Annotated in this window: 54 protein-coding genes and 1 riboswitch; of the genes, 32 read left to right on the top strand and 22 right to left on the bottom strand. The window is 70.9% G+C overall.

The features are described from left to right. Positions 1 to 129: 129 nt before the first annotated feature. From J2X60_RS17455 to xseA, 5 genes are all read right to left on the bottom strand, one after another. The gene (locus tag J2X60_RS17455) at positions 130 to 1530 is read right to left on the bottom strand and encodes an aspartate ammonia-lyase (protein WP_092384906.1); all 1401 of its coding nucleotides are present in this window, start codon (positions 1528 to 1530) and stop codon (positions 130 to 132) included. A gap of 119 nt (positions 1531 to 1649) precedes the next feature. Continuing rightward, positions 1650 to 2264, bottom strand: coding sequence for a carbonic anhydrase (locus J2X60_RS17460; RefSeq protein WP_070416758.1), 615 nt, complete (start codon positions 2262 to 2264; stop codon positions 1650 to 1652). A gap of 68 nt (positions 2265 to 2332) precedes the next feature. Continuing rightward, the gene (locus J2X60_RS17465; RefSeq protein WP_309889301.1) at positions 2333 to 2971 is read right to left on the bottom strand and encodes a DUF4245 domain-containing protein; all 639 of its coding nucleotides are present in this window, start codon (positions 2969 to 2971) and stop codon (positions 2333 to 2335) included. After that, the gene (locus J2X60_RS17470) at positions 2968 to 3213 is read right to left on the bottom strand and encodes an exodeoxyribonuclease VII small subunit (protein ID WP_022906010.1); all 246 of its coding nucleotides are present in this window, start codon (positions 3211 to 3213) and stop codon (positions 2968 to 2970) included. The genes J2X60_RS17465 and J2X60_RS17470 overlap by 4 nt, the downstream gene beginning before the upstream one ends. A 71-nt stretch (positions 3214 to 3284) precedes the next feature. Continuing rightward, entirely contained in the window at positions 3285 to 4520 is a 1236-nt protein-coding gene (xseA, locus tag J2X60_RS17475) for an exodeoxyribonuclease VII large subunit (protein ID WP_309778863.1), read from the bottom strand. A 124-nt stretch (positions 4521 to 4644) separates the two neighbouring features. On the opposite strand from xseA, the gene J2X60_RS17480 reads away from it, so the two are divergent. Next, positions 4645 to 5709 (top strand): 4-hydroxy-3-methylbut-2-enyl diphosphate reductase, encoded by a 1065-nt coding sequence (locus tag J2X60_RS17480; RefSeq protein ID WP_396127726.1) that lies wholly within the window; start codon positions 4645 to 4647, stop codon positions 5707 to 5709. Beyond that, the gene (locus J2X60_RS17485) at positions 5706 to 6440 is read left to right on the top strand and encodes a DUF6264 family protein (protein ID WP_309889303.1); all 735 of its coding nucleotides are present in this window, start codon (positions 5706 to 5708) and stop codon (positions 6438 to 6440) included. The genes J2X60_RS17480 and J2X60_RS17485 overlap by 4 nt, the downstream gene beginning before the upstream one ends. Here the strand turns inward: J2X60_RS17485 and J2X60_RS17490 are convergent, their stop codons facing one another. Continuing rightward, complete coding sequence (locus J2X60_RS17490; RefSeq protein ID WP_309778865.1) at positions 6441 to 7004, bottom strand: TetR family transcriptional regulator; 564 nt, start codon at positions 7002 to 7004, stop codon at positions 6441 to 6443. Positions 7005 to 7090: 86 nt separating this feature from the next. Between J2X60_RS17490 and J2X60_RS17495 the strand changes: the two genes are divergently transcribed. Then, positions 7091 to 8212 carry a zinc-binding alcohol dehydrogenase family protein gene (locus tag J2X60_RS17495; RefSeq protein ID WP_309889305.1) on the top strand — a complete coding sequence of 374 codons (1122 nt, stop codon included), beginning with the start codon at positions 7091 to 7093 and terminating at the stop codon, positions 8210 to 8212. Between the two features lie 30 nt (positions 8213 to 8242). Here J2X60_RS17495 and J2X60_RS17500 read toward each other — a convergent pair whose 3' ends face one another. Both J2X60_RS17500 and fbaA read right to left on the bottom strand, forming a co-directional pair. Further along, positions 8243 to 9502 (bottom strand): M18 family aminopeptidase, encoded by a 1260-nt coding sequence (locus tag J2X60_RS17500; RefSeq protein WP_309889307.1) that lies wholly within the window; start codon positions 9500 to 9502, stop codon positions 8243 to 8245. A 94-nt stretch (positions 9503 to 9596) separates the two neighbouring features. Beyond that, the gene (fbaA, locus tag J2X60_RS17505) at positions 9597 to 10625 is read right to left on the bottom strand and encodes a class II fructose-bisphosphate aldolase (RefSeq protein WP_309889310.1); all 1029 of its coding nucleotides are present in this window, start codon (positions 10623 to 10625) and stop codon (positions 9597 to 9599) included. A gap of 90 nt (positions 10626 to 10715) precedes the next feature. Here fbaA and glpX point away from each other — a divergent pair, with 90 nt between their 5' ends. Continuing rightward, a complete protein-coding gene (gene glpX, locus J2X60_RS17510; RefSeq protein WP_079238384.1) occupies positions 10716 to 11705 on the top strand; it encodes a class II fructose-bisphosphatase in 990 nt (329 codons plus the stop codon). Positions 11706 to 11942: 237 nt separating this feature from the next. Here glpX and rmuC read toward each other — a convergent pair whose 3' ends face one another. Then, entirely contained in the window at positions 11943 to 13205 is a 1263-nt protein-coding gene (rmuC, locus tag J2X60_RS17515) for a DNA recombination protein RmuC (RefSeq protein WP_309889312.1), read from the bottom strand. Positions 13206 to 13378: 173 nt separating this feature from the next. On the opposite strand from rmuC, the gene iolC reads away from it, so the two are divergent. From iolC to J2X60_RS17570, 11 genes are all read left to right on the top strand, one after another. Beyond that, a complete protein-coding gene (iolC, locus tag J2X60_RS17520) occupies positions 13379 to 14332 on the top strand; it encodes a 5-dehydro-2-deoxygluconokinase (protein ID WP_396127756.1) in 954 nt (317 codons plus the stop codon). Next, the gene (locus J2X60_RS17525) at positions 14325 to 15356 is read left to right on the top strand and encodes a deoxyribose-phosphate aldolase (protein WP_309889314.1); all 1032 of its coding nucleotides are present in this window, start codon (positions 14325 to 14327) and stop codon (positions 15354 to 15356) included. Before iolC ends, J2X60_RS17525 begins: the two co-directional genes overlap by 8 nt. Continuing rightward, entirely contained in the window at positions 15353 to 16864 is a 1512-nt protein-coding gene (locus J2X60_RS17530) for a CoA-acylating methylmalonate-semialdehyde dehydrogenase (protein WP_309889318.1), read from the top strand. Before J2X60_RS17525 ends, J2X60_RS17530 begins: the two co-directional genes overlap by 4 nt. Before the next feature lie 6 nt (positions 16865 to 16870). Further along, entirely contained in the window at positions 16871 to 17773 is a 903-nt protein-coding gene (gene iolB / locus J2X60_RS17535) for a 5-deoxy-glucuronate isomerase (protein ID WP_309889324.1), read from the top strand. A gap of 17 nt (positions 17774 to 17790) precedes the next feature. Continuing rightward, complete coding sequence (iolD, locus tag J2X60_RS17540) at positions 17791 to 19671, top strand: 3D-(3,5/4)-trihydroxycyclohexane-1,2-dione acylhydrolase (decyclizing) (protein ID WP_309889383.1); 1881 nt, start codon at positions 17791 to 17793, stop codon at positions 19669 to 19671. Positions 19672 to 19709: 38 nt separating this feature from the next. Then, positions 19710 to 20642, top strand: coding sequence for a sugar phosphate isomerase/epimerase (locus tag J2X60_RS17545; RefSeq protein WP_309889327.1), 933 nt, complete (start codon positions 19710 to 19712; stop codon positions 20640 to 20642). A 20-nt stretch (positions 20643 to 20662) separates the two neighbouring features. Then, positions 20663 to 21694 (top strand): Gfo/Idh/MocA family oxidoreductase, encoded by a 1032-nt coding sequence (locus J2X60_RS17550; protein WP_309889329.1) that lies wholly within the window; start codon positions 20663 to 20665, stop codon positions 21692 to 21694. A gap of 3 nt (positions 21695 to 21697) precedes the next feature. Next, on the top strand, positions 21698 to 22567 hold the full coding sequence (locus J2X60_RS17555) for a sugar phosphate isomerase/epimerase family protein (protein ID WP_309889331.1): 870 nt from the start codon (positions 21698 to 21700) through the stop codon (positions 22565 to 22567). Then, a complete protein-coding gene (locus J2X60_RS17560) occupies positions 22564 to 23676 on the top strand; it encodes a transaldolase family protein (protein ID WP_309889333.1) in 1113 nt (370 codons plus the stop codon). The genes J2X60_RS17555 and J2X60_RS17560 overlap by 4 nt, the downstream gene beginning before the upstream one ends. Then, complete coding sequence (locus tag J2X60_RS17565; protein WP_309889335.1) at positions 23673 to 24890, top strand: Gfo/Idh/MocA family oxidoreductase; 1218 nt, start codon at positions 23673 to 23675, stop codon at positions 24888 to 24890. Before J2X60_RS17560 ends, J2X60_RS17565 begins: the two co-directional genes overlap by 4 nt. 122 nt (positions 24891 to 25012) lie before the next feature. Continuing rightward, complete coding sequence (locus J2X60_RS17570; protein WP_309889337.1) at positions 25013 to 25420, top strand: tautomerase family protein; 408 nt, start codon at positions 25013 to 25015, stop codon at positions 25418 to 25420. A gap of 9 nt (positions 25421 to 25429) precedes the next feature. Here the strand turns inward: J2X60_RS17570 and J2X60_RS17575 are convergent, their stop codons facing one another. From J2X60_RS17575 to J2X60_RS17585, 3 genes are all read right to left on the bottom strand, one after another. Next, the gene (locus J2X60_RS17575; RefSeq protein ID WP_070416740.1) at positions 25430 to 26188 is read right to left on the bottom strand and encodes a GntR family transcriptional regulator; all 759 of its coding nucleotides are present in this window, start codon (positions 26186 to 26188) and stop codon (positions 25430 to 25432) included. 85 nt (positions 26189 to 26273) lie between these two features. After that, a complete protein-coding gene (locus J2X60_RS17580) occupies positions 26274 to 26732 on the bottom strand; it encodes an SRPBCC family protein (protein WP_309889339.1) in 459 nt (152 codons plus the stop codon). An 89-nt stretch (positions 26733 to 26821) separates the two neighbouring features. Beyond that, the gene (locus tag J2X60_RS17585) at positions 26822 to 27457 is read right to left on the bottom strand and encodes an exonuclease domain-containing protein (protein WP_309889341.1); all 636 of its coding nucleotides are present in this window, start codon (positions 27455 to 27457) and stop codon (positions 26822 to 26824) included. Positions 27458 to 27546: 89 nt separating this feature from the next. On the opposite strand from J2X60_RS17585, the gene J2X60_RS17590 reads away from it, so the two are divergent. Together J2X60_RS17590 and ychF are read left to right on the top strand one after the other, a co-directional pair. Further along, positions 27547 to 28134, top strand: a complete 588-nt coding sequence (locus tag J2X60_RS17590) for a hypothetical protein (RefSeq protein ID WP_309889343.1) — start codon at positions 27547 to 27549, stop codon at positions 28132 to 28134. Between the two features lie 11 nt (positions 28135 to 28145). Next, a complete protein-coding gene (ychF, locus tag J2X60_RS17595; protein WP_309889345.1) occupies positions 28146 to 29219 on the top strand; it encodes a redox-regulated ATPase YchF in 1074 nt (357 codons plus the stop codon). A 33-nt stretch (positions 29220 to 29252) separates the two neighbouring features. Here the strand turns inward: ychF and J2X60_RS17600 are convergent, their stop codons facing one another. After that, positions 29253 to 30146, bottom strand: a complete 894-nt coding sequence (locus J2X60_RS17600) for an LEM-3-like GIY-YIG domain-containing protein (protein ID WP_309889347.1) — start codon at positions 30144 to 30146, stop codon at positions 29253 to 29255. Between the two features lie 155 nt (positions 30147 to 30301). Here J2X60_RS17600 and J2X60_RS17605 point away from each other — a divergent pair, with 155 nt between their 5' ends. The 4 genes from J2X60_RS17605 (at position 30302) to J2X60_RS17620 (ending at position 32368) form a co-directional block, all read left to right on the top strand. After that, the gene (locus tag J2X60_RS17605) at positions 30302 to 30691 is read left to right on the top strand and encodes a DUF2510 domain-containing protein (RefSeq protein ID WP_309889349.1); all 390 of its coding nucleotides are present in this window, start codon (positions 30302 to 30304) and stop codon (positions 30689 to 30691) included. A 95-nt stretch (positions 30692 to 30786) separates the two neighbouring features. Continuing rightward, complete coding sequence (locus tag J2X60_RS17610; RefSeq protein WP_309889351.1) at positions 30787 to 31251, top strand: phage tail protein; 465 nt, start codon at positions 30787 to 30789, stop codon at positions 31249 to 31251. Between the two features lie 490 nt (positions 31252 to 31741). Then, positions 31742 to 31930: a hypothetical protein gene (locus J2X60_RS17615; protein ID WP_309889353.1), complete on the top strand. Its 189-nt coding sequence runs from the start codon at positions 31742 to 31744 to the stop codon at positions 31928 to 31930. A gap of 81 nt (positions 31931 to 32011) precedes the next feature. After that, a complete protein-coding gene (locus J2X60_RS17620; RefSeq protein ID WP_309889355.1) occupies positions 32012 to 32368 on the top strand; it encodes a hypothetical protein in 357 nt (118 codons plus the stop codon). A gap of 65 nt (positions 32369 to 32433) precedes the next feature. Here J2X60_RS17620 and J2X60_RS17625 read toward each other — a convergent pair whose 3' ends face one another. The 3 genes from J2X60_RS17625 to J2X60_RS17635 form a co-directional block, all read right to left on the bottom strand. Continuing rightward, positions 32434 to 32721, bottom strand: a complete 288-nt coding sequence (locus J2X60_RS17625; RefSeq protein WP_071294526.1) for a hypothetical protein — start codon at positions 32719 to 32721, stop codon at positions 32434 to 32436. A gap of 232 nt (positions 32722 to 32953) precedes the next feature. Continuing rightward, the gene (locus tag J2X60_RS17630; RefSeq protein ID WP_309889357.1) at positions 32954 to 33580 is read right to left on the bottom strand and encodes an HD domain-containing protein; all 627 of its coding nucleotides are present in this window, start codon (positions 33578 to 33580) and stop codon (positions 32954 to 32956) included. Between the two features lie 83 nt (positions 33581 to 33663). Next, entirely contained in the window at positions 33664 to 34440 is a 777-nt protein-coding gene (locus tag J2X60_RS17635; protein WP_309889358.1) for an isocitrate lyase/phosphoenolpyruvate mutase family protein, read from the bottom strand. A gap of 97 nt (positions 34441 to 34537) precedes the next feature. On the opposite strand from J2X60_RS17635, the gene J2X60_RS17640 reads away from it, so the two are divergent. Beyond that, positions 34538 to 35428 carry a helix-turn-helix domain-containing protein gene (locus J2X60_RS17640; RefSeq protein WP_309889360.1) on the top strand — a complete coding sequence of 297 codons (891 nt, stop codon included), beginning with the start codon at positions 34538 to 34540 and terminating at the stop codon, positions 35426 to 35428. Positions 35429 to 35474: 46 nt separating this feature from the next. After that, complete coding sequence (locus J2X60_RS17645; RefSeq protein WP_309889362.1) at positions 35475 to 36662, top strand: aminotransferase class I/II-fold pyridoxal phosphate-dependent enzyme; 1188 nt, start codon at positions 35475 to 35477, stop codon at positions 36660 to 36662. 114 nt (positions 36663 to 36776) lie between these two features. On the opposite strand, the gene J2X60_RS17650 is transcribed toward J2X60_RS17645, so the two are convergent. Further along, positions 36777 to 36977, bottom strand: a complete 201-nt coding sequence (locus tag J2X60_RS17650; RefSeq protein WP_071294532.1) for a hypothetical protein — start codon at positions 36975 to 36977, stop codon at positions 36777 to 36779. 43 nt (positions 36978 to 37020) lie between these two features. Next, positions 37021 to 37518 (bottom strand): GNAT family N-acetyltransferase, encoded by a 498-nt coding sequence (locus tag J2X60_RS17655; protein WP_309889364.1) that lies wholly within the window; start codon positions 37516 to 37518, stop codon positions 37021 to 37023. A 69-nt stretch (positions 37519 to 37587) separates the two neighbouring features. Between J2X60_RS17655 and J2X60_RS17660 the strand changes: the two genes are divergently transcribed. Further along, on the top strand, positions 37588 to 38475 hold the full coding sequence (locus J2X60_RS17660; RefSeq protein ID WP_309889366.1) for a LysR substrate-binding domain-containing protein: 888 nt from the start codon (positions 37588 to 37590) through the stop codon (positions 38473 to 38475). A 19-nt stretch (positions 38476 to 38494) separates the two neighbouring features. Here the strand turns inward: J2X60_RS17660 and J2X60_RS17665 are convergent, their stop codons facing one another. From J2X60_RS17665 to J2X60_RS17680, 4 genes are read right to left on the bottom strand one after another with little or no spacing between them, the layout of a single operon-like run. Then, on the bottom strand, positions 38495 to 38749 hold the full coding sequence (locus J2X60_RS17665; protein WP_071294534.1) for a hypothetical protein: 255 nt from the start codon (positions 38747 to 38749) through the stop codon (positions 38495 to 38497). Next, entirely contained in the window at positions 38746 to 39228 is a 483-nt protein-coding gene (locus tag J2X60_RS17670; protein WP_070416724.1) for an FBP domain-containing protein, read from the bottom strand. The genes J2X60_RS17665 and J2X60_RS17670 overlap by 4 nt, the downstream gene beginning before the upstream one ends. 35 nt (positions 39229 to 39263) lie before the next feature. After that, positions 39264 to 40004, bottom strand: a complete 741-nt coding sequence (locus J2X60_RS17675; RefSeq protein WP_309889369.1) for a M56 family metallopeptidase — start codon at positions 40002 to 40004, stop codon at positions 39264 to 39266. A 10-nt stretch (positions 40005 to 40014) separates the two neighbouring features. Beyond that, entirely contained in the window at positions 40015 to 40389 is a 375-nt protein-coding gene (locus J2X60_RS17680) for a BlaI/MecI/CopY family transcriptional regulator (RefSeq protein WP_309889371.1), read from the bottom strand. Positions 40390 to 40482: 93 nt separating this feature from the next. Beyond that, positions 40483 to 40585, top strand: a riboswitch (glycine riboswitch). Positions 40586 to 40755: 170 nt separating this feature from the next. Here J2X60_RS17680 and gcvT point away from each other — a divergent pair. The 8 genes from gcvT (at position 40756) to J2X60_RS17720 (ending at position 51514) form a co-directional block, all read left to right on the top strand. Beyond that, positions 40756 to 41874, top strand: coding sequence for a glycine cleavage system aminomethyltransferase GcvT (gene gcvT / locus J2X60_RS17685; RefSeq protein ID WP_309889374.1), 1119 nt, complete (start codon positions 40756 to 40758; stop codon positions 41872 to 41874). A 4-nt stretch (positions 41875 to 41878) separates the two neighbouring features. Beyond that, positions 41879 to 42256: a glycine cleavage system protein GcvH gene (gene gcvH, locus J2X60_RS17690; protein ID WP_071294536.1), complete on the top strand. Its 378-nt coding sequence runs from the start codon at positions 41879 to 41881 to the stop codon at positions 42254 to 42256. Then, complete coding sequence (gcvP, locus tag J2X60_RS17695) at positions 42253 to 45177, top strand: aminomethyl-transferring glycine dehydrogenase (RefSeq protein WP_309889376.1); 2925 nt, start codon at positions 42253 to 42255, stop codon at positions 45175 to 45177. The genes gcvH and gcvP overlap by 4 nt, the downstream gene beginning before the upstream one ends. 314 nt (positions 45178 to 45491) lie before the next feature. Beyond that, complete coding sequence (locus tag J2X60_RS17700; RefSeq protein WP_070416718.1) at positions 45492 to 47120, top strand: ABC transporter substrate-binding protein; 1629 nt, start codon at positions 45492 to 45494, stop codon at positions 47118 to 47120. Positions 47121 to 47351: 231 nt separating this feature from the next. Next, a complete protein-coding gene (locus J2X60_RS17705; protein ID WP_071294538.1) occupies positions 47352 to 48281 on the top strand; it encodes an ABC transporter permease in 930 nt (309 codons plus the stop codon). Beyond that, entirely contained in the window at positions 48271 to 49221 is a 951-nt protein-coding gene (locus J2X60_RS17710) for an ABC transporter permease (protein WP_070416716.1), read from the top strand. The genes J2X60_RS17705 and J2X60_RS17710 overlap by 11 nt, the downstream gene beginning before the upstream one ends. Next, positions 49218 to 50960, top strand: coding sequence for an ABC transporter ATP-binding protein (locus J2X60_RS17715; protein WP_070416715.1), 1743 nt, complete (start codon positions 49218 to 49220; stop codon positions 50958 to 50960). The genes J2X60_RS17710 and J2X60_RS17715 overlap by 4 nt, the downstream gene beginning before the upstream one ends. A gap of 98 nt (positions 50961 to 51058) precedes the next feature. After that, positions 51059 to 51514 carry a PH domain-containing protein gene (locus J2X60_RS17720; RefSeq protein ID WP_309778898.1) on the top strand — a complete coding sequence of 152 codons (456 nt, stop codon included), beginning with the start codon at positions 51059 to 51061 and terminating at the stop codon, positions 51512 to 51514. Positions 51515 to 51674: the final 160 nt, after the last annotated feature.

Below are 51674 nucleotides of genomic sequence, written 5' to 3' on the forward strand. Positions count from 1 at the left end.
GCCACTTTTGCGCGCAATCCCCCCCACTAACCTGCCCGCGCACGCGTTTCCCGGGGGGGGCCCCCCCCCCCGGCGGGGGGGGGGGCGGGGCCCCCCCGCCCCCCCCGCCTCCTGTCCGTGACGGGTGCGTCAGTTCGGGTGCGTCATGCTGAGCACGTCGAGGGCGCTGTCGAGCTGCTCCTCGGTGACCTCGCCCCGCTCGACGTGGCCGAGGGCGATCACGGCCTCGCGCACGGTGACGCCTTCCTGCACCGCGAACTTCGCGACCTTCGCCGCCGCCTCGTACCCGATCACGCGGTTGAGCGGGGTGACGATGGACGGCGAGGACTCGGCGAACGCGCGGGCGCGATCGAGGTTCGCCTCGAGCCCGTCGATCGTCTTGTCGGCGAGCACCCGCGAGCTGTTCGCGAGCAGGCGGATCGACTCGAGCAGCGCGGTGCCCATGACGGGGATCGCGACGTTCAGCTCGAACGCACCGGAGGCGCCCGCCCACGCGATGGTGGCGTCGTTGCCGATCACGCGTGCGGCGACCATGAGCGTGGCCTCGGGGATGACGGGGTTGACCTTGCCGGGCATGATCGACGAGCCGGGCTGGAGGTCCGGGATGTGCAGTTCGCCGAGCCCGGTGTTCGGCCCCGAGCCCATCCACCGGAGGTCGTTGTTGATCTTCGTCAGGCTGACCGCGATGACCTTGAGTGCCCCGGACGCCTCGACCAGGGCGTCCCGGGCGCCCTGCGCCTCGAAGTGGTCGAGCGCCTCGGTGACGGGCAGCCCGGTGTCGCTCGCGAGCTGGGCGATGACCCGCTGCGGGAAGCCCTTCGGCGTGTTGATCCCGGTGCCGACGGCCGTGCCGCCGAGCGGGACCTCGGCCACGCGGGGGAGCGTCGCGTTCACCCGCTCGATGCCGAGACGGACCTGGCGCGCGTAGCCGCCGAACTCCTGCCCGAGGGTGACGGGCGTGGCGTCCATGAGGTGCGTGCGGCCGGACTTCACCGCGTCGGCCCAGAGCGTGGCCTTCGCCTCGAGCGACTCGGCGAGGTGCTCGAGCGCCGGGACGAGCGTGCGGATGAGGGCCTCGGTCACGGCGACGTGCACCGACGTCGGGAACACGTCGTTCGAGGACTGCGAGGCGTTCACGTGGTCGTTCGGGTGCACCGGGGCGCCTGCGACCTCGGACGCGAGGGTCGCGAGGACCTCGTTCATGTTCATGTTCGACGAGGTCCCGCTGCCGGTCTGGTAGACGTCGACGGGGAACTGGTCGTGGTGGGCGCCACCGATGATGGTGTCCGCCGCCTCGACCACGGCAGCGGCCAGGGTCGGGTCGACGATGCCGAGCTCACCGTTGACGATCGCGGCCGCCCGCTTGATCCGGGCGAGGGCGACGATCTGGGCCGACTCGAGCCCGCTCCCGGAGATCGGGAAGTTCTCCACCGCGCGCTGCGTCTGCGCCCGGTAGAGCGCGGACACCGGCACCCGGACCTCGCCCATGGTGTCGTGCTCGATGCGGTACTCGCCGGAGCTGTCGGTCACGGTGGTCGGGGTGGTGTCGGTCACGTCGTCGTGGTCCTTCCTGGGGTGCTCGCCGGCCGCGGTCGCGCCGGCTGGTGGGTGTCCCGATGGTGTCGGGGACGGGTCGTCGTGGCGGTCGGTCAGGCCTGGCCCACGACGGTGTCGACGGCGACCTCGCCCGTGGTGAGGTCGTAGGTCGCGCCGACGACGGCCAATCTACCCTCGGCGATCGCGTCCGAGACGGCACCGGAGCGTTCGATCACCTGCCGGAGCGTGGCTTCGAGGTGGGCGGCGCCGACGGATTCCTGCGGGACGTCGGCGTCGGTGGTGCGGACGCGCTCGACGCTCGGGGCGATGGCGTCGACGAGGGCCTGCAGGTGCGGGGCGGGGACGGGCTCGCCGGAGCGGGCGGCCGCGACGGCGCCGCACTTGGTGTGCCGGAGGACGACCACGAGCGGCGTGCCGAGCGCGACGACGGCGAACTCGATCGATCCGAGCACGACGTCGTCGACGATCTGGCCGGCGTTGCGGATGGCGAAGAGGTCACCGATGCCGGCGTCGAACACGTGCTCGAACGGCACGCGGGAGTCCGAGCAGCCGAGGACGGTGGCGAACGGTGCCTGCGAGCCGGCGAGTTCCGAGCGGCGGTCCGGGTCGATCCGGCCGGTGCGGCGCTTGTCGGCGGCGAAGCGGGCGTTGCCCTCGACGAGGAGTCGGAGGGCGTCGGACGGGGTGGAGGCGGCGCGGTCGGGCATGGGGCTCCTCGGGTGCTTCGGGTGTGACGGGTCGTGGTCGTGCTGCTGCTGCGGCGGGTGTTTGCTCGTCAGTTCGCGAACTGCTTGCTGACGGCGGTCGCGACGGTCCGGAACGAGGTGTCGTCGGCGGTGCCCGACAGGACGACGGTGCCCTGGTCGAACGTCGACACGAGCGAGTACGCCTGGTTGCCCGCGTCGTCGCCCTCGGCCCGACGGTCGTACACGGTCCACTTCGTCCCCGCGATCGTGCGGGTGCCGGTGGCGGCGTGCTGGTCGAGCTGGTTCGACACCCAGGTCGCGTTCGCGTCGATGCCCTGCTGCAGGCCGATGTACTGCTTGTCCGGCGTGAGCAGGCCGACGGTCCAGACGCTCACTCCATCCGACGTCTTGTCCTGGTAGTCGGCACGGTTGGACGAGAAGTCCCCCGGCAACGCGGGCGCGGCGAGCGTGACGCCCGGCACCTGGGCCTGCGAGGCCACCTGGGGGTAGTCGACCGTCCGGTCGCCGATCGTGGTGTCCGGACGCACGACGACCGCGACGAGGAACAGCACGATGCCGAGCGACGCGATGAGTGCGAGCACGAGGTTGAACGCGGTCTGGTGCTGCCGCCGGGCGGTGCGGGCAGCGTCCTTGCGCGCCCAGGTCTCCTCCGGTGTCTCGGGGCGGCCCAGCTCGGCGACGATCGGGCGGCCGTCGGCGTCGGTCATCGCGCTGCGCCGTCCTCGGACTCGGACGCGGCGCGTGCTGCGTCGAGCCGGGCCCGGGCGCCGACGAGCCACTCTTCGCACCGGGCGGCCAGGGACTCGCCCCGTTCCCACAGGGACAGCGAGCGTTCGAGCGTGGCCGATCCCTGTTCGAGTTCGGCGACGACGCGCACGAGTTCGTCGCGCGCCGCTTCGTAGCTCAGCGACCGGACGTCGGGCTGCTCGGGTTCCTGCTGGGATGACACCCCTCGATCCTACCGAGCGCCCACCGACGTGCCGCTCCCGGGAGCGAACCCGTGGAGAACCCGCAGCCGGGTCAGGCCCCGTCCGGACCGGGACCGTCCGGCTCGAGCGTGCCGGTGGCGGTGCCCGCGCCGAGCGTCACGTGCACGGGCGTCGCACCGCTGAGGTCCTCCGAGCCCCGCACCACGCCGCCGTCGGCCGTCTGCACGATCGCGTAGCCGCGCCGCAGGGTGTCCCGCGGCGACAGCGCCCGGAGCCGGGCGGTGAGGTGTCCGACCTCGGAGTGGGAGCGTTCGAGCCGGCGGTCGAGGAGTTCACGGGCGCGGGAGAGGTCGCGCGCCACCTCTTCCGCGCGGGTGTCGACGAGCCAGGCGGTGGACGCCAGGGCGGGGCGGGAGCGCAGGGCCGCGATCCGGTCCGCCTCGACCGAGAGGGTGTGCGACAACCGGAGCCCGAGTCGTGCCCGCGCCTGCCGGACGTTGGCGAGTTCCTCGGCGACGTCGGGCACCACGCGCTTGGCCGCGTCGGTCGGGGTGGAGGCACGGAGGTCGGCGACCTCGTCGAGGATCGGCCGGTCGGCCTCGTGCCCGATCGCCGAGACGATCGGGGTGCGCGCAGCGGCCGCGGCACGGACGAGTCCCTCGTCGCTGAAGCCGAGCAGGTTCTGGAAGTCGCCGCCGCCGCGGGCCACGATGATGACGTCGACGGTCGGGTCGGCGTCGAGCTCGAGGATCGCCGCGGTGACCTCGCTCACGGCGCGCTCGCCCTGCACGGCCGTGTGGACCGTCCGGAACTCGACCTGCGGCCACCGGAGCTGGGCGTTGCGCTTGACGTCCTTCTCGGCGTCGGAGTCCTTGCCGGTGATCAGCCCGATCCGGTGCGGCAGGAAGGGAAGGCGCTTCTTCCGGGACGGGTCGAACAACCCTTCCGCGGCGAGGGTGCGGCGCAGGCGTTCGAGCCGCTCGAGCAGGTCACCCAGTCCGACGTGCTTCATCTCGACGACCTGCATCGTCAGCGAGCCGCCCTTGACCCAGTAGTTCGGCTTGACGGCCGCGACGACCCGGTCGCCCTGCTTGATGTCCGCGGGGACCCGGGACCGCACGCTCGACCAGATCGAGAACGACACCGTGGCGTCGACGTCGACGTCCTTGAGCTTGCCGTAGACGTTGCCGCCCGCGACGTTCCACTGGGTGATCTCGCCCTCGACCCAGGCGGTGCCGAGCCGGTCGATCCAGTCGCGGAGCTTCGCGCCGAGCAGCGCGACGGGCCACGGGTCGTCAGCCGTCGGGGGACCCTGTTCGATCGCCAATGTCGTTCCTTCCACGCGGGACGTCCATGCTGCCCGAGACCGGTGACAGCGCGCTCCGGACGGGTTGTCCACAGGTCCGTGCGCGCTCAGCCCGCGCGCGTCCCGCTCACCTATCATCGGGGACGTGACGATCACCAACGGCCACACGGTCCCGCTCGCCCCGCCGCGGGTCCTCGCGGCGCGCGGCCGCCTGCGGGACGAGCCGGTCGCCGGCACGAAGAAGGTCCTGCTCGCCGCCCCCCGCGGGTACTGCGCGGGCGTCGACCGCGCCGTGGTCGCGGTCGAGAAGGCGCTCGAGCAGTACGGCGAGCCCGTGTACGTCCGCAAGCAGATCGTCCACAACGTCCACGTCGTGTCGACGCTCGAGCAGCGCGGAGCGGTCTTCGTCGACGACGTCGCCGAGGTCCCGCGCGGCTCGCACGTGGTCTTCAGCGCGCACGGCGTCTCACCGGCCGTGGTGGCCGGCGCCGCCGACCGCGACCTGCACGCCATCGACGCCACGTGCCCGCTCGTCACGAAGGTCCACAGAGAGGCGACGCGCTTCGCGAAGGCCGACCGCACCATCATCCTCATCGGGCACGCCGGCCACGAAGAGGTCGAGGGCACCATGGGCCACGCACCCGACCGCACGATCCTGGTCAACGGGCCGGACGACGTCGCCGCGCTCGAGGTCCCCGACCCCGAGAACCTCGTCTGGCTCTCGCAGACCACGCTGAGCGTCGACGAGACGATGGAGACCGTCCGGCTCCTGCGCGAGAAGTTCCCCGCGATCGAGGACCCGCCCTCCGACGACATCTGCTACGCCACCCAGAACCGCCAGGTCGCGATCAAGAAGGTCGCCCCCGGAGCCGACCTCGTGATCGTGGTCGGCTCGGCGAACTCCTCGAACAGCGTCCGCCTGGTCGAGGTCGCGCTGGAGCACGGCGCGAAGGCCGCACACCGCGTCGACTACGCCGCCGAGATCCAGCAGAACTGGCTCACCGGAGTCGGCACCGTCGGCGTCACGAGCGGCGCCAGCGTGCCGGAAGAGCTCGTCACCGAGGTCCTCGACCAGCTCGCGGACGCCGGCTACGCCACGGTGGAAGAGGTCGTCACGGCGCACGAGGACCTCATGTTCTCGCTGCCGAAGGAGCTCCGCACGGACGCGTCGGGCAACCCCACGCGAGCACTCGGCGGGCGTCGACGGTGAGCGGGGGCACGGACGGCTGGTCCGCGGTGCCCGCCCGCGAGCCGGGTCAGGTCGTCGATCCCTCCCTCGGCCAGGAGGCGCGGCGCACCCCCGCCACGTCGGCCGACGGTGACGCGCACGGTCGCGTCCACGGCCGTCCGGCACCGCAGTACGGCGAGTACGCGCCCGACGGTTGGGTGAACCCGGTGCTCGTCGAACAGGAGCGCCTCGAGCAGCAGGAGCGCTCGCTCGCCCGGCGTGACGGGACGGCCGAGGACGCCGGAAGTGACCGACGCCGGTCCGGGGCGCCAGTGGCACCGCGGCCCGCCGTCGTCGGCCGGAGCGAGGGGGAGTCTCGTCCGACCCCTCCCGCCGGTCGGTTCGGCGCAGCTCCCATCGACTTCGTGCTGACCGTCGGCCTGCTCGTCATCGGACTGTGGTCGGTCGTCGAGTCGCTGTCGATCGGCACCACCGCGTCCACCATCCGCAGTGTCGTCGAGCAGCAGTACACCGAGTTGGCGAACCCGGCTGCGCTCTCGACAGCGGTGCTCATCCGGGCGTTCGTGCTGGTCGTGCTCTTCGTGCTGGTCGCGTGGTGGTCGGTCCGTCGCCTGCGCGCCCGTCGGTGGACCTTCTGGGTGCCGCTCGTCGGCGGTGTCGTCGCGACGCTGCTGGGCATGGTCCCGGTGCTGGTCGCCGTGTTCCAGGATCCCCGGATGCAGGAGGTCCTGCACCGGATGGCCGGCGGCTGATCACCCCTCGAACGTCGCACGCATCCGTTCGGCGACCTGGTCGAGGTGCTCGGTGAGCGGCGCGGTGTCGCCGTCGGCGAGCCACCGTTCGAGCGCGATCTCGAACAGCTCGACCGTCAACCCGCCGAGCACCCGCGCGGCGAGGGGTTCCTCGCCACGGTCGACGAAGCCCTGCGTGACGGCGTCGCGGAGGTCCGCCTGCTTGCGCAGGTCCCGCTCGCGGAGGATCGGTTCGGCGTCGATGACGCGGCGAGCGGACCGGATCTCGTCGCGCTGCGGCTCGAACCGTTCGACGGCGAGCACCCGAAGCCCGTGGGTCACGATCGTGAGCGGCGTCGTGCCGGCCGGAGCGCGCGAGATCGCCCCGGCGGCGATGCGCGGGATCTCGTCGTCGCCGAAGAACACCTCGCGCTTGTCGCTGAAGTGCCGGAAGAACGTCCGTTTCGTCACCCCTGCACGGAGGACGATGTCCGGAACGGTCGTCGCGGCGAAACCCCGCTCGGCGAAGAGTTCGAGCCCGGCGGCCCGCAGTCGTTCCCTGGTGTCCGGTGCCCATCTGGCCATGTTCCGAGCATAAGCGATGACACCAGGTGTCGTCAGTCGGTAGAGTGACGACACCACGTGTCATCACTCTGCAGAAGGGCACACCCGTGTCACAGCACTCCGCCGCCGTCCTCCGCACCTCCCGCGCACCCCTCGTCGTCGAGCCGGTCCCGGACCCCGAACCCGCCGCGGACGAAGTGCTCGTGCGGGTCCGAGCGGTCGCCGTGAACCCGGTCGACTGGGTGATCCAGGGCACGGGCTCGGTGACCTACCGGTGGCTCCGTCACCCGGCGGTGCTCGGGTCGGACGTCGCGGGTGAGGTTCTGGCAGTGGGGTCCGGGGTCACTCGCTTCAGCATCGGGGACCGGGTGTTCGGGCTGGCGACGGGCACCGACCGGGGACGTGACCCGATGCGCGAGGGCGCGTTCCAGGAGACGACGGTGCTGCTCGAGCGGTTGACCGCCGCGACACCCGCCGGCTTGTCGGACGCGCAGGCCGCGGTCCTGCCGCTCGGCGCATCGACCGCCGCCTGCGCGCTCTTCCAGCCGGCGCACCTCGGCCTCGCGATGCCGGGCGAAACCGGCGTACCCGAGGGTGAACGGGGCGTCGTCGTGGTGTGGGGCGGCTCGACGAGTGTCGGGATGAACGCCGTCCAGCTCGCCCGAGCCGCGGGCTACGACGTCGTCAGCACGGCGTCACCCCGGAATGCGGCGCTCGTCCGGTCGCTCGGTGCCGACGTCGTCGCGGACCACGGTGACCCGCACGCCGTCGAGCACCTCGTCGAGGGCATCGGCGGGCGCAGGGTCGTCGGTGCCGTCGCGCTCGGCACGACCTCGGCAGCGGCGTGCATCGAGGTGCTCCGACGAACCGGGGGCAGCGTCCTCGCGATGGCGAGCACGCCGGTCTCGCTCGACGGGCTCGCGGGACGCCGACGGCTGTTCCCGGCGATGCTGCCCGTCTTCACGCGGGTCGGACTGACCATGGCGCGGCTCTCCCTGCGCGCACGACGGGCCGGCATCGCGTCGGCGTTCGTCTGGGGGAGCAGCCTGCGCGACGACGAGGTGGGTCGTCGACTCTGGAGCGAGGTGCTCGGAGCCGGCCTGGCCGACGGGACGCTCCGCCCGGTCCCTGAGGCGCTCGTGGTCGGCGAGGGCCTCGGATCGGTGCAGACCGCGATCGACCGGCAGCGGGCCGGTGTGTCCGCGCAGAAGGTGGTCGTGACGCTGTAGCTGGTCGCCCGACCGCTCCGCCCGGCTCGGCTACCCGGCCAGGAACGCGGCGACGGCGCCGTGCAGGGACGCGAGGTCGTCGACGTGCACGAGCTCGCGGATCGAGTGCATCGACAGCAGCCCGACGCCGATGTCGATCGTCGGGATCCCGAGCCGGGTCGCCGCGATCGGGCCGATGGTCGAGCCGCCCGGGATCGTGTTCACGTTGACGAACGGCTGCCACGGCACGCCCGCGGCGGCACACGCGGTGGCCCAGAGGGCCTCGCCCTTCGCCTCGGTCATGTAGCGCTGGTTCGCGCTGATCTTCAGGAGCGGGCCCGCTCCCGGACGCGGACGGTTCGTGGGGTCGTGCTTCTCCGGCTGGTTCGGGTGCACCAGGTGCCCGGCGTCGCTCGACAGCAGCCACGAGGCACGGAACGCCCGCGCGGCTTCGGAACGGGTGGCGCCGAGGCCCTCCTGCACGCGACCGAGGACGTCCTCGAGGAAGGGACCGCCGGCACCGGACGGCGTCGAGGACCCGATCTCCTCGTGGTCGAACGCCGCGAACACGGGGATGTGGTCGCCGTCGGCCGGGGCCTCGACGATGCCGCGGAGTCCGGCGTGCACGCTCGTCAGGTTGTCCATTCGGCCCGAGGCGAGGAACTCGCGGTCGATGCCGATGCGCGCGGGAGCCTGGGTGTCGGCGAGGAAGAGGTCCCACGACACGGCGCCGTCGCCGAGCCGGGCGCGCAGCCACGACACCACGTCGGTCCCGCCCGCGTCGCCGTCGACCCCGACGATCGGCAGGGTGTGCCGCTGGCGGTCGATCTCCTTGCCGTCGTTCACGCCGCGGTCGAGGTGGATCGCGAGGTTCGGGATGCGGGCGACGGCGTCGGTGGACACCAGGCGGACCGTCCCGTCCGCGTCGACGACCCGGCCGGCGATGCGGAGGTCGCGGTCGAACCACGTGGAGAGGAGCGCGCCGCCGTAGACCTCGACGTTCAGCTGCTCCCAGCCGCCGGTGCGCACGCCGGGGTTCGGCTTGATGCGGAACCCGGGGGAGTCGGTGTGGGCGCCGAGGATCCGGAACGGGGTGGTCGGGGTGGCCCCGGACGGCAGACGCCAGGCGATGACGGCACCGTCCCGGACCACCACGTACGCGCCGGGCGTCGTCGGCCAGGCACCGAGCTCGTCGAGCTCCTCGAACCCCGCGGCGACGAGGCGGTCCCGGACGGCCGCTGCCGCGTGGAACGCGGTGGGGGACTCGGTGACGAACTGGGCGAAGTCGGAGGCGATGGCGTCGGCGGTCACCCGACCATCGTGGCACGGCGGCGGAGGTGACCGGACGCAGAACGGGGCGCGTCCGTCGGACGCGCCCCGTTCCTCCAGGCTGTTGCTCGGGGTGTCAGCCCTTGGTGTGGCCGGCCGAGCCGAGCACCTTCGCGGCCTCGCCCACGCGAGCCGCCATGGCGGTCTCGGCGACCTTGCCCCAGGCGCGCGGGTCGTACTGCTTCTTGTTGCCGACCTCGCCGTCGATCTTCAGGACGCCCTCGTAGTTCCGGAACATCGAGTCGGCGATCGAGCGCGTGAACGCGTACTGCGTGTCCGTGTCGATGTTCATCTTGATGACGCCGTTGCGGACGGCCTCGTGGATCTCGTCGTCGGTCGAGCCGGAGCCACCGTGGAAGACGAGGTCGAGCGGGTTCTCGCCCGTGCCGTGCTTGGCCGCGACCGAGGCCTGGATCTCGCCGAGGAGCTCGGGGCGGAGCTTGACGTTGCCCGGCTTGTAGACGCCGTGCACGTTGCCGAACGTGAGCGCGGCGATCCAGCGCCCCTTGTCGCCCAGGCCGAGTGCGTCGACGACCCGCTCGACGTCGTTCGGGGTCGTGTACAGGGCTTCGTTCGTGCCCTCGTGCTCGACGCCGTCCTCTTCGCCGCCGACGACGCCGATCTCGACCTCGAGGATCGCGTTGATGTTCCGCGTCTTCTCGATCATGGTCTTGGCGATCTCGATGTTCTCGTCGAGCGGCACGGCTGAGCCGTCCCACATGTGCGACTGGAAGATCGGGTTGCGGCCGGCGCGGACCTCTTCCTCGCTCGCTGCGATGAGCGGCAGGACGAAGCCGTCGAGGGCGTCCTTCGGGCAGTGGTCGGTGTGCAGCGCGACGGTGATGTCGTAGTTCTTCGCGACCTCGTGGGCGAACTTCGCCATCGCGAGGGCACCGGCGGCGCGGTTCTTGACGGTGTGGCCGGCGAAGTAGTCGGCGCCACCCGTGGTCACCTGGAGGATGCCGTCCGAGCCCGCCTCGGCGAGGCCCTGGAGGACCGCGTTGATCGTCTGTGACGACGACACGTTGACGGCGGGGTACGCGAACTTGCCGGCCTTCGCTCGTTCGATCATCTCGGCGTACTGTTCCGGCGTTGCGATGGGCACGTGGATCTCCTTCGACTTCGGTGGTGTCCTCGCCGATCGTAGTCAGCCGGACTGGAGTGTGACTCGACGGCGGTCGGTAGGCTGGCGGTCGTGACTCCCACGACGGAAACCGGCTCCCTGTTCCTCCAGCCCGACCGCAACCTGGCGCTCGAGCTCGTGCGTGCGACGGAGGCCGCGGCGATCCGTGCGCAGCCGTGGGTCGGGCGTGGTGAGAAGAACCTCGCGGACGGTGCCGCCGTCGACGCGATGCGGAAGTTCCTCGGCACGGTGAACTTCGACGGCGTGGTCGTCATCGGCGAGGGCGAGAAGGACAACGCCCCGATGCTCTACAACGGCGAGCACGTCGGCAACGGGCACGGCCCGGCCTGCGACATCGCCGTGGACCCGATCGACGGCACCTCGCTGACCGCCGCGGGTCGCCAGAACGCGATCTCGGTGATGGCCGTCTCGGACCGCGGCTCGATGTACGACCCGTCCGCCGTGTTCTACATGGACAAGATCGCCGCCGGCCCCGAGGGGCGCGGCGTCCTCGACCTCGAGAAGCCCATCGGTGACAACATCCGTGCGCTCGCGAAGGCGAAGGGCAAGGACCTCGAGGACATGCAGATCGCCGTCCTCGACCGTCCCCGCCACGACGAACTCATCCGGGCGATCCGTGCGACCGGTGCCGGTACCCGTCTGCTGCTCGACGGTGACGTCGCCGGTGGCATCGCGGCGGCGCTGCCCGGGTCGACGATCGACATGTGCGTCGGTGTCGGCGGTACCCCGGAGGGCATCATCACCGCGTGCGCGATCAAGGCGCTCGGCGGTGTGATCCTCGGCAAGCTCCAGCCGAAGGACGACGAGGAGCGTGAGAAGGCGATCGCCGCCGGACACGACCTCGACAAGGTCCTCGACCAGGACGACCTGGTCACGGGCGACAACACGTTCTTCGTCGCGACGGGTGTCACCGACGGTGTGCTCGTGGACGGTGTCCGCCGGTCGCGCGGCGTCATCCACACGGACTCGCTCGTGCTGCGGTCCCGCTCGAACACGATCCGTCGCATCCAGGCGGACCACCGCGCGGAGAAGTGGTTCTGATCCGCTGACGCCGCGGCGCGCTGCTGCGGCCGCCGCCGCTGCGCGGCGCAAATCGCGTTCGCACAACCGAAGTCCGTCCGAACCACGTTCCCGCGTGGTTCGGACGGACTTTCGTTGTGCGGTGCGGTGCGGTGCGGAGCGGGGCGCGGGGCGGTGCGGTGCGCGGCGCGGGGCGCGGCGCGGCGCGGCGCGGCGCGCGGTGCGGCGCGGGGCGGCGCAGCGCGCCGGCGCGCGCGCTCAGTCGTCGTCGAGGGCGCCGACGAGCTCCGGCGCGGTGAGCAGCCGCGGCTCGTCGGTGATCGTCGCCGGGTCCGCGATGACCTTCGACTCGTCGAGGAGCGACAGCCGCCGGGCGCTCGGCAGGACCTGGCGTTCGAGCGACCCCACGAACCGGTTGTAGTCGACCACGGAGCCCCGGATCGACCGCCCGAGCTTGTCGAGGTGTCCGGCCATGGTGGCCAGGCGGCTGTAGAGCTCGCGGGAGACGCGGAAGAGCTCGTGCGCCTCTTGCGAGACGACGTCCTGCTGCCACGAGAACGCCACGGTCTTCAGCACCGACCACAGCGTCACCGGCGACGCGAGTGCGATGCGCTTGCGGAACGCGTGGTCGAGCAGCCCGGGGTCGGCGGCGAGGGCGCTCGAGATGAGCGACTCCGACGGGATGAACGCCACGGTGAGCTCGGGCGACGCGTCGTAGCCGGTCCAGTACTCGCGCGCGGCGAGGGCGTCGACGTGCGCCCGCAGTGCCTTGACGTGCTGCCCGATGAGCGCATCGCGCCGGGCTCCCTCGGCGCCGGTCGCGGTCGCCGGGATCTCGGCAGCCTGCAGGTAGGCGCTGAACGGGACCTTGGCGTCGACGGCGATGGTCTTGCCACCCGGCAGGTGCACGACCATGTCGGGGCGCGCGGTGCCGGCGGTCGTGGTGACGGAGGACTGCACGTCGAAGTCGACGCGCTCGAGGAGCCCCGCGGCCTCGACCACGTTGCGCAGCTGGGTCTCGCCCCAGACGCCGCGCGTGCTGTTCGACGACAGGGCGCTGGCCAGCGTGTCGGCGGTGGCGCGCAGGCGTTCCTCGGACTCGGCAGCGGAGCGCAGCTGTGCCGAGAGGGCCCCGTACTGCTCGCTGCGGGACTGTTCGAGCTCGGCGATCTTGGCGCGCATGACGTCGAGCGTCTGGGCGACCGGGCTGAGCGCGGAGAGCACCTTCGACTCGCCCTGGGTCCGGGCGGCGTCGGCGCCGTGCATGCGCTGGACGAGGTGCTCGAGTTCGGCCGCCCGGCGTTCGAGCGAGTCGACCTGCCGCCGGTACTGCGCGTCCTGCGCGTCGAGCCGTTCCTCGGCGTCGCGACGGACCTCGTCGAGGCGCGACCGGAGCGCCTCGGCGCTGGCGCGGGACGTGGCGGCGTCCACGCCGGCGCGGGACCGCGCGAGCGACCAGGCGACGACCGCACCGACGGCGACGCCGATCACGAGACCGATGACCAGGGCGAGGATCTGCATGTCGCGACCTTGGCAGGACCCACCGACACCGCGCCTCCTGGGCCGCCCGAATCCATGTCATGACATTAGGGCAAACAAGGTGTACAGTCGTGATCGTCCGCCGATGAAGCCGCACGGAAGGTCCCCCGCGTCGCATGACGAACCCAGCTCCCCACGCGTACGACGTGATCACGATGGGACGTGTGAGCGTCGACATCTACCCGCAGCAGACGGGGCCGCTCGAAGACGTCTCGACGTTCTCGAAGTCCGTCGGCGGCAGCGCCACGAACGTCGCGATCGCAGCAGCCCGGCACGGAGCCGACGCGGCGGTCATCACGCGCACGGGCAACGACCCGTTCGGCCGCTACATCGCCAGGACCCTGCCGGAGTTCGGTGTCGCGAACGCCTTCGTCGAGACGGTCGAGGGGCTGAACACCCCCGTCGCGTTCTGCGAGATCTTCCCGCCGGACGACTTCCCGCTGTACTTCTACCGGGCACCCAAGGCTCCGGACCTCATGATCACGGCGAAGTCCCTGCCGCTGCACGAGATCGAGCGGGCGAAGATCTTCTGGACGACGGTCACCGGCCTCAGCGAGGAGCCGAGCCGCCAGGCCCACCACGTGGCGTACGAAGCGCGCAGTGCCGCCGCGTCCCCGACCGCCCGGCACACCGTGCTCGACCTCGACTACCGGTCCATGTTCTGGTCGTCGCCCGAGGCCGCGACGCGCGAGGTCGCCGTCGCCCTCGAACACGCGACCGTCGCCGTGGGCAACCGCGAGGAGTGCGAGGTGGCCGTCGGTGAGACCGACCCCGTCCGCGCCGCCGACGCCCTGCTCGAGCGCGGGGTCGAGATCGCCATCGTCAAGCAGGGGCCGAAGGGCGTCCTCGCCAAGACCCACGACGAGTTCGTCGAGTTCCGCCCGCACCACATCGACGTCGTCAACGGTCTCGGATCGGGCGACGGCTTCGGCGGGGCACTCACCCACGGACTGCTGCAGGGCTGGGGGCTCGAGCGGACCCTCGCGTTCTGCAACGCCGCCGGCGCGATCGTCGCGACCCGGTTCGAGTGCTCCACCGCGATGCCGACGAGCGACGAGATCGAGCAGTTCCTGCAGGACAACCCCACGGAGGAGGCCGTCAATGCCTGAGATCAGCACCGCCGACTTCGCGCGGCTGCGGGACGTCCGCGCCGGGCAGCCGGAGCTCGTGCGGGCCGCGCTCGACGCCCGACGCAAGCGCTCCCTGCTCGCCGACGACGGCAAGCTCTTCATCGTGGCCGCCGACCACCCGGCACGCGGAGCCCTGGCCGTCCGGAACGACGAGTCCGCCATGGCCGACCGGTACGACCTGCTCGAGCGGCTCGTCACGGCGCTCGGACGCCCCGGCGTGGACGGGGTGCTCGGCACGCCGGACATCCTCGAGGACCTCGCACTCCTGGGTGCCCTCGACGACAAGGTCGTGGTCGGCTCGATGAACCGCGGTGGCCTCCGGGGCGCGACGTTCGAGATGGACGACCGCTACACGGCGTACTCGGCGCAGGCCATCAAGGACTCCGGGCTGGACTTCGCCAAGCTCCTGGTGCGCATCGCCCTGGAGGACTCGGGCACCGCCCCGACCCTCGAGGCCACGGCCCGGGCGGTCAGCGAGGCGGCTGCGCTCCGGCTGCCGATCATGCTCGAGCCGTTCATGTCCGCGTGGCAGGACGGCCGGGTCGTCAACGACCTGACCGCCGACGCTGTGATCACCTCGATGGCGATCGCCGCGGGACTGGGGGAGTCGAGCGCGTACAGCTGGCTCAAGATCCCGGTCGTGGACGACATGGAGCGGGTGATGGCCGCGACGACGCTGCCGACCCTGCTGCTCGGCGGGGACCCGTCGACCCGTCCGCTCGAGACCTACGCCAAGTGGGCCGACGCGCTGGCACTCCCCGGGGTGCGCGGCCTGGTCGTCGGCCGCACGCTGCTCTACCCGCCGGACGGCGACGTCACCGCAGCCGTGGACGTGGCCGCCGGGCTCGTCCACACCCAGGAGGCGCCTGAAGGCGCGTCCGGGGGGTCCGTCCACACCCAGGAGGCCCGGGCCGGGTTCTCCACAGAATCCCACGACCCAGCCGCTCGGCTCGCGGGCGCCACCACCATGGACTCGTCCATCCCGGAAGGAAGCAACGCATGACCACCACCGAGACCGCCACCACGACCATCGGGCACTGGATCGACGGGGCACGCGTCGCGTCGACGTCCGGCAACACGGCCCCGGTGTACGACCCGGCGCTCGGGGTCGCGACGAAGCAGGTCGCCCTCGCGAACGAGGAGGAGATCCAGGCGGCGATCGCGAGTGCGAAGGCGGCGTTCCCGGCGTGGAGCAACCTGTCGCTGTCGAAGCGCCAGCAGATCCTGTTCTCCTTCCGCGAGGTCCTCAACCGCGACAAGGCGGAGCTCGCCGAGATCATCACGAGCGAGCACGGCAAGGTCATCGACGACGCCCTCGGCGAGATCGCCCGCGGGCAAGAGGTCGTCGAGCTGGCGACGAACATCCCGAGCCTGCTCAAGGGTGAGTTCAGCGACCAGGTGTCGACCGGCATCGACGTGTACTCGATCCGTCAGCCGCTCGGTGTCGTCGGCATCATCAGCCCGTTCAACTTCCCCGCCATGGTGCCGCTGTGGTTCCTGCCGATCGCGATCGCTGCGGGCAACACCGTCGTGCTGAAGCCGAGCGAGAAGGACCCGAGCGCCGCGATCTGGCTCGCCGAGAAGTTCAAGGAGGCCGGACTGCCCGACGGTGTCTTCACCGTCCTGAACGGCGACAAGCTGAGCGTCGACGGGCTCCTCACCAGCCCCGACGTCGAGTCGATCTCCTTCGTCGGGTCGACCCCGATCGCGCAGTACGTCTACGAGACGGGCACGAAGCACGGCAAGCGCGTGCAGGCCCTCGGCGGTGCGAAGAACCACATGCTGGTCCTGCCGGACGCGGACCTCGACCTCGTCGCGGACAACGCCATCAACGCGGGCTTCGGCTCCGCCGGTGAGCGCTGCATGGCGATCTCGGTCGTCGTCGCCGTCGAGCCGGTGGCCGACGAGCTCATCGAGAAGATCACGGAGCGCGCGGCGACCCTGCGCATCGGCGACGGTCGTCGCGGGTGCGACATGGGCCCGCTCGTCACGAAGCAGCACCGTGACAAGGTCGCCTCGTACATCGAGGTCGCAGAGCAGGACGGTGCGGTGGTTGTGGTGGACGGCCGCACCGTCCGACCCGACGGCGACGAGAACGGCTTCTGGCTGGGCCCGACGCTCATCGACCGGGTCCCCACCACGAGCCGCGTCTACACCGAGGAGATCTTCGGCCCGGTGCTCAGCGTCGTCCGCGTCGCCTCCTACGAGGAGGGCCTCGAGCTCATCAACAGCGGGGCGTTCGGCAACGGCACCGCCATCTTCACCAACGACGGCGGCGCTGCCCGTCGCTTCCAGCGCGACGTGCAGGTCGGCATGATCGGCATCAACGTGCCGATCCCCGTCCCCGTCGCGTACTACTCGTTCGGTGGCTGGAAGAACTCGCTGTTCGGCGACCACAAGGCGTACGGCGCCGACGGCGTGAGCTTCTTCACCCGCCAGAAGGCGATCACGAGCCGCTGGCTCGACCCGTCGCACGGCGGCATCAACCTCGGCTTCCCGTCGAACGGCTGAGCGCTCGTGACGACCGACAACTGGTTCAACCCCGCCGGCTCCCGCCCCGAGGCGGGCTGGACGGACGTGATCGACGGCCGTGTCGCGGGGTGGGCGCACACCGGTCTGCGGACCGGCGCGCTGACCGACGGGGGCGAGCTGCGCCTCCAGGCCGACGCCGTGGAGCGCATCGTCGTGCCGCTCGCCGGATCGTTCCACGTCACGTACGCGGGCGCCGCCGGGAACGGCGACCAGGCCCTCGACGGACGTTCGAGCGTGTTCGACGGACCGACCGACGTCCTGTACCTCGGTTCGGGGACGGAGGCGCGGATCACCGGCACCGGTCGGCTCGCGGTCGCCGAGGCACCCACCGACACCGTCAAACCGACGACGTACGTGGCCCGGCAGGACGTGCCGGTCGAGCTCCGCGGTGCCGGGCAGTCCAGCCGGCAGGTGCACAACTTCGGCACCCCGGCCGCGCTCGACGCGGACAAGTTCATCGTGTGCGAGGTGATCACGCCGGCCGGCAACTGGTCGTCGTACCCGCCGCACAAGCACGACACGACCGTGCCCGGCGAGGAGTCGAACCTCGAGGAGATCTACTACTACGAGTCCGCCGTCGCGCGCGGGGACTCCGCACCGACCACCGCCGACCCGTTCGCACTGCACCGGACCTACGCGTCCGACGACCGCGCGATCGACGAGTTCCGGCAGGTGCGGACCGGCGACATCGCCCTCGTGCCGTACGGCTGGCACGGTCCCGCCGTCGCGGCGCCGGGCTACGACATGTACTACCTCAACGTGATGGCCGGGCCCGACCCGGAACGCGTCTGGAACATCACCGACGACCCGGCGCACGGCTGGGTCCGCCAGGTGTGGGAATCCGAGTCGATCGACCCACGCCTGCCCTACGAAAGGAAGCTCGCGTGACCACCAACACGCGGAGGATGACCGTCGGCCAGGCACTCGTCGAGTTCCTGGCCAACCAGTGGACCGTCGACGGTGACGTCCGCGAACGCACCATCCCGGGGATCTTCGGCATCTTCGGGCACGGCAACGTCGCCGGCGTCGGCCAGGCCATCAAGCAGCTCCACGTCGAGCAGCCCGGCCTGCTGCCGTACCACCAGGCCCGCAACGAGCAGGCGATGGTGCACGAGGCCGTCGGCTTCGCCCGCATGCACCGCCGCCGTGCCACCTTCGCCGCGACGGCGTCGGTCGGCCCGGGCGCCGCGAACATGCTGACCGCCGCGGCGCTCGCGACGACCAACCGGCTGCCCGCACTCCTGCTGCCGTCGGACACCTTCGCCACGCGCACGACCGACCCGGTGCTCCAGCAGATCGAGCTGCCGCACGACACCTCGCTGCAGGTGACCGACGCGTTCCGTCCGCTGTCCCGGTACTTCGACCGCGTCGAGCGTCCGGAGCAGCTGTTCTCGATCGCGCTCGCGGCGATGCGGGTGCTCACCGACCCGGCCGAGACCGGCGCCGTGACCATCGCCCTGCCCGAGGACGTCCAGGCCGAGCGGCTCGACGTCCCCGTCGCCTTCCTGCAGCCGCGTGAGTGGCACATCCGCCGGCCGCTGCCCGAGCACGGCCCGCTGGCGCGTGCGGTCGCGGCGATCCGGGCGGCGAAGCGTCCCGTCATCGTCGCCGGCGGTGGCGTGCTGTACTCCGGTGCGGAGCAGGAACTCGCGGCGTTCGTCGAGGCCACCGGCATCCCGGTCGGCACCTCGCAGGCCGGCGGCGGGTCGCTCGTCTGGGACCACCCGCAGTACCTCGGCGGGATCGGCGCGACCGGCACCGCCGCGGCGAACGCGATCGCCGCGCAGGCCGACGTCGTCATCGGGATCGGGACGCGGTACAGCGACTTCACAACGGCCTCCCGGACGGCGTTCCAGGACCCGGACGTCACGTTCGTCAACGTCAACGTCGCCGCGTTCGACGCCTACAAGCACGGGTCGCAGTTGCCGATCGTCGCGGATGCGCGCGAGACGCTCGTCGCGCTCGCCGAGCACCTCGCCGCGTTCTCGGTGGACGCCGGGTACGCGGCCGAGATCGCGCAGCGGAAGCACGAGTGGGACGCCGTGGTCGACCAGGCCTTCGCACCGTCCGGCCTGGCCGTGCCCGGTCAGTCCGAGATCATCGGCGCGGTGCAGTCCGCCACCGATCCGCGCGACGTCGTCATCCAGGCGGCCGGATCGCTGCCGGGCGACCTGCACAAGCTCTGGCGGGTGCGGGACGCGCTCGGGTACCACGTCGAGTACGCGTTCTCGTGCATGGGCTACGAGATCGCCGGGGGCATCGGCGTCCGTCGTGCCGCGCCGGACCGCGACGCGATCGTCATGGTCGGCGACGGCAGCTACCTCATGCTGCACACCGAGCTCGTCACGGCCGTGGCCGAGGGCATCAAGATCGTGGTCGTCCTCATCCAGAACAACGGGTACGCGTCCATCGGGCACCTGTCCGAGACGGTCGGGTCCGAGCGGTACGGCACGAAGTACCGCTACCTCGACGAGACCGGCTCGTTCGAGGGCGACGACGTGCTCCCCGTCGACCTCGCCGCCAACGCCCGCTCGTACGGGGTCGACGTCATCGAGGTGCAGCCCGGGCCGAACGCGATCGAGGACCTCAAGTCCGCGGTGCGTCAGGCGAAGGCGAACGACCACACCACGCTCGTGCACGTCCACTCGGACCCGCTCGTCTACGCCCCCGAGGGCGACGGCTGGTGGGACGTCCCGGTCGCCCAGACCTCCACGCTGCCGAGCACCCAGCAGGCCCGCGCCGCGTACGAGCAGCAGGTCGCCGCGCAGCGTCCCCTGCTCGGCTGAACACCTCCCACCACACGCAGAAAGCAGACGACGACGTCATGACCGACACCGCCACCGCCACCGCCACCGACGCCATCCGGATCGGCACCGCCCCCGACTCGTGGGGCGTCTGGTTCCCCGACGACCCGAAGCAGGTCCCGTGGCAGCGCTTCCTCGACGAGGCGACCGCGGCCGGCTACAAGTGGATCGAGCTCGGGCCGTACGGGTACCTGCCCACCGACCCCTCGCAGCTGCGCGACGAACTGGAGTCCCGCGGGCTGCAGCTGTCAGCCGGCACCGTCTTCACCGGGTTCCACAAGGGCGACGACCAGTTCCAGCGCGCCTGGGACCAGGCCGTCAAGGTCGCCGGTCTCGCCGCCACGCTCGGCGCCGAGCACCTCGTGACCATCCCGGACCTCTGGCGCTCGGACGCCACGGAGGAGGTGCTCGAATCGCGCACGCTGACGGACGAGCAGTGGGAGCGCCTCGGCAAGGGCCACGACCAGCTCGGCAAGGCGCTGCTCGAGGAGTTCGGCGTGCACCAGCAGTTCCACACGCACGCGGACAGCCACGTCGGCACGTACACGGAGACCGTGCGCTTCCTGTCCGAGACGGACCCGGCGTACACGAACCTCTGCCTCGACACCGGTCACTTCGCCTACTACGGCGGCGACAACCTGAAGCTCATCGCCGAGCACCCCGAGCGCGTCGGCTACCTGCACCTCAAGCAGGTCGACACCGACCTGCTCCCCGACGTCCTGAAGAACGACGTCCCGTTCGCCACCGCGGTGGCGCAGGGGATCATGACCGAGCCGCCGCACGGCACGCCGGAGCTCGCGCCCATCATCGAGGCCGTCGCGAAGATCAACCCGGACATCTTCGGCATCGTCGAGCAGGACATGTACGGCTGCTCCGTCGACGCTCCCGGCCCGATCGCCGAGCGCACGTTCCAGCACATCTTCGGCTCGACCGCCGCCGCCCGCGCCCTCTGACACCCCCAGGAGAACCCAGCATGAGCACCACCGAGAACCTCCGCGTCGCCGTCGTCGGAGCGGGCGCGATGGGCAGCGACCACGTGCGTCGCATCACGTCGACCATCGCCGGCGCCGACGTCGTCGCGATCGTCGACCCCGACACCGCCCGGGCCACCGCGGCCGCGGCGAAGGCCCCGGGTGCGATCACCGCGTCGTCGTTCGAGGACGCACTCGACGCCACCCCGATCGACGCCGTCATCGTCGCGACCCCGGGCTTCCTGCACGAGCCCGTCCTCGTGCCCGCGATCGAGCGCGGACTCGCCGTCCTCTGCGAGAAGCCGCTCACGACGTCGGCCGCGGACTCCCTGCGGATCGTCGAGCTCGAGCAGGCGACGTCCGCCCGCCCGAAGATCCAGGTCGGCTTCATGCGCCGGTTCGACAAGGGCTACCAGGAGCTCCGTGCGCTGCGGGAGTCCGGGTCGAACGGTGCCCTGCTCGCGCTGCACCACGCGCACCGCAACCCGACGACCCCGCCGAACTTCAGCGAGTCGATGCTGATCCACGACTCGGTGATCCACGAGATCGACATCATCCCGTTCATCACGGGGGAGCCGATCGTCGCCGTCGAGGTGAAGAAGCCGCGCAAGAACTCCCTCGCACCGGCCGACCTGCCCGAGCCGCAGTTCGTCCTGTTCACCACCGAGTCGGGCACGATGGCGATCGTCGAGATCAACGTCAATGCCCAGTTCGGCTACCAGGTCACGACCGACGCGGTGTTCGAGTCGGGTGTCGCCTACATCGGCCGCGAGACCTCGCTGAACCTCGTGTCGCAGGGCGTGTCCGGCCAGGGCGTCACCCCGTCGTTCGTGGAGCGCTTCGGCGCCGCCTACGACGAGGAGGTCCAGCGCTGGGTCGACGCCGCCAAGACCGGCGGCATCGACGGGCCGAGCGCCTGGGACGGCTACACGGCGTCCGTCGTCGCCGAGGTGGCCGTGCGTGCGCAGCAGACCGGTGCGCTGGAGCAGGTCGCTTACGCCACCGCGAAGCCGGCGTTCTACGAGACGGCCTGATCGATGCCGAAGATCGCACTCGACCCGACGCCGTTCCACCACGACCTGTCGCTGCTGGAGTTCCCGCAGAAGGTCGCGGACCTCGGCTACGAGTACCTGCAGCTCACCCCGCACCAGGACTTCATCCCCTTCTACCGGCACCCGAAGGCCGACGACGACCTCGTCGACGCGTTCGCTGCAGCGTGCCGGAAGGCCGGGGTGCAGGTCGCGTCGGTCCTGCCGGTCCTCCGGTGGTCCGGGCCCGACCGTGACGCCCGCGAGGCCGCGGTGACGAAGTGGAAGCGGGTCATCGAGATCACGAAACGCCTCGGCGTCGACACGATCAACACCGAGTTCTCCGGCCGCCCCGAGCGCCCCGAGGAGTCCGAGGACGCCTTCTACCGCTCGATGGAGGAGCTCCTGCCGATCATCGAGGACGCCGGACTCCGCGTGCTCATCGATCCGCACCCGGACGACTTCGTCGAGGACGGCCTCGAGGCCCTCCGGGTCATCCGCGGCCTCAACTCGAAGCACGTCGGGTTCGTCTACGTCGCCTGCCACACCTTCCACTACGGCGGCAACATGGACGAGATCATCGACGCCGCGGGCGACTCGCTGCAACTCATCCATGTCGCCGACGCCTACGACCACCGACGGTCGCACGGCCTCCGCTACATCACGAACCCGCCGGGCAACCCCGTGCGCGTGCACCAGCACCTCCCCGTCGGGCAGGCGGACGTCGACTTCGACGCCTTCTGGGCCGCCCTCGACCGAGTCGGCTTCACGTCGCGCGAGGACACCGTCGCGGTGTCGAGCGTCTTCGCCGAGGACGAGAACGCCGACGAGGTCTCCCGCTTCCAGCTCGACACGATCACGAAGGGACTGAACCGATGACGACCGCCCTCGAGACCCCGACGCCCACCGGCACCGACGTCCGACCCGTCACCCTGCAGGCCGCGTCGCAGACCGTGACCGCCCTGTGGAACGACTCCGCCGATCCGCGCGAGCTGTCCACCGCGATCCACGAGTACGGTGCCGTCGGGGCGACCTGCAACCCGGTGATCGCGTACACCTGCATCCAGCAGGACCCCGACACCTGGGTCCCGCGCATCCGCGAGATCGCCGCCGAGCACCCGACCGCGGGGGAGTCCTGGATCGGCTGGAAGGCCGTCGAGGAGCTCTCGATCGCCGCTGCCGCGCAGCTGTTGCCCGCCTTCGAGGCGTCGGGTGGCCGCAACGGCCGGCTGAGCATGCAGACCGACCCGCGTCTCCACCGCGACCGGGACGCCCTCGTCGAACAGGCCGTGCGGTTCTCGCAGCTCGCGCCGAACATCATCGTGAAGATCCCCGCCACGAAGGTCGGCATCGCCGCCATCGAGGAGGCCGCGTACCGCGGTGTCTCGATCAACGCCACCGTGTCGTTCACCGTGCCGCAGGTCGTCGCCGTGGGCGAGGCCATCGAGCGCGCCCTCGACCGCCGTGCCGCCGAGGGTCTGCCCCAGCAGGAGTTCGGCCACGTCGTCACGCTGATGGCCGGCCGCTTCGACGACTGGCTCAAGACCGTCGTCAAGCGCGACCACGTGATGGTCGACCCCGGCATCCTCGAGTGGGCCGGTGTCGCTGCCGTGAAGCACGCGTACCGGGTGTTCCAGGAGCGCGGCTTCCGGTCGCGCGTGCTCGTCGCCGCCTTCCGGAACGCGATGCAGTGGTCGGAGTTCCAGGGTGGTGACCTCGTCGTGTCACCACCGTTCCAGTGGTCGAAGGACATCAACGACAACGCGTTCCCGTTCCGTCCGGACGCCATCCACGACGAGGTCCCCGCGCACGTCATCGACGCGCTGCGTGCGGCCACGCCGGAGTTCGCCCGGGGCTACGACGTCGACGGCATGACGATCGACGAGTTCGACCGCTTCGGCGCCACGGTGACCACGCTGCGCCAGTTCCTCGACGCCGACGCGAAGCTCGACGCCCTGGTCCGCGACATCATCGTGCCGGCAGCATGAGCGCAGCCGCGTCCGCCGACGTCGCCACCATCGGTGTCGGTCTCATCTCGGTCGGCTGGATGGGCCGGTTGCACTCCCGTGCCTACCGCGCCCTGCCCGACCACTTCCCGGAGCTCGGCGTCCACCCCCGGCTCGTCGTCGCCGCCGACCCGATCGAGGCTGCACGCGACCAGGCCGTGACCCGCCTGGGCTACGAGCGGGCCGTCGCCGACTACCACGAGGTCCTCGCCGACCCCGAGGTCGACGTCGTCTCGATCTGCTCGCCGAACTTCCTGCACCGCGAGATGGCGGTCGCCGCTGCCGAGGCGGGCAAGCCGTTCTGGATCGAGAAGCCGATGGGCCGGTACGCCAGCGACTCCCGACAGATCCACGAGGCCGTGCAGCGCGCCGGTGTCATCACGAGCGTCGGCTTCAACTACCGGCACGCCCCGGCGATCGAACGGGCGCGCGAACTCGTCCGCAGCGGGCGCCTCGGCCGGATCACGAACGTCCGCGGGTCGCTCCTCGCCGACTACTCGTCCGACCCCGCGGCGCCGCTGACCTGGCGCTTCGAGCGCGAGCGTGCCGGCTCGGGCGTCCTCGGCGACCTGCTCTCGCACGGGCTCGACCTGGCGCAGTACGTCGTCGGCCGGATCGCGTCCGTGACGGCGCTCGCGGAGACCTTCATCGTCGACCGACCGCTCCCCGGCGCTGGCATCGTCGACCGCAGCGCTGCCGCGACGGGGGAGCGGAAGCCCGTCGAGAACGAGGACTACGCGGCCCTGCTCTTCCGTTTCGAGGACGGCGCTGTCGGCACGATGGACTCCAGCCGCGTCATGCGGGGGCCGCACGCCGAGTACACGCTCGAGGTGTACGGCACGAAGGGCTCGGTGCGGTGGGACTTCCAGCGCCTCAACGAGCTCGAGGTCTACCTCGACGGGCAAGAGGTCGACGGCTACGCCACCCACTACGTGGCCGCGGGGGACGGCGAGTTCGCCCGTTTCCAGCCGGGCGCCGGCACCGCCATGGGGTACGACGACCTGAAGTCCGTCGAGGCCGCGCAGTTCATCGCGAGCGTCCGGCGCGGGGAGCAGCTCGCGCCATCGGTCGCCGACGGCCTGGCGGCTGCGTCGATCGTGGAAGCGGCGGAGGCGTCGCTCGCCGACGGGGCGTGGCACGAGGTGGCGCGCGTCGACGGACCGCTCACCTACGCGGCGGCGACCCCCGTGCTCTAGACGCACGACCCGACGGACGGGAGGCGCGGAGCCAGCTGGCACCGCGCCTCCCGTCTGCTCTGTCCTGCGGTCGCAATCCATGTTAGTTTGTCAGGACAAAGTATCGACCTGCAGGAGGCACCATGCCGCTCGTCCGTATCGACCTCGCCACCGGCCGCACGCCCGAGGCCGTGCGTGCCGTCGCCGACGCGATCCACACCGCCATCGTCGACGTGTACGGCATCCCCGCACGCGACCGGTTCCAGATCGTCACGGAGCACCCGGCGCAGCAGATCATCGCCGAGGACGCCGGACTCGGGTTCGAGCGCACCGACGGGGTCGTGATGATCCAGGTCTTCACGCAGCGCGGGCGCGACCAGGCCGCGAAGCAGGAGCTCTACCGCGCGATCCACGACAGCCTTGCCGGGGTCGGTGTCGCGTCCGAGGACGTCTTCATCGGGTACGTCGAGAACGGACCGGAGGACTGGTCCTTCGGCTTCGGCCGGGCGCAGTACGTGACCGGCGAACTCGGGGTCCCCTCGTTCGCCTGAGCGGGCCGCCTACTTGTCGACGAGCGTGACCTCGAACGAGTAACGGTCGGGGCGGTAGCAGTGCACGCCGTACTCGACCGCGCGGCCCGAGGCGTCGTACGCGGTGCGGCTCATCGTGAGCACCGGGTCGCCGTCCTCGATCTCGAGCAGGCCGGCCTCCTCGTCGGTGACCGCACGGGCGCCGATGCGCTGCTTCGCGACCCGCATGGTCACGCCGCGGCCGCGCAGGAGCTGGTACAGGCCATGGGTCTGCAGGTCGTCGTCGGTGATCTCGAGGAACTCCGGCGGCAGGTAGTTCTCGAGGATCGCCATCGGGACGTCCTCGGCGAAGCGCACGCGACGGATGTGGGCGACCGTGGTGCCCGGTGCGATGCCGAGCGCCTCGGCGACGGCGTCCGGGGCGGGCACGTCGTTGCGTTCGAGGAGCTTCGTCGCCGGCGCCTGCGACCCCTGTGCGAGGTCGTCGTAGAGGCTGGTCAGCTCGACCTTACGGGTCACCGGGCCGTGCACGACCTGGGTGCCGATCCCGCGCCGGCGCACGAGCAGGCCCTTGTCGACGAGGTCCTGGATCGCCCGGCGGATCGTCGGCCGGGACAGCCCGAGCCGCTCACCGAGGGCGATCTCGTTCTCGAGGCGGGCACCCGGGGGCATCGCGCCGGAGCGGATCGACTCCTCGATGCGCGAGGCGACCTGGAAGTACAGGGGCATCGGACCCGACCGGTCCAGGTCCATGAACAGGTCGGACGGCAGCTGGCCTTCGTTGGTCATCGCGGTCCTTCAGCAGTAGGGATTGTCGTGACAATACCACCGGGCCTGCGGCGGACCGGCCAGCGCGGCCGTGGGTCCGTCGCCGTCAGCGCTCCACGAGGGCCTTGAGCCGCGCGAGGCCCTTCTCGAAGTCCCCGCCGACGAACTGCTCCATGTTCATGAACAGCCCGACGATCCGCGACGTCACCGTCACCGGGCTCGTCATCGTCCAGACCACACGGGTGCCGTCCGGGACCTCGTGGAGCCGGAACGCGGTGGTGTTCGACGAGCGGAACGGCGCCGTGAACCGGAGTCCGATCTCCACGTCGTGGGGCTCGACCCGACGAACGACCATGTCGCCGCTGCCGGCCTTCCGGTTGCCCTTCCACGCGTACGTCGAGCCGACCGCTCCCGGCTCGCCGCCGTACTCGCGGTGCAGGTCGGGGTCGCGGCCCTCCCACGGCGACCACTCGACCCAACGGTGGAGGTCGGCGAGGTGGGGGAGGATCGTGGAAGCCGGCGCGGCGATGACCACGTCGCGCTCGATGGTGGTGGTCGCAGCCATGCGCCGAGCGTAGTGGGCGGGCGGCGCCCCCGGGTCGTGCAGAGCGCAGTCAGGTCGTGCGGTGCGCTGTCAGGTCGCGCGGAGCGCCGTCAGTCGGCGAAGATCATCGGGCGGTTCGACAGCCGGGGCTGCGCAGCCGTCCGCGGCTTCTCCGCACGGGCCCGCACCGGAGCGATGGCGACCCGGACGGCCGCGCCGAGCGCCTCGACCGTGTCCGTCCCGTGGTGCCCGGCCGCGTGCACGACGATCGCCGCGCACGCCTCGGCATCGGCGGCCGCGTCGTGGTGCTGGAAGCCCTCGTACCCGGCGGCCCGTGCCGCCATCGGCAGTCGGTAGGAGTCGAGCGTGTAGGTCTTGCGGGCGACCTGCAGCGAGCACAGCGAGTGGTGTTCCGCGAGGTCGATCCCCGTCGCCGAGCACCCACCGGCGATCACGCCCATGTCGAAGCGGGCGTTGTGCGCCACGAGGACGTCCCCGTCGGCGAACGCCACGATGTCCGGGTACTGCTGCTCCCACGACTTCGCCCCGACGACGTCCGACGCGACGATGCCGTGGATGCGGGTGTTCCGCTCGAGGAAGGCGTCGTGCCCGAGCGGCGGCCGGATGAACCACGACGCCCGCTCGACGACCCTGCCCGCGCGGACCTTGACGAGTCCGACCGAGCAGGCGCTGGCGGGCGAGCTGTTCGCGGTCTCGAAGTCGATCGCGGTGAAGTTCAACGGCACGGTCCCGATCGTCGCACGCGGCGCCGACATCGCCGCAAAGCCCCTCGGCGTTGCGGCCGGGCCGGCCGTCCCGGCCGTACGGTGGGCTGATGGGGAACCGCACTGACCGACCGCCGCTCGTCCTCGTGCTCGCCGGGTCCGGTTACGGGCAGCAGGCGCCGCTGCTGTGGTGGTCCCGCGAGATCGCCACCGCGGCCGGGTGCGAGGTCGTCGCCCCCGGCTGGGACGTCGACGAGCGTGCTGCGGCCGATCCCGTCGGGTTCGTCGAGGCCGCCGTCGCCGACGCGCTCGGAGACCGGTCGCCCGACCTCGTCGTCGCGAAGTCCTTCGGGTGCTTCGCCCTGCCGTGGGCGGTCCGGAACGAGGTCGCCGGCATCTGGCTCACGCCCGTGCTCACGCACGACGCGGTCGCCCGGGCGCTCGCGGACGCGAGCGACGCGCACGTCGCGATCGGGGGTGGAGCCGACGTCATGTGGCGGCCCGAGCGGGCGTCGGGGACGGCTGCGCGCCTCCAGACCGTCGACGGTGCCGACCACGCGCTCCAGGTGAGCGGCGACTGGCGGCACTCGCAGTGGCTGCAGGCCGACGTCCTCGACGTCGTCGAGCGTGCGATCGCGCGTCTGGTCGAGGCGTCGGACTGGAGGCGCGGGTCGGCCCCGGCAGGCGGCCGCCGGTAGGCTGTCCTCCCGTGGCACTCACCATCGGAATCGTCGGTCTCCCGAACGTCGGCAAGTCGACCCTGTTCAACGCCCTGACCAAGAACCAGGTCCTCGCCGCGAACTACCCGTTCGCGACGATCGAGCCGAACGTCGGCGTGGTGAACCTCCCTGACCCGCGGCTGGACCAGCTCGCGACGCTCTTCAACTCCGAGAAGACCGTGCCGGCACCCGTGTCGTTCGTCGACATCGCCGGCATCGTCAAGGGCGCGAGCGAGGGCGAGGGGCTCGGCAACAAGTTCCTCGCCAACATCCGCGAAGCCGACGCCATCGCCCAGGTCGTCCGCGGCTTCACCGACGACGACGTCGTGCACGTCGCGAACAAGGTGTCGCCGAAGGACGACCTCGAGGTCATCAACACCGAGCTGATCCTCGCCGACCTCGAGACCATCGAGAAGGCGCTGCCGCGGTACGAGAAGACCGTGAAGCTGAAGCAGGCCGAGCCGATCGTGCTCGAGACCGCTCGTGAGGCCAAGGCAGCGCTCGAGGAGGGCACGCTCCTGTCCGCCACCTCGATCGACCTCGCACCGATCGCCGAGCTCGGGCTCCTGTCGGCCAAGCCGTTCATCTTCGTCTTCAACGTGGACGAGGCGATCCTCACCGACGAGTCCCGCAAGGCCGAACTGGCCGCGCTCGTCGCTCCCGCCCAGGCCGTGTTCCTCGACGCGCAGGTCGAGTCCGAGCTGATCGAGCTCGACCCGGCCGACGCCGCCGAGCTCCTCGAATCGACCGGACAGACCGAGTCCGGCCTCGACCAGCTCGCCCGCATCGGCTTCGACACCCTCGGGCTGCAGACCTACCTGACGGCCGGTCCGAAGGAAGCCCGCGCGTGGACGATCGGCAAGGGGTGGAAGGCACCCCAGGCTGCCGGCGTGATCCACACCGACTTCGAGAAGGGCTTCATCAAGGCCGAGGTCATCTCGTTCGAGGACCTCATGGCTGCCGGCTCCATCGCCGAGGCCCGTGCGCACGGCAAGGCCCGGATCGAGGGCAAGGACTACGTCATGCAGGACGGCGACGTGGTGGAGTTCCGCTTCAACAACTGACCCGTCGTCCGGGTTGTGCGCCTCGGTCCGTCCTCAGCGGGCGTAGGGCCAGTAGCGGAACGTCGACTGCTCGCCACGCCTCTTCTCCGGCAGGCGGTGGCCGTACGCGCCGACCGTCTCCTCGAACAGTGCTCCGTCGCTCACAACCTCGAAGCGGAAGCCGCTCCGGCGATGAGTGCCCGACCCTTGGTGCTGCCACGAGCCCGGGACGATCCGGAGGAGTGCGCGAGTCACGCCGCGATGCGCTGCGACGGCGTACTCGATCCCGTGGCGCTCGACCGTGGCTTCGGAGAACTTGAACCACTTCGACGCCGATTGCCCGATCTCCTGGGAGTGCTTCTCGCGCTCCGCTCGCGGGAGCCAGTCCGCCTTGTACCCGTAGCCGTCCAGTTCGGAGCCGTCGAGCGCCTCCTCGCGACTGCTGGTCCACGCGCCGAGCGAAACGATGAGCAGGGGTTCGTCCGTCTCGAGCGGCGGCGCTGACATCTCGTCGAGAAGGTCCTGGAGTCGCATGATGCCGTGCCCCTTGGCCGACTCTCGTCGCGCGTTCGTGAGCTGGGCGGCTTGGCCTCCGGGGAGCCGCACGGTTCCTGTGGCCCGTGCGAGGACCGGCATCGAGCGGAGCAGGTCGATGCACGCGGCCTCGACAGACGTGTACTCGACCTCGGATCGCATGCCGTAGCGGACGATCCAGATCTCCGGTTCAGCGCCGAGTTCCCGGATCGCCTTGATCTTGGCGATCTTGTTGCTCGGGGTCTCGGCGCTGTCCGTGAGCAGCGCTTCCCTCCCGTGGGAGGCGAAACGTTCGCCCTTTCCCTTCCCGACGTAGAAGGGCACACCCGTCGCGGGATCGACGAGCATGTAGACGTAGAGTCCAAGCTCGTTCGCTACCTGCTGCTGCACGCTTGGGTCGATCGCGGTCTGCACTGCCATGGTTCTTCCCCCCGAGTTGTTGATGTTTACTCAAAGAGACTAGGGCACGATGTTGGTGAGCGTGACCAACGCGCGGCTTCGCCGGTGACGGTGCTGGGGGATTCGCAGTGCCGTCGCCGGAATCGATCGCACGCCGCCAGGATGGGTACATGACGAACGCGCAGGCGGGCTGGTACGACGACGGTTCCGGGACGATGCGGTGGTGGGACGGCTCCGCGTGGACGGAGCAGGTGCGGCCCGCAGCAGCGCCGTCACCGGGACTCGGCGGGGTGATCGACCGCATCCAGGCCGAGGCCTCCGCCGGTGGGCAGCCGCGCGCTGCTCCAGCCGGTATGAGCTACGTCGTCCTGCAGGTGGTGCTCAAGGAGAAGTTCTTCGGTACCGGGTCCGGCAACCTCACGGAGCTCGAGCGGGCGATCAACGCGCAGGCGGCGCTCGGGTACCGGCTGCACACGATCACCACGTCGTCCTCGGGCAGCACCGGCTTCGGCGGCGGCGACCGGATCCAGGCGACGATGGTCTTCGAGAAGCTCGTCTGACCGCAACCGCGGATGCGTGCGTCGGACCGGCTGGCTTGGCGTCTGTTCGCATCGCCGCGCTAGGTTGGCGCTGAGTCCATCGCCGAGGAGGCCCCATGTCGTACGTCGTCGACTTCGAGCACGTGTCCACCGTCGGGTTGGAGTCCTCGCCGGTCGCCGACGCCCTCGCTGGGCTCCGGGCGAACGAGGCCCGCTACTTCAAGAACAAGTACGACCACGTCTTCACCACCCACCCCGCCGAGGACGTACCCGACCTGGTCGACTACGTCACGAAGGTCCTGCACGACGAGCGCGGGCTGGTCATCGCCTCGAAGCCGCTCGAAGCCACCGAGGCCTTCGTCGACGGGATCCGCTGGACACACGTCTTCTACGAGTCCGGACTCGCCGTCAACGTCCTCTACACGTTGGAGCCGGGCGGTAAGCGGGCGGTCGGGTTCAAGCTCTCGGACGGCATGGAGGTGCCGGAGGAGCTGGCGGACACGTTCAAGTTCGCGCGGCAGAAGTCGAAGCTGGCGGGGACGATCCGCGGTTCGTACTTCGTCGTCAAGGGCGAGTACTGATCCGTCCCGCTCAGAGGGGCACAGCCTCAGCGATGAGGGCGGCGCTGCGTTTGACGAGCATCGGGGCACCTCCAGATCACCATCATGGGGGTGGACAGTCGATCCGCCCGTACATTCCGAATGTTCGCGGCGGTCGACGCGTCTGCGCGAGCATCGAGTGACTGCGATGGAGAGGACGGGACTTGCGCGATGACGATGAAGATCGTGAGCGCGCTCCTGCACGGAGCGAGTGTCGGGCTGTCGGGCGACACCACCAGGCTGCGAGCGATGCGGAAGATCTTGACGGAGCAGCGGAGAGCGGCGCTCGGTCGGGCTACCGGGAAGACGGAGAGAACGACGTTTTCGCGGTAGCTGCTGCCGAACTGTTCAGCGGGCCCATTGCTTCCCCGCGAGCGCTCGGCGACTACGAGCTCGTGGTCGGGGGTCAGCTCGGCAGCTGATCGACTGCCACCTCCGTTCCGAAGCCGTCGCGGCGGACGCGATCGAGCGCGTGAGCCGCGCGGAGTCCGCAGCAGTGGTGATCGGTGTCATCGGTGCGCAAGTGCTGACGGTCGGTGCGCTCGCGGGCGCGGTCGTTCTGATCTCCGTGGGGTCGACGGCCGCAGGGCTGATCGCGATCGTGCCCGGAGTCCTGGCCGCGGCGTCACAGCTCGTCGCTGCCGCACGCCGGCGCGCCTGATCCGTCCGGTTTGGCCACAGAACGCGCTTGCTCGGCCCACGCGCACCACGCCCACCTACCGTCGAGAGGCTAGGAGGCAACGTGAAGTACATCCACTACGACGGCAGCCAGATCCTCACGGGGGACGCGATCGCCGATGCGGTCGCGGACTACGCGGCGATCCTCGGTGCCAACGGCAGGACCGACACCGTTGCGATCCCCGCGGTGGCCGACGACGGCTCGGTGACCCGGACGACGGTGCTGATCGGTCCCGCGAGCGAGCTGACCGTGAGCGCGGCGCCCGACGACGAACTCGAGCCCGAGGACCACGCGTTCATCCGGCGGCTGCGGGACGCTGCGGAGCGAGCGGGGACGGAACGGCCGGTGGACGTCGACGGCGGGCACCGCTTCGCCGACGCCGACGAAGCGAACACGGCGGCCGCGGACAAGACCGACTGACCCCACACACGACGAAGGCCGCCGAGCAGTGCTCGGCGGCCCTCGTCGTGTGTGGGGTGCTGGGCTCAGGCTGCGAGTGCCAGTTCGCCGACGCGGACGGACTGCGCCTGCACGAGCGTGCGGCTCGCCTCGCCGCGCCACGAGCGACCGGGCACGGTCCAGCCGGCCTCGCCGTCGATGTCGACGCGGGCGCCACGGGTGATGAAGAGACCGAGGTCGTCGGCCGGGATGCGGACGAGGTACTCGCGCTGCGAGCGCTCGTCGCGCACACCGAACTCGGCGATGCGGTCGGGAGAGACGGTCGGCGCCGCGAGGGCGGTGCCGGTGATGGTGATTCGTTCGTTGCTGGTCATGGTGTTGCGGTACTTCCTGGTCGTTCGGCGCCCAGGGCGACTCGGTGTCGGCGGACGGCTGAGTCCGGCGCGACGCATCGAGTGCGGGGCGCGCACGTCGAGCTTCGACGTGCAGCTCGTCCGTTCGGATCGAGCGGTGGTCTCGTGGGAATGCGACTCGGGTGAGTCGGCTTCGAGACGGTTTGGTGTGCGCGATTCAGATGGGTTCGCTGCAGTGCACCAAAAGAACACTCTACTCGACGATGCCCGGATTGTCCAGGAACGATGTCCAGCGGCTCCCACCGGCAGCGACGTTGCCCGAGCCGTCGAGTCTGGCGGCGGAGGACGACGGCTTGCGACCGGCCTGCTCGTGGATCAGCCCGTCGAACGCCTCGGAGAAGTCGAGGCGGGGGACTGCAGCGGTGACGGCGAGCAGGTCTGACGCCGTCCACCGGGCGAACCCAGCCCCGGAGACGTCGAGCGAGGTCGCGACCTCGAGCAGGTGTCCCTCGACGTCGAGCGCGGGGTCGACCGACGTCCACATGTGGCGCTCGATCACCTCACCGACCCGACGGGCACGGGCGGCGTCCCACCCGGCACCGAGGGCGAACACGCTGCCGACCGCACCGCCGGCGTCCTCGAACGGCACGGCGTGGGCGTCGAAGGACGGCGTCACGCCGAGGTCGTGCAGCATCGTGGCGACGAACAGCAGCTCACGGTCCGGTTCGAGCTCGATGGTCGGTGCGAGGAGCGACGCCCACGCCCACGAGCGCAGGCAGTGGTGCACCAGCGCCGGCGGGGACCACGCACGCACGACGTCGAGCGCCCGCGCGGCCACGGGGGAGGGCGGTGCGAGCAGCGCGTCGACGTCCAGGGTCATGGCAAGAAGGTATCGGAGGCGACCGACCGACGGACGGGAGGCGCGGTGCCAGCTGGCACCGCGCCTCCAGGCCGCCTGTTGGTTCAGTTCAGGGTCGGGGTGTCCTCCGGCACGACGCCACCGCCGTACAGGTCGGTCGCCAGGTCGCGCAGCGCGCGGAGCGCGACGCGCTGCGTGAGCGGCCCGTACGAGATGCGGGCGACCCCGAGGGCCTCGTACTCGGCGGCGGGCAGGGCGCCGGGCAGCCCGATCACGGACAGCTTGCCGCGACCGAGACCATCCACGAGGCGCTCGACGACGTCGCGCTGGACCGCCCCCGGGACGAAGACGAGCGGGGCGCCGACGTCGAGGAAGGCCTTGCCGCGGGCGATCGCGTCGGCGATGCTCTCCTCGATCGGGCGGTCCCCGCCGCGGGCGATGGCGTCGGTGCGGGCGTTGAGCTGGAAGTCGATGCCCTCGGCCTCGACGGCGGCGGTGATGGCCGCGACCCGGGCGACGGCCTCGTCGAACGGGCGGAGGCGGTCCTCGACGTTCGCGCCGACGATCCCCGCAGCGATCGCGCGGCGGATCGTCTCGGCCGGGTCCTCGTAGCCGTCGTCGAGGTCCACCGTGACGGGCAGGTCCGTGGCGGCGGCGACGATCGCGGCGCCCGACAGTGCCAGGTCGAGCGGCATCCCGCCGTCGTCGTAGCCGTACGACGCGGCGATGGAGTGCCCGGCGGTGGCGATCGCCTTCGTCTCCGGCAGGTCGCTGACGACCCTCGCGCTGATCGCGTCCCAGACGTTGACGACGCGGAGGATCTCCGGTGCTTCGTGCAGCTGCTTGAGGGTGGTCGCCTTGTCGGCGGTGCTCGTGCTCATGACCCAGACAGTAGGCCGACCAGCCCGGGCAGGGATCATCGTGTCCGTCGCGCGACGTCACCGTAGCGTCGATGACACCACCAGGAAGGACACCGACATGGAGCGTTGGAACGAGGCGATCGCCGCGGTCGAGGAACACCTCGACGGCGGCCCGGACGACACCGTGCTCGACGTGGACGAGCTCGCACGCATCACCGGGACGAGCGAGTACCACTTCCGGCGGGTGTTCTCCGCGCTCGCCGGGATGCCGCTCTCCGAGTACGTCCGGCGTCGGCGGATGACGCTCGCCGCGGCCGTCATCGCCTCGGGGACGACGACCGTCTCGGACGTCGCCGCACGCTTCGGGTACGGCTCGGCCGATGCGTTCGGGCGGGCGTTCCGCGCCGTGCACGGCATCGGGCCGCAGGAGGCGCGCGAGCCCGGCGCCGTCCTCCGGTCGCAGGGTCGGCTGTCCTTCCGTCTCACCGTCGAAGGGAGCACTCCCGTGCAGTACCGCCTCGTCCAGAAACCCGCCTTCCGTCTCATCGGACGCTCGACCCGTGTCCCGCTCGTGTACGAGGGGCCGAACGACGCGATCCAGGCGTTCGAACGCAGCATCACCCCCGAGGACCGGGAGCGCATCGCTGGACTGTCCGACCAGGAGCCGTCGGGCGTGCTGTCGGTGTCCGATGCGTTCACCGAGGGCCGCGCGGACGGCAGTCTCCTCCGTTACTCGGTGGTCGCCGCCACCTCGGTCGAGAGCGCACCGGGCCTCGACGTCATCGAGGTGCCGGCTGCGACGTGGGTGGTGTTCTCCGGCTCGGGACCGGTGCCCGGATCGATCCAGGCGCTGTGGCCGCAGGCGTTCGGCGAGTGGTTGCCCGCCAACCCGTACCGTCTCGTGGCGGCGCCGGAGATCGCTCGTGTCCGGCTCGCACCCGGCGGTCGTACCGCGGAGGCCGAGCTCTGGCTCGCGGTCGAGCCCGAGCCCGCGGACGACGCAGGATGACGGCAGGACTCGCGCCGCGCCTCCAGTCCGATGCATGCTGGGACGCATGGCGCACGACGAGGAGGACCCGGTCGGCACCCTGCGAGGGGTCCGCACGAGCATCAAGTGGACGCGGTACGCGCCCGACGTGCTGCCCCTGTTCGTCGCCGAGATGGACCACGAGGTCGCGCCGGCGATCCGGCAGGCGCTCATCGAGCGCGTGCAGCAGTCCGACCTCGGGTACCTCGACGGGCCCGGGCCGCTCGCACCGGCGTTCGCCGCGTTCGCGAAGGACCGCTGGGGCTGGGACGTCGACCCCGCCCGGGTGTACCTCGCCACGGACGTCAGTGTCGGGATCGTCGAGTCGCTCCGCCTCGCGCTGCCGGACGGCGGTCGTGTAGCGATCACGCCGCCGGTGTACCCGCCGTTCTTCGAGCTCGTCGAAGAGGCCCGATGTCAGGTCGAGGAGGTCCCGCTGCTCGAGCAGTGGGGCGTCTACCGGCTCGACCTCGAGGGCCTCGAGCGCGCCTTCGACGACGGCGTCCGCGTCTTCCTGCTCTGCAACCCGCACAACCCCGTCGGCCTCGTGCACGACCACGACGACCTCGTGGCGCTCGCCGAACTGGCTGCACGGTACGACGTCCTCGTCATCAGCGACGAGATCCACGCACCGCTGACGCACCCCGGTGTCCGCTTCACCCCGTTCGCCGCGGTGGCCGAGCCCGCCGGTGCGCGGAGCATCTGCGTCACGAGCGCGAGCAAGGGCTGGAACCTCGCCGGGGTGAAGTGCTCGATCATCGTCGCCGGGGACGCACGGACGGCAGCGCTCCTCGACACGCTCTGGGAGGAGGTCGCCTGCCGCACGAGCATCCTCGGGTTGCACGCGAACCTCGCGGCGTTCAGCTTGGCGACGGACTGGCTCGACGACGTGGTCGCCCGGATCGTCGCGAACGAGCGGTTGCTCGGCTCCCTCCTCGCGGAGCACCTGCCCGGCGTCGTGTACACCCGGCCCCGCGCCGGCTACCTGGCGTGGCTCGACTTCCGCGGCATCGGGCTCGGAGACGACCCGGCCGTGCCGCTCCGGGAGCACGCCTACGTCGCGTTGAACTCCGGCCTCGGGTTCGGGTCGCAGGGCCGCGGGTTCGCGCGGCTCAACCTGGCGTGCTCGCCGGACACGCTGCGCGAGGCGGTGCTGCGGATCGCGGCGGCCTACCCGTCGAGTGCGCAAGAGGGGCTGGTCTGGCACGTCGCGTGAGCGGCGGGCTGGTGTGGGCCGTCAGCTGTCGGCTGTCGGCTGTCGGCTGTCGGCTGTCGGCTGTCGGCTGTTGCCGTCGGCCTGGAGGCGCGGGTCGGCTACTCGGGTCGGGCGTCAGGCCACGTACTGGTTGCGTCCGACGACGCGGATCGTCAGGTCGACCTCGCGCGCGGGCACCTCTTCGGTGAGACCGATCCACTCGCGGGCGACGAACCCGACGGAGGGCCACCGGGTGACCTCGGTCACCAGGAACCCGTCGATGAACACCTGCCACGCGCCGCGTTCGCGGACGGCCTGCACCTCGTGTGTCGCCATGCCGCGAGCGTACCGGGTCGGTACCGCTCCCTGACGGCTCCGCTCAGAGGTCGAGCGCCATGTGGACGTCCGCGCGGGCGTAGGGGCTGGGCGCGACCTCGTCGTGGCCGAGGTGGCGGAACCCGAACGCCTCGTACAGGTGCACGGCGCTGGCCAGCTGCGCGTTGCTCTCCAGCACCACCCGGTGCGCGCCGATCGCCCGGGCACGTTCGAGCGCTGCGGCGACGAGCTTCCGGCCGGTGCCGTGCCCCTGGTGCTCGGGCGAGACGGCCATCTTGACCAGCTCGAACACCCCGGGCCTGACGGGCGCGATGCCGACGCAGCCGATGACCGGCCCGTCCGATCCGAGCCGTGCGACGAACGCGGCGCCGCCGGGCTCGACGATCTGGCCGAGCGGGTCGCCCAGGAGCTTCCGGTCCTCGTCCTCGAGCGTGAAGAACCGGCTGATCCACGCTTCGTTGAGGACGCGGAACGCCTCGGCGTCGGCAGCGGAGGCGATGTCGGTGATGAGGACGGCGTCGGTGGTGGTCGCATCGGGCATGCACCCATCCTCGGACGCCGCGCCGAATCCCGTCCAATACTCGTTCGCTCGGATCGATACGCTGTGTGCATGGATCGCGAGCTCGACGTCGACCTCCGGCAGCTCCGGGCGTTCCTCGCCGTGGCCGACGAACTGCACTTCGGACGTGCTGCCGAGGCACTCCGGATCGCGCAGCCGGCACTGTCGCAGCAGATCCGGCGGACGGAACGGGCGCTCGGCGTCGACCTCTTCGTGCGGACGAGCCGCAGCGTCGCGCTCACCCCGGCCGGACGGGTGCTGCAGGGCCGGGCACGATCGCTCCTGCAGCAGGCTCGCCGGGACCTCGACGAGACCGTGCGGGTGGGCCGGGGCGAAGCGGGTCGGCTCGACGTCGGGTTCGTCGTCTCCGCGCTGCCGCTCGGTCCGATCGAACGCGTGCAGGTGTTCCGGGAGCGTTACCCGCTGGTCCGCGTGGAACTCACCGAGGGCTACTCGTCGACCCTGCTGGCGCGGATCGTCCGCGGGGAGCTCGACCTGGCGATCGTACGAGATCCCGATCCCGACCCGGCCGTGCGCTTCCTGCCGTTCCGCAGCGAGCGGTTCGTGGCAGCGGTCCCGCGCGGGCACCGGCTCGCGGCGCGGGCATCGATCCGGGGACCCGAGCTGCTCGACGACCCGTTCGTGTTCTTCCCGGCGGAGGCCGGATCGGTCGCGACCGAACGCAACCTCGCCCCGGTGGTGTCCGGCGCCCGGCGACCCGTGGTCGTGCAGGAGGCCACCACCTGGGCCACGGTGCTGCACCTGGTCGGCGCCGGCCTCGGGGTGACGGTGGCGCCGGAGAGCGCCACGCTCGCCGCTCCGGACACCGTCGTGCTGCTGCCGCTCGAGGCGGACGACCACCGGAGCGAGCTCGTCTGGGCCGCCCGCGCCGACGACGACCGCGAGATCCTGCGAAACTTCATCGCCGCGACGGAGTGAGTCCGCAGCGCTGGTCCCCTCACGCCAGCGGCAGCACCGGTGCCCGCTGGTCCCCGAGCTCGTCCACCCGCCAGGGTCGGGTGCCGCGCAGCGTCAGGCCGAGCTGCGCGAGCACGAAGCCCACGTGCGGTTCGACGTCCGGGTCCCACGGCCCCTCGACGCCGAGTCCGAACGCGCCGAGCTCGTCGTCGGCCTCGTCGCGCAGGGTGAGGCGCCACCGGCCGTCCCCGAGTTCCTCGACGACGGCCCACCGGGCGGTGCTGAACCGGCTCACGCGGTCTTCGCCACGTCCTCGGTGAAGTTCCGCACCCGCTGCAGGAGTGCTTCGCCGCGCATCGCGATCGTCGCCGGCGGGTTGAGGTGCGGCGGCGCGGTGCGGATCAGCATCGGGCACCCGAGGTCCTCGCAGATGTAGGAGCCGATGGTGTTGCCGTTCCGCCCCGATTCTCCGGCACGCGCGGCCGAGAACAGGCGGACCTGCGTCGCCGGCTGCGGGGAGTGGCAGAACGAGCACATCGCCGCGATCCCGGGGCGGAGGGACCCGCCGGCGGAGCGCACGACGATCCCGACCGGGCGGTCGTCGATCCACGACACGATGTAGCCGCGGCGGGCGGCCTGCGGATCGCGCCACCCGAGGAACTCGCGCTCGTCCCACAGCGTCTCGTGCAGGCCGGGGATGGGCAGCTGGGCGAGTTCGTCCGGGGTGGCGTTGACGAACGACGAACGGATGTCTGCTTCGGTCAGTGGCTTCACGGTGCCATCACCATATGCCCCACCGCCGACACGCGTCAGGACCCCAGACGGGAGGCGCGGATCGCCCCGAGCGCGCTCGTCCCGTCCGCCACCAGGACGGCTCGCCGCAGCGCGTCGCGTCCGACACGTCGTGCGGCCGCGTCGTCGGCGGCGAACTCCACGAGGACGCGCGTCGAGCGCGCCATGGCGCGCGCACCGGGGATCCACGGGACCGCACGCTCGATCGACTCGGCGATCCCGACCGCGACCGCGTGGCGCTGGGTCAGGTGCGCGCGTTCATGGGCGACCACGGCCTCCAGTTCGTCGGTGCGCAGACGGTCCGCGAGCCCGGTGCTCACGAGCACGCCGCCGGACCTGCCGGGGACGGCGCAGGCGAGTGCGTGGTCCGCCTCGAGGACGGACACCGGCGTGCCGTCGATCTCGCGGTGCGGTGCCGCACCGGAGCGCATCGCCTCGCGCACGGCCTCGTGCTCGGGGCCGGGCCGGACCCGGACCGCGATCACGAACGCGAGCACGGCGAGCAGGGCGACCCCGACGTTGAGGCCGTGCGTGGGGGAGCCGCCGAAGCCCATCGGGTCGGTGATCGGGCGGTTCGCCACGACGAGCAACGTGATGCCCGCGACGAAGCCGACGATGCCGAGCAGCACCGCCACCGACCAGCACACCAGCGCGGTGCGGGGCCGGTCGATCGTCCACGCGGAGCGGGTCAGGACCCGGGGCGCGAGGACCACGACCGCCAGGGCGAGCGCGATGAGGACGGCTCCGGTGACGACCACGGCGGATCCGTCAGGAACGGGCTCGGGCGTCGAGGGCGCGGCGGATGACGTCGAGGTCGTCGGAGGCGAGCGAGCCGGTGAACTGCAGCAGGGCGGCTTCGCGGTCGCTCGCCGCGGCGAGGGCGTTCGACATGAGGGATGCGGTCTGCTCCTCCCTGCTGTTGGTCGCACGGAAGGTGAGCGGTGCGTCGTCGTGCTGCTGCCGCTCCACCCGGCCCTTGCGGCCGAGGCGGTCGAGCACGGTGAGCACGGTCGTCAGTGCGGGCCGGGGTTCGGGGAAGGCGTCGAGCACCTGGCGCGCGCTGAGCCCGCCGTCCGCCGACCAGAGCGCGTCGAGCACCGCCTGCTCGAGCTGCCCGCGGGGGCGTGATCGCTGACCTGCCATCCCCGCATTCTACGAGATGTCGAACCACCGGGTCCGTCACATGCCCGAAACGCGGGGTCGGTATGATCGGGCCGACAACTGAAGACCGGCCGTTCATCCGTCGCGGGAGACGTCGTGCGGTGCCCTGGGCACCCCGCACGGCACCGAAGGAGCAATCCCCCCGACAATCTCTCAGGTCCCACACCGCAGCGGACAGGCCACTCTGAAAAGCAGCCACGATGCCCCCACCGGGTCGGTCCGTGGCTCGCCCACGGTGAAAGCCGCCGGACCTCACGGGCCGCGGTGAAACTCTCAGGCCCATGACAGAGGGGGAGTTCCGCCCGACGACGGTCGTCGGGTCCTGCCGATGCCAGGAGAACTCCGCCCATGCCAACGTCCCCACTGCGCTCGTCGCCGCTGGAGCCCGCCCACGAAGCCGCCGGCGCCACCTTCACCGACTTCGCCGGGTACCGGATGCCCGTCCGGTACTCGTCCGACCTCGCCGAGCACCACGCCGTGCGTCGGGCCGCCGGTGTCTTCGACCTCTCGCACATGGCCGAGGTCGGCGTCACCGGTCCGCAGGCAGTGGCCTTCCTTGACCACGCACTCGCCGGGTCGTTCGGCGCGATGCCGGTCGGACGGGCGAAGTACTCACTCCTCCTCGCCGAGGACGGCGGCATCCTCGACGATCTCGTCGTCTACCGCACCGACGAGGACGTCTTCCTCGTCGTCGCGAACGCGTCGAACCGGCAGGTCGCGGTGGACGCCCTGACCGCACGGGCCGACGGCTTCGACGTCGAGGTGTCGGACGACTCGGACACCACCGCACTGGTCGCGATCCAGGGCCCGGCAGCTGCCGGGACGCTCGACGCGCTCGTCGTCGCCGACCGGCTCCAGCCGGAGAGCCCCCTCGACGAGCTCGGGTACTACCGGGCAGTGCACGCGGTGTTCGACGGCGCCGAGGTCCTCGTCGCCCGCACCGGCTACACCGGCGAGGACGGCTTCGAGGTCTACAGCGACCCGTCCGTCGCTGGAGCGCTCTGGGACGCCCTGCTCGAGGCCGGCGCCGACCGCGGGGTCGTCCCCGCCGGACTCGCCGCCCGCGACACCCTCCGGCTCGAGGCGGGCATGCCGCTCTACGGGCACGAGCTCGGCACCGACGTCCGTCCCGCCCAGGCCGGCCTCGGCCGGGTCGTGGCGAAGGACGGCGACTTCGTCGGCGCCACCGGCGTCACCCCGTCGGACGACGCCCGCGTGCTCGTCGGCCTGGTCACCGAGGGCCGCCGGGCCCCGCGTGCCGGGTACGACGTCGTGCAGGACGGCGTCGTCGTCGGCACCGTCACCTCCGGTGCGCTCTCGCCGACCCTCGGCCACCCCGTCGCGATGGCGTTCGTCGACCCGGCACTCGCCACCGAGGGACAGCTCCTCCACATCGACGTCCGCGGAACGGCCGTCCCCAGCACCGTCACCGCGTTCCCCTTCTACCGCCGCGCCTCGAAAGGCTGATGCAATGACCGACCAGACCGCACTCCAGTACACGGCCGACCACGAGTGGCTGCTCGTCGAGGGCGACACCGTCACCGTCGGCATCACCGACCACGCCGCCGAACAGCTCGGTGACGTCGTCTACGTCGAGCTCCCCGCCGTCGGCACCGCCACCACCGCGGGCGAGCAGATCGGCGAGATCGAGTCGACCAAGAGCGTCGGCGAGCTCTTCGCCCCGATCGAGGGCGAGGTCGTGGCGATCAACGACGCCGTCGTCGACGCCCCCGACACCGTCAACCAGGACCCGTTCGGCGCCGGCTGGCTCGTCAAGATCAAGGTGGACGGCACCTCCTTCCCCGAGGACCTCATGGACCACGACGCGTACCGGGCGTCCATCGCATGACCGGCGACCTCCAGAACCTCCAGACGTCCTTCGCCGACCGCCACATCGGCACCACCCCGGCCGACCAGCGCACGATGCTCGACGCCGTCGGTCAGCCGTCCCTCGACGCCCTCGTCCGCGCCGCGATCCCCGAGGCGATCCACGCGGCGCCGACCGTCCACTCGGGCATCCCCGCGGCGATCGGTGAGACCGAGGCGCTCGCCGAACTCCGGGCCAAGGCCGCCCGCAACACCGTCCGTCGCGCCATGATCGGGCTCGGGTACCACGGCACCCACACCCCCGCGGTGATCCAGCGGAACGTGCTCGAGAACCCCAGCTGGTACACGGCCTACACGCCGTACCAGCCGGAGATCTCGCAGGGCCGGCTCGAGGCGCTCATCAACTTCCAGACCATGGTCTCCGACCTGACGGGCATGGCCACCGCCGGCGCCTCGATGCTCGACGAGGGCACGGCCGTGGTCGAGGGCATGCTCCTCGCCCGCCGGGCGTCCAAGGTCAAGGGCGACGCGTTCCTCGTCGACGCCGACCTGCTGCCGCAGACCCGCGCGCTCCTCGACCACCGGGCCGAAGCCGTCGGCATCGCCCTGCGCGGGTTCGACGCCGTGGCCGGACCGACCGACGAGCAGCTCGACGGTGCCTTCGGCGTCATCGTGCAGTACCCCGGTGCCTCCGGTCGGATCGTCGACCCGTCATCGGTCATCGAGCGCGTGCACGCCGGTGGGGGCATCGCGGTCGTCGCGGCGGACCTCCTCGCGATGACGCTCCTCGCCAGCCCCGGCGACCTCGGCGCCGACGTCGCCGTGGGCACGAGCCAGCGCTTCGGCGTCCCGCTCGGCTTCGGTGGTCCGCACGCCGGGTACCTCGCCGTCCGTGCCGGCCTCGAGCGCCAGCTGCCCGGCCGCCTCGTCGGGGTGTCCTTCGACGCCGACGGGCAGATGGCCTACCGCCTCAGCCTGCAGACCCGCGAGCAGCACATCCGCCGCGAGAAGGCGACGAGCAACATCTGCACCGCGCAGGTCCTGCTCGCCGTGATGGCCTCGATGTACGCCGTGTACCACGGACCCGAGGGGCTCCGCTTCATCGCGGGCCGCGTCGCCCGGACGACGTCGGCGCTCGCCGGGGCCGCCCGTGACGCCGGGCTCGAGGTCGTGCACGACGCGTTCTTCGACACGCTCACCCTCCGCGCCCCCGGACGCGCCGAGGCACTCGTCGCCGCGGCCCGTGACGCGGACCGCCTGCTGCACCTCGTCGACGCCGACACCTTCCAGCTGTCCGTCGACGAGACGACGACGCCCGAGGACGTGACGGCCCTCGCCGTCGTGTTCGGCGCGGTCGACGCGACCGTCCCGGCGACGGAGACCGCCGTGCGGGACGCGGCCACGCGCCTCCCGTCCGACCTGCTGCGGAGCAGCGAGTACCTGACGCACCCGGTCTTCAGTGCGCACCGCAGCGAGACCCGGATGATGCGCTACCTCAAGCACCTCGCCGACAAGGACTACGCGCTCGACCGCGGCATGATCCCGCTCGGCAGCTGCACGATGAAGCTCAACGCGGCGACCGAGATGGCGGCCGTGACGTGGCCGGAGTTCGCGAACATCCACCCGTTCGCGCCGCGCGACGACGTCGAGGGCTACCTCGACATGATCGGCGACCTCGAGTCCTGGCTGGCCGAGGTCACCGGGTACGACACGGTCTCCCTGCAGCCGAACGCCGGCAGTCAGGGCGAACTCGCCGGACTCCTGGCGATCCGCGGGTACCACCGGTCCCGCGGCGACGAGTCCCGCACGGTCTGCCTCATCCCGTCGAGCGCGCACGGCACGAACGCCGCGTCGGCCGTCCTCGCCGGCATGCAGGTCGTCGTGGTGGCCTGCGACGAGAACGGCAACGTCGACCTCGACGACCTCCGTGCGAAGACCGAGCAGCACGGCGACCAGCTCGCCGCGCTCATGATCACCTACCCGTCCACGCACGGCGTCTACGAGCACGACATCCGCGAGATCTGCGCCGCCGTGCACGACGCCGGTGGCCAGGTCTACGTCGACGGCGCGAACCTCAACGCCCTGCTCGGCCACGCTCGGTTCGGCGACTTCGGCGGGGACGTCTCGCACCTCAACCTGCACAAGACGTTCTGCATCCCGCACGGCGGCGGCGGGCCCGGGGTCGGGCCGGTCGCGGCGAAGTCGCACCTCGCACCGTTCCTGCCGGGCCACCCGTTCGCGCAGGACGCCGACCGTCGCACCGGCTCCGTACGCGCCGAGGGTTCCGACCGCGACGCGCACGCCGGTGGCCCGGTCAGTGCAGCGCCGTACGGCAGCCCGAGCATCCTGCCGATCACGTGGACGTACGTCCGGATGATGGGGCTCGAGGGGCTCACCCGTGCGACCGAGGCCGCGGTGCTCGGGGCGAACTACATCGCCGCACGCCTGCGCGACGCGTTCCCGGTGCTCTACACGGGGGAGTCGGGTCTCGTCGCGCACGAGTGCATCCTCGACCTCCGCCCGCTCCGGGACACGACGGGCATCACGGTGGACGACGTCGCGAAGCGCCTGGTCGACTACGGGTTCCACGCCCCGACGATGTCGTTCCCGGTCGCGGGCACGCTCATGGTCGAGCCGACCGAGAGCGAGGACCTCGCCGAGCTCGACCGTTTCGTCGACGCGATGCTCGCCATCCGTGCTGAGGCCTCGGCGGTCGAGCGCGGGGAGTGGCCGGTGGACGACAACCCGCTCGTGCACGCCCCACACACCGCGTCGTCCGTGATCTCGGGGGAGTGGACGCACGCTTACACCCGCGAGCAGGCGGTGTACCCGCTGCCCGGCATCAGCGCCCGGAAGTACTGGCCGCCGGTGCGCCGGATCGACCAGGCGTACGGCGACCGGAACCTCGTGTGCGCCTGCCCGCCGGTCGAGGCGTTCGCCTGAGCCCGAGCCCGAGTAGCGTGTGCCCCGTCCGGTGTCCCGGGCGGGGCACACTGCTGTGCGCAGGCAGGCAGTCGGCTTGCACAGAGTTGTGCACAGACGCAAGCATTTCGATGCGGTTGCAACAATCTCGCCCCGGCGTCCGCGATCCGCCCGAATCTTGCATCCTCTCGCAAGGATCGTGCAACTTGGTTTCCGATTTGTAACCGATCTCCCCTGGGCTTGGTGAGCACTCCCCACACTGCCTACAGTGCAAAGGTCAAACGTGGCGAGCAGGCACCCGTGCGCCCGCCGCGTCCCATGCACCAGGAGGAATCTTGATCAAGAAGCGCGCTGGGCTCGCAGCCCTCGCCGTGCTCGGGGCCACAGCAATCGCCCTGGCCGGCTGCTCCAGCAACAGCAGCAGTGGAGGTGACAAGGCGGGCTCGACGAACGCGTCCGGCATCGTCACCACCAACGGCAACGAGCCCCAGAACCCGCTCATCCCCTCGAACACCACCGAGGTCGGCGGCGGCAAGATCATCGACTCGATCTTCGAAGGCCTGGTGTCCTACGACGCCAAGGGCAAGCCGGTGAACGAGGTCGCGAAGAGCATCGACACCGATGACTCGAAGACGTTCGACATCAAGCTCAACACGGACTACACCTTCACCAACGGCGAGAAGGTCACGGCCGAGTCGTTCACGAAGGCGTGGAACTGGGCCGCCCAGTTCTCGAACAAGCAGGGCGCGAGCTACTTCTTCGAGAACATCGAGGGCTACGACGCCACGAAGGACTCCGAGCTCACCGGCCTCAAGGTCGTCAGCGACGACGAGTTCACCGTGACGCTCAAGTCGGCCCAGTCGGACTTCCCGCTGTCGCTCGGCTACTCGGCGTTCGTGCCGCTGCCCTCGGAGTTCTACAAGGACACCAAGGCCTTCGGTGAGAACCCGATCGGCAACGGCCCGTACAAGCTCGACGGCAAGGGTGCGTGGACGCACAACCAGTCGATCAAGCTCGTCACCAACAAGGACTACGAGGGCAAGCGCAAGCCGAAGAACGGTGGCCTGACGGTCACGTTCTACACCTCGCAGGACACCGCGTACTCCGACGCGCAGGGCGGCAACCTCGACGTCCTCGACGCCGTGCCGGACAGCGCCTTCGCGACCTACAAGTCCGACTTCCCGGACTCGAACGTCAACCAGGCCGCCGCGATCTTCCAGGCGATCTACCTGCCCTACTACCTCGACCACTGGAAGGGTGAAGAGGGCAAGCTCCGCCGCGAGGCGATCTCGATGGCGATCAACCGCAAGCAGATCACCGACAAGATCTTCGACGGCACCCGCACCCCGGCCAAGGACTTCACCTCCCCGGTGATCGCCGGCTGGAACGACGACCTCGACGGTTCGGACGTCCTGACCTACGACAAGTCGAAGGCCAAGGAGCTGTGGGCCGAGGCCGACAAGATCTCGAAGTACAACGACACCCTCACCATCTCGTACAACGCCGACGGCGGGCACGAGGCGTGGGTGACCGCGGTCACGAACTCGATCTCGAGCACGCTCGGCATCAAGGCCGAGGGCAAGGCGTACCCGACGTTCGCCGAGGCCCTCGCGGTCCAGACGGACGACAAGCTCACGGGCGGCAGCCGTACCGGTTGGCAGGCGGACTACCCGTCGCTGTACAACTTCCTCGGCCCGACCATGGGTGACGGCTCGTCGAGCAACTACTCGCGCTACGACTCGGCCGAGTACAACGAGCTCCTCCAGAAGGGCCGTTCGGCCGCGACCGTCGAAGAGGGCAACAAGTTCTTCGACCAGGCGCAGGAGCTCCTGTTCAAGGACCTCCCGGAGATCCCGCTGTGGTACTCCAACGTCACCGGCGTGTGGAACGCGGACACCGTGTCGAACGTGAAGTTCGGCTGGAACTCGGTGCCGCTGTACTACGACGTCGAGGTCAAGAAGTAACCTCAGTCTCCTCGTGAGACACATCGCGGACGGGTATCCTGCTCCGCGACCACCGGACGGGGGTTCGGGAGCCCACCAGGCTCCCGAGCCCCCGTACCTCGGCGGCAACACCTTCCCCCACCACAGCGGGCGCCGCCGCCCGCACCGGACTCCCGTGCCGACCCGCGGACCGTCCACCCCTCACGACATGAACCTGAACGACATGCGCGTCCCGAACCAGGCAGGGATCTGATGGCCTGGTACCTCGGCAAGCGCCTCCTGCAACTCATCCCCGTGTTCTTCGGGGCCACGTTCCTCATCTACTTCATGGTGTTCTCCCTGCCGGGTGACCCGATCGCCGCCCTGTTCGGTGACCGTCAGCCGTCGCCGCAGGTCATCGAGCAGCTGCGCCAGCAGTACAACCTCGACAAGCCGTTCATCATCCAGTACCTGCTCTGGATCGGCGGCGTGTTCCGCGGCGACCTCGGGCTGACCTACTCGGGTCTGCCCGTGAGCTCGCAGCTCGCGCAGGCCTTCCCGATCACGGCTCGCCTCGCGATCCTCGCCCTGCTGTTCGAGTCGATCGCCGGCATCGTCGTCGGTGTCATCGCCGGTCTCCGCAAGGGCAAGCTCTTCGACGCGACCGCCCTGGTCGTGAGCCTCCTGCTCATCTCGGTCCCGACGTTCGTGGTCGGCTTCCTGCTGCAGTACGTCCTCGGCATCAACCTCGGCCTGTTCCGGGTCACGGTGTCGGGTCAGGCGCCGTGGTCCGAGCTCGTCCTGCCCGCGATCGTGCTGGCGTCGGTGTCGTTCGCGTACATCGTCCGCCTCACCCGCGCGAGCGTCGCCGAAAACGTGTCGGCCGACTTCGTCCGCACCGCGACCGCGAAGGGGCTCCCGCGCCGTCGCGTGGTGGGTGTGCACATCTTCCGCAACTCGCTCATCCCCGTGGTGACCTACCTGGGTGTCGACATCGGCAACCTGATGGTCGGCGCGGTCGTCACCGAGGGCATCTTCAACATCCACGGTGTGGGTGGCACGGTGTTCCAGGCCGTCAAGCTCGGCGAGGGTCCGACCGTCGTGTCGTTCGTCGCCGTGATGGTCATCATCTTCATGCTCGCCAACCTCCTGGTCGACCTGCTCTACGCCGTCCTGGACCCGAGGATCCGCTATGCCAAGTAACGCCGCACCCCGCTCGGCGACGCACTACGTCGCCCCGCTCGAGGAGACCCCGCTCCAGGCGGTCGACCAGGTCAACGAGGACGAGAAGACCCGTTCGACCTGGAGCGACGCCTGGGACTCGATGCGGACCCGTCCGATGTTCTGGGTGTCGTCGGTCCTCATCCTGCTGATCGTCCTCGTGGCGCTCTTCCCGGGGCTCTTCGCCCACGTCGACCCGCGTGCGGCGGACCTGGCGAAGAGCAACGAGGGACCCGAGGCCGGCCACATCCTGGGCTTCAACCGCCAGGGCAACGACGTCTACGCCCGCACCATCTGGGGCACGCGCAACTCGCTCATCGTCGGTGTCGTCGCGACGGTCCTCGTCTCGATCGTCGGCATCGTGATCGGTGCCCTCGCCGGCTTCTTCGGCGGGTGGCTCGACACGATCGTGTCCCGCATCGGTGACATCTTCTTCTCGATCCCGACGGTCCTCGGCGCGATCGTGATCATGTCCGTGATCCCCGCGCGGAACGCCCTGACGGTGTCGCTCGTGCTGGCCGTGTTCGCGTGGCCGCAGATCGCCCGCATCATGCGCGGCGCCGTGCTCAGCGCGAAGCAGTCCGACTACGTGACGGCCTCGGCCGCGCTCGGTGTCAGCCGCTTCACCACGCTGGTCCGCCACGTCGTCCCGAACTCGCTCGCACCGGTCATCGTCGTCGCGACGGTGTCCCTCGGCACGTTCATCGTCGCCGAGGCCACGCTGTCCTTCCTCGGTATCGGACTGCCGCAGTCGGCGCTCAGCTGGGGTGTCGACATCGGCAACGCCCAGGCGTCGATCCGCACCGCGCCGTCGACCATCTTCTGGCCGTCCGCCGCCCTGTCCATCACCGTGCTCGCGTTCCTCCTCCTCGGTGACGTGGTCCGCGACGCACTCGACCCGAAGGCGAGGGCCCGCCGATGAGCGAGACACTGACCCAGCCGAACGCCAGCCGTACCGGCGGCTCCGGTGCGCCCCTGCTCGAGATCACCGACCTCGAGGTCGGCTTCAAGACGCAGAACGGCTTCGTCCAGGCGGTCCGCGGTGCCAGCTTCACCCTCGAGCAGGGTGAGCGGCTCGCGATCGTCGGCGAGTCCGGCTCCGGCAAGTCGACGAGCGCCCAGGCGATCATCAAGCTCCTGCCCGGCACCGGCCAGGTCACCGGCGGGTCGATCAAGTTCAACGGGCGCGAGCTCGTCGGCCTGAGCGACAAGGAGATGTCGGAGATCCGCGGGAAGGAGATCGGCTACGTCCCCCAGGACCCCATGTCGAACCTCAACCCGCTGTGGTCGATCGGGTTCCAGGTCGAAGAGGCCATCAAGGCCAACGGCATCGCGACCGGCAAGCACGCCATCCGTGCCCGTGCGGTCGAGGTGCTGCAGGAGGCCGGCCTCGGCGACGCGTCGACCCGCCTGAAGCAGTACCCGCACGAGTTCTCCGGCGGCATGCGGCAGCGCGTGCTCATCGGCATCGGTCTGTCGAGCCGCCCGAAGCTGCTCATCGCCGACGAGCCGACGAGTGCGCTCGACGTCACCGTGCAGCGCGTCATCCTCGACCACCTCGAGACCCTCACCCGCGACTTCGGCACGTCCGTCCTGTTCATCACGCACGACCTCGGCCTCGCTGCCGAGCGCGCCGAGAAGCTCGTCGTGATGTACAAGGGCCAGGTCGTCGAGGCCGGGCCCTCGAAGGAGATCCTGGCGAACCCGCGGCACCCGTACACGCAGCGCCTCGTCGCGGCGGCACCGTCGCTCGCGAGCCGCCGCATCCAGTCCAAGGTGCAGCACCAGCGTGTCGACATCGCGGACGTCGGCAGCGACGACGCCGAGCTCCTCGCCCGCGCCCAGGAGCGCGAGCAGGCGCCGGCGAAGGACCTCATCGTGGTGAAGAACCTCGAGAAGGTCTACAAGCTGCGTGGCAAGAACCTCGCCTCCCGCGAGCTGAAGGCCGTCGACGACGTGTCGTTCTCGATCCCGAAGGGCACCACCACGGCGCTCGTCGGCGAGTCCGGTTCGGGCAAGTCGACCGTCGCGAAACTCGTCCTGCAGCTCGAGGCCATCACGAGCGGCACGGTGCAGTTCGACGGCATCGACATCGGCGCGCTGAAGGGCAAGGACCTCTTCGACTTCCGTCGCCGCGTGCAGCCGGTCTTCCAGGACCCGTACGGCTCGCTGGACCCGATGTACAACGTCGGGAACACGATCGCCGAGCCGCTGCACACGCACAAGGTGGGCGACAAGGCGTCCCGCCGGGCCCGCGTGCTCGAACTGCTCGACCAGGTCGCGCTGCCGAAGTCGATGGTGAACCGCTACCCGAACGAGCTCTCGGGCGGGCAGCGGCAGCGCATCGCCGTGGCGCGGGCCCTCGCGCTCAAGCCCGAGGTCATCGTGCTCGACGAGGCGGTCTCCGCGCTCGACGTGCTCGTGCAGGGCCAGATCCTCGACCTGCTCACCGAGCTGCAGTCCGAGCTGGGCCTGACCTACCTGTTCATCACGCACGACCTGGCCGTCGTCCGCCTCGTGGCGGACAACGTCTGCGTCATGCGCAAGGGACAGATCGTCGAGAAGGCGACCACCGACGAGGTCTTCGCCAACCCGCGCGAGCAGTACACGAAGGACCTGCTGGACGCCATCCCCGGCGCCGGGTTCGAGTTCGGACGCTGATCCTGCTGGACACGAACGAGGCCGGACGCACCGTCGTCCTCCGCGCAGGCCGCGGAGGCGCGGTCGCGTCCGGCCTCGTCGCGTTCCTGGCGCTGTTCATGCTCGGCGACGCCGCGGTGCGGGGGAGCTGGGACGTCGTCCTGCACGCCGTCGGTCCCCTCGCCGCGCTCGTCTGGGTGCTCTGGGTGCTCACCTTCCGCCCGCACGTGCGGATCACCGACGAAGCGATCACGGTGGTGAACCCGCTCCGGTCCACGACGGTCCCGTGGGGCGCCGTCGAGGACGTCCGGATGCGCTGGCAGATCGTGCTCGACCTCGCCGACGGCCGCCGGCTCACCTGCTGGGGTGGTCCGTCGCTGCCGCGGCCGAAGCCGACCCGACGCGGGGAGCCCCGCGTGCTGCGGCAGCCGGACGAGTTCGTCGCGGTCCGCGACCGCTGGTCGGAACGACACGGGCGCACGCCCGACGCCCCCGTCGTCCGGGGCTGGGACGTGCCGGCCGTCGCGTCCGGCATCGCCGTGTTCGCCCTCTGCGTCGTCGCGATCGTCGTCTGAGACGTCCCGACAGGACGGACGGGAGGCGGGGGGGGCGCGGGGGCCCCCCCCCCCCGCCCCCCCCCCCACCAGCCCGAAAAAGGGGAAAACCCAGCCGCCCCCCCCCCCGGGGGGCGGGGTGTGTTGGAGGTGTGGGTTGATGGCACCCCCCCGCGCGGCC

The sequence above is a fragment of the Curtobacterium sp. 320 genome, assembly GCF_031455235.1.
GTDB lineage: Bacteria > Actinomycetota > Actinomycetes > Actinomycetales > Microbacteriaceae > Curtobacterium.

What these genes read in the sequence shown, in the direction of transcription:
- J2X60_RS17610 (WP_309889351.1), top strand. Translation starts at nt 30,787, where the DNA reads ATGTCGTACGTCGTCGACTTCGAGCACGTGTCCACCGTCGGGTTGGAG.
- J2X60_RS17570 (WP_309889337.1), top strand. Translation starts at nt 25,013, where the DNA reads ATGCCGCTCGTCCGTATCGACCTCGCCACCGGCCGCACGCCCGAGGCC.
- J2X60_RS17720 (WP_309778898.1), top strand. Translation starts at nt 51,059, where the DNA reads ATGCTCGGCGACGCCGCGGTGCGGGGGAGCTGGGACGTCGTCCTGCAC.
- J2X60_RS17645 (WP_309889362.1), top strand. Translation starts at nt 35,475, where the DNA reads ATGGCGCACGACGAGGAGGACCCGGTCGGCACCCTGCGAGGGGTCCGC.
- J2X60_RS17560 (WP_309889333.1), top strand. Translation starts at nt 22,564, where the DNA reads ATGACGACCGCCCTCGAGACCCCGACGCCCACCGGCACCGACGTCCGA.
- J2X60_RS17465 (WP_309889301.1), bottom strand. Translation starts at nt 2,971, where the DNA reads ATGACCGACGCCGACGGCCGCCCGATCGTCGCCGAGCTGGGCCGCCCC.
- J2X60_RS17655 (WP_309889364.1), bottom strand. Translation starts at nt 37,518, where the DNA reads ATGCCCGATGCGACCACCACCGACGCCGTCCTCATCACCGACATCGCC.
- J2X60_RS17590 (WP_309889343.1), top strand. Translation starts at nt 27,547, where the DNA reads ATGGGGAACCGCACTGACCGACCGCCGCTCGTCCTCGTGCTCGCCGGG.
- J2X60_RS17705 (WP_071294538.1), top strand. Translation starts at nt 47,352, where the DNA reads ATGGCCTGGTACCTCGGCAAGCGCCTCCTGCAACTCATCCCCGTGTTC.
- rmuC (WP_309889312.1), bottom strand. Translation starts at nt 13,205, where the DNA reads ATGCAGATCCTCGCCCTGGTCATCGGTCTCGTGATCGGCGTCGCCGTC.
- J2X60_RS17490 (WP_309778865.1), bottom strand. Translation starts at nt 7,004, where the DNA reads ATGGCCAGATGGGCACCGGACACCAGGGAACGACTGCGGGCCGCCGGG.
- gcvH (WP_071294536.1), top strand. Translation starts at nt 41,879, where the DNA reads ATGACCGACCAGACCGCACTCCAGTACACGGCCGACCACGAGTGGCTG.
- gcvT (WP_309889374.1), top strand. Translation starts at nt 40,756, where the DNA reads ATGCCAACGTCCCCACTGCGCTCGTCGCCGCTGGAGCCCGCCCACGAA.
- J2X60_RS17650 (WP_071294532.1), bottom strand. Translation starts at nt 36,977, where the DNA reads ATGGCGACACACGAGGTGCAGGCCGTCCGCGAACGCGGCGCGTGGCAG.
- iolD (WP_309889383.1), top strand. Translation starts at nt 17,791, where the DNA reads ATGACCGTCGGCCAGGCACTCGTCGAGTTCCTGGCCAACCAGTGGACC.
- J2X60_RS17660 (WP_309889366.1), top strand. Translation starts at nt 37,588, where the DNA reads ATGGATCGCGAGCTCGACGTCGACCTCCGGCAGCTCCGGGCGTTCCTC.
- J2X60_RS17580 (WP_309889339.1), bottom strand. Translation starts at nt 26,732, where the DNA reads ATGGCTGCGACCACCACCATCGAGCGCGACGTGGTCATCGCCGCGCCG.
- gcvP (WP_309889376.1), top strand. Translation starts at nt 42,253, where the DNA reads ATGACCGGCGACCTCCAGAACCTCCAGACGTCCTTCGCCGACCGCCAC.
- J2X60_RS17555 (WP_309889331.1), top strand. Translation starts at nt 21,698, where the DNA reads ATGCCGAAGATCGCACTCGACCCGACGCCGTTCCACCACGACCTGTCG.
- J2X60_RS17635 (WP_309889358.1), bottom strand. Translation starts at nt 34,440, where the DNA reads ATGAGCACGAGCACCGCCGACAAGGCGACCACCCTCAAGCAGCTGCAC.
- J2X60_RS17605 (WP_309889349.1), top strand. Translation starts at nt 30,302, where the DNA reads ATGACGAACGCGCAGGCGGGCTGGTACGACGACGGTTCCGGGACGATG.
- J2X60_RS17575 (WP_070416740.1), bottom strand. Translation starts at nt 26,188, where the DNA reads ATGACCAACGAAGGCCAGCTGCCGTCCGACCTGTTCATGGACCTGGAC.
- J2X60_RS17715 (WP_070416715.1), top strand. Translation starts at nt 49,218, where the DNA reads ATGAGCGAGACACTGACCCAGCCGAACGCCAGCCGTACCGGCGGCTCC.
- J2X60_RS17525 (WP_309889314.1), top strand. Translation starts at nt 14,325, where the DNA reads ATGCCTGAGATCAGCACCGCCGACTTCGCGCGGCTGCGGGACGTCCGC.
- J2X60_RS17460 (WP_070416758.1), bottom strand. Translation starts at nt 2,264, where the DNA reads ATGCCCGACCGCGCCGCCTCCACCCCGTCCGACGCCCTCCGACTCCTC.
- J2X60_RS17640 (WP_309889360.1), top strand. Translation starts at nt 34,538, where the DNA reads ATGGAGCGTTGGAACGAGGCGATCGCCGCGGTCGAGGAACACCTCGAC.
- iolC (WP_396127756.1), top strand. Translation starts at nt 13,379, where the DNA reads ATGGGACGTGTGAGCGTCGACATCTACCCGCAGCAGACGGGGCCGCTC.
- J2X60_RS17680 (WP_309889371.1), bottom strand. Translation starts at nt 40,389, where the DNA reads ATGGCAGGTCAGCGATCACGCCCCCGCGGGCAGCTCGAGCAGGCGGTG.
- J2X60_RS17565 (WP_309889335.1), top strand. Translation starts at nt 23,673, where the DNA reads ATGAGCGCAGCCGCGTCCGCCGACGTCGCCACCATCGGTGTCGGTCTC.
- J2X60_RS17545 (WP_309889327.1), top strand. Translation starts at nt 19,710, where the DNA reads ATGACCGACACCGCCACCGCCACCGCCACCGACGCCATCCGGATCGGC.
- J2X60_RS17630 (WP_309889357.1), bottom strand. Translation starts at nt 33,580, where the DNA reads ATGACCCTGGACGTCGACGCGCTGCTCGCACCGCCCTCCCCCGTGGCC.
- J2X60_RS17550 (WP_309889329.1), top strand. Translation starts at nt 20,663, where the DNA reads ATGAGCACCACCGAGAACCTCCGCGTCGCCGTCGTCGGAGCGGGCGCG.
- J2X60_RS17530 (WP_309889318.1), top strand. Translation starts at nt 15,353, where the DNA reads ATGACCACCACCGAGACCGCCACCACGACCATCGGGCACTGGATCGAC.
- J2X60_RS17625 (WP_071294526.1), bottom strand. Translation starts at nt 32,721, where the DNA reads ATGACCAGCAACGAACGAATCACCATCACCGGCACCGCCCTCGCGGCG.
- J2X60_RS17710 (WP_070416716.1), top strand. Translation starts at nt 48,271, where the DNA reads ATGCCAAGTAACGCCGCACCCCGCTCGGCGACGCACTACGTCGCCCCG.